This is a genomic window from Gammaproteobacteria bacterium, from assembly GCA_016712635.1.
GTDB lineage: Bacteria > Pseudomonadota > Gammaproteobacteria > SZUA-140 > SZUA-140 > JADJWH01.
In genome coordinates this window covers 286,302-343,972 of sequence record JADJQS010000006.1, presented here as the reverse complement: position 1 = coordinate 343,972, position 57,671 = coordinate 286,302, and the positions used below count along the sequence as shown (strand labels likewise).

Below are 57,671 nucleotides of genomic sequence, written 5' to 3'. Positions count from 1 at the left end.
GAGCAGCGTCGCAAATTGACGACAATCTTCATCGGAGACCCAGGGGGAAAATTACTACGATCACACTACGAGTTGACGATCTGCCGCAGTAGAAGTCTCGTTACATGTGCGTCAAATGAATTAATTAACGAGTATGCATTTCGTTAATCTATTCACGTAACTATTTGATTTCATGGCTCCCCGGGGCGGACTCGAACCACCGACCAAGTGATTAACAGTCACCTGCTCTACCGACTGAGCTACCGGGGAATGGTAGGCGATACAGGGCGACAATGGTACTTAATCGCTGCTCTCCGGGTCAATAGAGATTTGCCAAAATCGCGCCGCCCCGGCTAGCATCGGAACGATGCATCTCAATACGAGGGCGAGGCTCGCGGCGGCTGTGACGAATGACCCGGACAAGGAGGACCAAGCGTTGTTCCGCGCCAGCATCAAGGGCGTCAGGCGCCTGCGCCAGCGCAAGCCCCCGCCCCACCGCGCGCGCATCGCGCCGGTGCCGCGCAAACCCCTGGAAGACGAGAACCGCGTACGCGAGGAGCTGCTCATGCACGAACCCGATCCCGCCGTGCTGGAAGTCGGGGACGAGCTGGTCTACGCCCGCCCGGGCCTCCAGCACGGCGTGATGCGCAAACTGCGCCGCGGGCAATTCTTCATCGGCGCGGAGCTCGATATGCACGGGATGACCGTCGCGGTGGCGCGGCGCGAACTGAATGCGTTTCTCGCCCGCTGCATCGCCGCGGAGACGCGCTGCGTGCGCGTCATCCATGGCAAGGGGCTCAGCACACCGGACCGGATGCCGGTGCTGAAATCACGCGTCAACGCCTGGCTCCAGAGCTGCGCCGACGTGCTCGCCTTCTGCTCCGCGCGCCCCAGTGACGGCGGCACCGGGGCGCTGTACATCCTGCTGAGAAAACGGCGCTGAATCCGCAGCGGGCACCCGCGCCCGGCTCCGGGCGTCACGGCGGCGTGAGCGGACGATTTTTGCTAGACTTGCGCACTTGCAAAATCGCCGCCTGACGGCCGTATCCGCCATGACCGACATCGTCCCGCACGCCTCCGACTCCGCCGCCGCGCCGCGCGTCTCTCCGTTCGACCCGCCGCTCCCGCCGCCGGGCGGCGCCGCGCTCGAATGGGGACGGCTGTTCGGCAGCGGGGCGGGACTGGCCATCGCCTCCGCCGCGCGCAAGCACGACGGACCGGTGGTCGTGCTCACTCCCGGCATGCCGGCGACCGAACGGCTGGAACACGAACTGCGCTTCTTTCTTGAACAGTCCGGCCTGCCCGTGCTCATCCTGCCCGACCGCGAAACCCTGCCGTACGACGCGTTCTCGCCGCACCAGGATATCGTCTCGGAGCGGCTCGACGCGCTGCAGCGCCTGCCCGCCCTTGAAAAAGGCGTTCTGATCGCGCCCGTGGCGACGGCCATGGTGCGGCTCGCGCCGCGCACCTACCTCGATGCCTTCAGCCTGCGCCTCGATGCCGGGGAACGCGTCGATACCGAGCGCATGCGCGCGCGCCTCGCCCGCAGCGGCTATCGCCACGTGGCGCAGGTGATGGAACACGGCGAATTCTGCATCCGCGGGAACCTGATCGATCTGTATCCGATGGGCAATCCGCTGCCGTTCCGCATCGAACTGCTCGACGACGAGATCGAGAGCATGCGCACCTTCGATCCGGAAACCCAGCGATCCGTCGAGCGGGTGAACCGCATCCGGCTGTTGCCGGCGGGTGAGTTTCCCCTCCACGAGGAGGCGATCGAACAGTTCCGGCGCGAATTCCGCCGCCGGTTCCCCGGCGACCCGCAACGCAGTCCGATCTATCGCGACGTCAGCCAGGGGCTGGCCCCCGCCGGCATCGAGTACTATCTCCCGCTGTTCTTCGACCACACCGAGACCCTGTTCGACTATCTGCCCGCGAACAGCCTGGTACTGGGCTTCACGGACACCGCGCACGCGATCGATCAGCACTGGGCCGAGATCGGGGAACGCTACGAGCAGCTGCGTCACGACACGGAGCGTCCGCTGGTGGCACCCGGCGATCTGTTCCTGACCGCGGAGGACATCGACACCGCGCTCGCCGGACTCGCGCGCTGCCTGCTGCGGCCGGGCGAGACGGAGGCTGGCCCGGAGAACCGGAACTTCGCGCTGCGCGCGCCGCCCGGCCTGAGCCAGCCCGCACGGGCGCGACACCCGCTCGCGCTGCTCGACGAGTACCTCGGCACCTTTCCCGGCCGCGTGCTGCTGATCGTCGAGACGGCGGGTCGCCGCGAGACCCTGCTCGCCATGCTGCGCGATACGGAACGTTTCCCGCGCGAATACCCGGACTGGAGCGGCTTCCTCGCCGACGACGCCCCGCTCGGCATCGCCGTCGCGGGGCTGGAGCACGGGCTGATCATCGATGAACCCGCCATCGCGGTTGTCACCGAGGCGCAGATCTTCGGCGAATACGTCATGCAGCGCCGCCGCCGCGGCAAGCGCGAACGGGACACCGACGCCGTCATCCGCAACCTGACCGAACTCGCCGTCGGAGCGCCGGTAGTGCACGAGGAACACGGCGTCGGCCGCTACCTCGGCCTGCAGATGCTCACCGCCGGCGGCGTGCAGAACGAATTCCTCAAGCTGGAATACGCCGGCGGCGACAAGCTCTACGTCCCGGTCAGTTCGCTCCAGCTCATCAGCCGCTACACCGGCGCCGCGCCCGAGCAGGCGCCGCTGCACAAGCTCGGCAGCGGTCAGTGGCAACGTGCGCGCCGGCGCGCCGCCGAACGCGCCCACGACGTCGCCGCCGAGCTGCTCGACATCTACGCCCGCCGCGAGGCGCGCCAGGGGCGCGCATTCGCCGTTCACGACGACCAGTACGCGGCCTTCGCCGCCGCCTTCCCCTTCGAGGAGACGCCCGACCAGCAGGACGCCATCAACGACGTGATCGCCGACATGGCCGCCGGCCGCCCGATGGACCGCCTGGTCTGCGGTGACGTCGGCTTCGGCAAGACCGAGGTCGCGATGCGCGCCGCCTTCGTCGCCGTGCAGGGCGGAGCGCAGGTCGCGGTGCTGGTGCCGACCACGCTGCTCGCCCAGCAGCATTACCGCAACTTCAAGGACCGCTTCGCCGACCTGCCCGTGCGGGTGGACGTGCTGTCGCGCTTCCGCTCCGGCAAGGAACAGGACGAACTGCTCGCGGCGCTCGCGGCGGGCAGGATCGACATCATCATCGGCACGCACAAGCTGCTGCAGCCCTCGGTGCACTTCAAGGACCTCGGCCTCGCCATCCTCGACGAGGAACACCGCTTCGGCGTGCGCCAGAAGGAACGCCTGAAGGCGCTGCGCGCGGAGGTGGACGTGCTCACGCTGACCGCCACCCCGATACCGCGCACACTCAACATGGCCCTGTCGAACCTGCGCGACCTCTCGATCATCGCCACCCCGCCGCTGCGCCGCCTGGCGGTCAAGAGCTTCGTGCGCGAATGGAGCCGCCCGCTGCTGCGCGAGGCCTGCCTGCGCGAGATCCACCGCGGCGGCCAGGTCTACTTCCTGCACAACGAGGTGCGCACCATCGACAGGATCGCGCGTGAGATGCAGGACATCGTGCCGGAGGCCAGCCTGCGCGTCGCCCACGGCCAGATGCCGGAGCGGGAACTCGAACAGATCATGCAGGACTTCTACCACCAGCGCTTCAACATCCTGCTGTGCACCACCATCATCGAGAGCGGCATCGACATCCCCAACGCCAACACCATCATCCTGAACCGGGCCGACCACCTCGGGCTGGCGCAGCTCTACCAGTTGCGCGGCCGCGTCGGCCGCTCGCACCACCAGGCCTACGCCTACCTGATCGTGCCGCCGCGCGGCGCGATGACCGCCGATGCCGTGAAACGCCTGGAGGCGATCGAATCCATCGAATCCCTGGGCGCCGGCTTCACCCTCGCCACCCACGACCTCGAAATCCGCGGCGCCGGCGAACTGCTCGGCGAGGAACAGAGCGGCCAGATCCAGGAGGTCGGATTTACCATGTACATGGAACTGCTCGAGCGCGCGGTCGACGACCTCAAGTCCGGCCGCACGCCGCGCCTCGACGCCCCGCTCGCGCTGGACGCCGAGATCGAGCTGGGCGAACCGGCGCTGATCCCGGCGGACTACCTGCCGGATGTGCACGGACGCCTCGTCATGTACAAACGCATCGCCAGCGCGGGCAGCCCGGACGGGCTGCGCGAGCTCCAGGTCGAGATGATCGACCGCTTCGGCCTGCTGCCGGAACCGGTCAAGAACCTGTTCGAAGTCGCCCGACTCAAGCTCACCGCGGTTCCGCTCGGCATCCGCAAGATCGAGCTGGGCCCCGATGGCGGCCGCATCGTGTTCGGCCCGGAGCCGAGGATCGACGGCGCCAGACTGATCGCGCTGATCCAGCGGCAGGCGGATCGCTACCGCCTTCACGGCGCCGACCGGCTGCAGTTCAAGTATCCGCCGAGCGATGTCGCCGGCCGCCTGAAGGTGACCGGCGACCTGCTCGCGCACATCGCCGCGGAGTCACCCGGACCACCGCCCCCCTGAGCCGCCCCCGGCCCCGGAGCGGGACTGCATCCGGCTCCGCGGGCGCCGCCCGCAATTTTCCAAGCAAATCAGCGTTATTCCTATTTTCTCACTATGTCTTTTCAGTAATCCTTAAGGCCTGTATTCGTGATGCCGGTTGCGGATCAATAATAAGATAAGAATCGCGTTTGAAACTGGATGACCGGATGACCGGGAATCGACGCTGCAGGAGAGCAACGTGCTTTTTGGAGAGGATGACCAAGCATTCCGGATCCTGGCGGACAACCTCGACGTGACATTCTGGCTGACCGGCGCGGATGGCAACGAAGTCCTCTACGTCAGCCCCGCGTATCCGCGCATCTGGCGGCAGTCAGGCGCGGATCTGCTCCGGCAGCCCCGTTCGTGGCTCGCCGCCATACACGCCGCTGACAGGCCGGCGATCGAACAGGCCTTCGACGCCTGGCTCTCCTCCCCGCACGAAAAGATGTTCGACCATCAGTTCCGGCTGGCGCGCCCGGATGGCGGTATCTGCTGGGTCCACGCGCGCATCATTGCGGTCGCGCCGGACGCGGCCCCGCGCCACCTGGTCATCGCCCGTGACGTCACCGAACTGCGGCGGGCGCAGGAGACACTGAGCGACTCCAATGAAAAACTGCTCCGGCTGACGCAGTACCAGGAAACGATCAACGAGGCGCAGCGCACGCGCATCGCGCGCGAGATCCATGACGAACTGGGGCAGGCGCTGACCGTGCTGAACCTCGATCTGTACTGGCTCGTCAAGCGCTGCCCGCCGGACGGGCAGATCCAGGCCAAGCTGGGCGAGATGCGCGATCTCGTCGAGCGCACGGCGCGCTCGGTGCAGGACATCACCCTGCGCCTGCGGCCGGCCAACCTCGGCGCCTTCGGGCTGGAAGGCGCGATCAACTGGTATATCAGCCGCTTCCGCCAGCAGAACGAGGAACTAACCTGCCGCCCGAACATCAAACTGGGCGGGATCGAGGTCGACCATGACAGCTCCATCGCGCTCTATCGCATACTGCAGGAGGCGCTCACCAACATATCGCGCCACGCGCGCGCCGGGGCCGTATCGGTCGAGGTATCCCACGATCACGACTCCATCCTGCTGGAGGTGGAGGACGACGGCGTCGGCATCAGCGAGCAGGACATGCTGCGTAACGACGCCTGGGGTCTGATCGGAATGCGCGAACGCGTCGATGCCCTGCGCGGCAGCTTCACGATCACCAGCAGACCCGGAGGCGGCACCCGGCTGGCGGTACGCCTGCCGCTGCCGGGCGCGCCGAAGTCGGGCGGCAACGGATATTTCCGCGATGACTGACGCCTGCGCGCGCAGAACGGATCACGAGCCGGCGCCGGTAACCGGCACGGGACCCGCGGCCGGGACATCCCGGTTTCGGGCGCGTAGAATCCTTCAAAAGGAGAACGACTGACAACCATCGTCCGGAAACCGGACTGAAGCTGCGAGGACCGCCCTTGGCGCCCAGGTCGACAGCGCGATCCCGATAAACAACAACCAAGAAAAAACATCATCAGGGAAGCCATGATAAAAGTACTGATTGCAGACGACCACCCCGTCATACGGCAGGGCTTGCACCAGATATTGAGCGATCATGCGGAGGAATTCATCATCGGAGAGGCGGAAAATTCCCTGGATACCCTGCGCCAAGTGCGCAATGGACACTGGGATGTCGTCGTGCTCGACATCAACATGCCGGGGAAGAGCGGTCTCGACGCGCTGAAGCAGATCAGGAATGAAAAACCCCAGACCCAGGTCCTGGTCTTCACCATGTATCCCGAGGACCACTACGGCCTGCGCGCACTCAAGGCCGGCGCCGCGGGCTACCTGACCAAGGTCTGCGCGCCGGACACCCTAACCTCCGCCATCCTGCGCGTGGCCCGGGGCGGGAGATACATCACCCAGTCACTCGCCGAAAAGCTCGCCAGCGTCCTCGACTCGGACTACGACCGCCCGCCGCACGAGGTGCTGACCGACCGCGAGTTCCAGATCTTCAACCTGCTCGCCGCAGGCAAGACCGTGTCCGAGATCGCCGCCGTGCTGGCCTTGAGCGTAAAGACGATCAGCACGCACCGCACCAAGATCCTCACCAAGATGAACCTGCGCAACAACGCCGAGCTGATGCACTATTTCATGCGCAACGGCCTGGACGGGAGCCCGTCCCCCGGCTCGGGGCCCATGGAGCGGAACTGAGCGCCCTCCCGCGCGCTAATCGCGCGGGTTGTCGCCGCGCGCAGACAATTCGCCCTCGAAACCGAACAGGCGCAGGTCGCGGATGCGGCGCGGATAGAGGATGCCGTCCAGGTGGTCGCACTCGTGCTGCACCACACGGGCGTGGAAGCCGCTGACGTCACGCTCGATGCGAACGCCGCGCGGGTCATAACCGGAATAGCGCACGCGGGCGTGGCGCGGCACGCGTCCGCGCAGGCCCGGGACACTGAGGCAACCCTCCCAGTCCTCCTCCAGGTCGGAACCGACCGGCGTGATCACGGGATTGATCAGCACCGTGGTCGGAACCTCCTCGACGTCGGGATATCTCGGGTTTTTCGCCACGCCGAAGATCACCACGCGCCTGGAGACGCCGATCTGCGGCGCCGCCAGGCCCGCACCGGCCTCGGCCGCCATGGTATCGAACATGTCCCCGATCAGGCGGTCGAGCTCCGCCGTGCCGAACTCCGCCACGGGCTCCGCCACCTGCAACAGCAGGGGATTCCCCATCTTCAATACGCTGCGCACCGCCATCGTCCTTCCCTCACACCTGACCACACATGCCAACCCGGCCCCACCAATCGGGGACAGATTTATTTTCGTGGGAAAGTTTCTCAGATCCATCCCACGAAAATAAATCTGTCCCCCTCATAAATAAATCTGTCCCCGTCCATCCCCCGCAATTCCCATTTGTAGTACCCTAGCCGCGATGAATCCATCGAGACAGGCCCCGACAGTCCCCGCATTCATGATCCGTGCCGCCCTCTTCACCCTCCTGCTGCTGGCTGCCGGCGCCACGGCGGGCGCCGCCGATACCGAGGCTCCGCCCTGGTACGATGTGGAGGTTCTCGTCTTCAAAAACAATACACCACCCGCCCCCGAAGGCGAACGCTGGCCGATCGACCCCGGGGCGCCTGATTTCGGAAGTGCGGTCGAGCTGGTCCCCCTGCCGCAGTCGAACCCGCTGCCCGGACCCGCGCAGCCGTTCCAGCAGCTCGGCGCCGCGAACTTCTCCCTCAAGCCCGCGGCGGCCCGGCTGTCCGCCTCGCGCGACTACCACAAGCTGCTTCATATCGCCTGGCGCCAGCCGGCGAGCGCGCAGGCGGATGCGCCGGCGGTGCGCCTCCACAGCGAAGGAGAGGACACCGGCACGGAAGGGATGGAACCGATGGTCATATCGCAGGCGCGGGAGCTCGACGGGACGGTGCGCATCAGCCGCAACCGTTTCCTGCACATCGACGTGGATATGATTTACCGGGATACGGCGGCGCGCGACGGCGCCGCCCAGTTCCGCCTGCAGCAGAGCCGGCGCGTCAACAGCGGTGAGGTGCACTACTTCGACCACCCCGCCTTCGGCCTGCTGGTCAAGCTCACGCCCTACGATCCGCAGAAACAGAAGGACGCAAGCACCACGCCGCGCTGAGTCGCGCGCGGGCGGGATCAAACCCTTACAACAGCGGGACGAGCTGCGCCAGCATGGCGCGGACCCGCTCCATCCCGGTGGCGAGATTGCGTTCGATCTCCTCCATGGAGATCTCCCCGGCGCCGCCGCGTCCCGCGGCCCAGTTGGCGCTGACGGCGCATACCGCATACTCGAGACCGAGCTCGCGCGCCAGCGCCGCCTCGGGCATTCCGGTCATGCCGACGAGCGTGCAGCCGTCGCGCTCCATGCGGTTGATCTCGGCGGCGGTCTCCAGCCGCGGACCCTGGGTGATGCCGTAGACGCCGTCCTCGCAGGCGTCGATCCCGATCTCGCGGCAGGCGCGGATCATCAGTCCGCGCAGCTCCGCGTTGTAGGGATTGGTGAAGTCGATGTGGGTCACGTGCGCCAGACCCTCCTCGTAGAAGGTGGACGCGCGCGACCAGGTGTAGTCGATGATCTGGTCCGGGATCACCAGCCGGCCGGGCGGCAGGTCGTCGCGTATGCCGCCCACCGCCGCCACCGCCGTCACGCGCCGGACGCCGGTCTGCTTCAGCGCCCAGATGTTCGCGCGGTAGTTGATGCGGTGCGGCGGTATGTTGTGGCCGTAGCCGTGACGGGCGAGGAAGGCCACCTCCTTGCCGTTCAGCACGCCGTGCGTCAGCGGGCCGGAGGGCTCGCCGTAGGGCGTGTGCACCACCTCCTTGCGGATGATCTGCAGGCCCTTCAGCGCGGTCAGGCCGGTGCCGCCGATGATCGCCAGCTCAGGCATGCTCCTCCCTCACGGCATAGATCCCGGGGGCGTTGCGCAGGTATTCCTTGTAGTCCATGCCATAGCCGAACACGTAGCGGTCCTCGACCTCCAGGCCGACGAAATCGGCGCGGTAGGCCGCCTTGCGGTCGTGGCGCTTGTTCACCAGCACGGCGCTGTAGACCCGGCGCGCGCCGGCGGCCTTGCAGGCCGCGACGATCGCCTCCAGGGTGTGTCCCTCGTCATGGATGTCGTCCACCAGCAGCACGATACGATCCGTGAGCGCGTGGCTGGGCTTCACGACCCAGTGCAGATCCTCCCCGCTCGTCTTGCCGCGGTAACGCGTCGCGTGCAGGTAATCGACCTGCAGCGGGAAGGCGAGGCGCGGCAGCAGCATGCCGGCGGTGATGAGCCCGCCCTGCATCACCGTGATGACGAGCGGATTGGCCTCGGCCAGCGCATAGGAGATGTCGAGCGCGAGCCGGTCCAGCGCCGCCTCGACCTCGCTGCGGTCGTACAGGCAGTCGGCGGCGGTATAGACCGCATAGGCTTGCTGGGGCGTGATGGACATCGGAACGTCTGGGGCGGCGGCGCGATTTTTAATGGAATGATTGAGGCGGGATTATAGCCGCTCGCCCGCGGGCGTGCCACCTGCCGGCCCGCCGCTCAGGCATGGCGTTGCAGCAGCTCGAGGAACTGCGCCTCGTCGAGCACCTCGACCCCGAGTTCGCGCGCCTTCACAAGCTTGGACCCGGCGTCCGCGCCGACCACCACGCAGGCGGTCCGGGCGGAGACGCTGCCCGCGACCTTGGCGCCGAGCTGTTGCAGGCGCTCCCTGGCCTCGTCGCGCGTCATCGACTCCAGCGTGCCGGTCAGCACGTAGGTCTGCCCGACCAGCGGCCGCGCCACCGGCGCGTGCGTCGGCGCCGGCCAGTGGACGCCGTTGTCCCGCAGGCGCCTGATCACCTCGAGATTGTGTTCCTCGTGGAAGAAACCGTGGACATGGCCCGCCACGACCGGGCCGACGTCCGGCACCTGCTGCAGGCGTTCCACATCGGCCTCCATCACCGGTTCCAGCGCGCCGAACTCGGCCGCGAGCTGCTGCGCGGTCGCCTCGCCCACCTCCGGGATGCCGAGCGCGTACAGGAAGCGCGCCAGAGTGGTCGACTTGCTCTGTTCGATCGCCGCGTGCAGGTTCGCGGCGGACTTCTCCGCCATCCGGTCCAGCGCGGCGAGCTGTTCCGGTGTCAGCTCGTACAGGTCGGCCGGACTGCCGACCAGGCCGCGCTCCACCAGCTGGTCGACGATCTTCTCGCCCAGCCCGTCGATGTCCATCGCGCGGCGCGCGGAGAAGTGGTGGATCGCCTGCTTGCGCTGGGCCGGGCAGTACAGGCCGCCGCTGCAGCGCGCGACGACCTCGCCCTCGGGACGCACCACCGCCGAGCCGCAGACCGGACAGTGTACCGGCACCGTGAACGGCTCCGGCAGCGGATCGGGCCGGCGTGACTCCACAATCCCCATCACCTGCGGGATCACGTCGCCCGCGCGGCGCACGATCACCGTGTCGCCCACGCGCAGGTCCATGCGCTCGACCATCGCGACGTTGTGCAGCGTCGCATTGGTCACCGTCACCCCGCCGACCCGCACCGGCTCCAGCCGCGCCACCGGCGTCAGCGCGCCGGTGCGGCCGACCTGGAACTCGATCGCCTTCAGCAGCGTGGCCTCCTCCTTGGGCGGGAACTTGCAGGCCACCGCCCAGCGCGGCGCGCGCGCGACGAAGCCGAGCCGTTCCTGGTCCTCCGTGCGGTTGACCTTGAATACCACGCCGTCGATCTCGTAGGGAAGCTGTTCACGCCGCTCCTGCACGCTCCGGTAATATTCCCCGCAACCCTCCGCGCCGCGCACCACCGTCTGTTCCGGGCAGACCGGAAACCCCCAGGATTGCAGCCGCTCCAGGATCTGGTGCTGAAACCCCGGCAGCGTCCCGCCGGCGACCTTGCCCACGCCGTAACAGAAGATCTCGATCCGGCGCGCGGCGGTGATCTTCGGATCGAGCTGGCGCAGGCTGCCGGCGGCGGCGTTGCGCGGGTTGGCGAACAGCTTCTCCCCGCGGCTGATCGCCTCCGCGTTCAGGGCCTCGAAGTTCTCCTTGGGCAGATAGACCTCGCCGCGCACCTCGAGCTCCGCCGGCCAGCCGTCGCCGAACAGGCGCAGCGGGATCGCGCGTATGGTGCGCAGGTTATGGGTAATGTCCTCGCCGGTGGTGCCGTCGCCGCGCGTCGCGCCCTGCGTGAAGAGACCGTCGCGGTACATCAGGCTGACCGCGACGCCGTCCATCTTGGGCTCGGCGTTGTATTCCACGGACTCCGCCTCCAGCCCCTCGCGCACGCGGCGGTCGAAATCGGCCAGCTCGTCCTCGTTGTAGGCGTTGGCGAGCGACAGCATCGGGATCTCGCGCCGCACCTTGCCGAACTCCGCCTGCGGCTCCGCGCCCACGCGCTGCGTCGGCGAGTCCGGCGTCACCAGCTCCGGGTGTTTTTCCTCCAGCCCCTGCAGCTCGCGCAGCAGGCGGTCGTACTCGGCGTCCGGGATCTCCGGGTCGTCGAGCACGTAGTAGCGGTAGTTGTGGTAATTGAGCTGCTCGCGCAGTTGCGCGGCGCGCGCGGCGGGATTGCGTGAGGATGTCATGGAGGATAAGGGTAAAGGGACGCGGCGTGACGGACAAGAGATCAGGGAAGAACCCTGCGCCAGCGCATCTCCTGAAGACCCGGAAGCGTCATCCCCGCGCAGGCGGGGATCCGGTCATTCATCGGAATCAGCGGCCCAGGATGCACGCATGTGCGGGCATGACGATCAGGCGCATGGACGGCGGTCGGGCCTACGCCGTCGCCATCGCCACCGCCTGATCGACGTCGACCGCCACCAGGCGGGAGACGCCCGGCTCGTGCATGGTGACGCCGACGAGCTGGTTGGCCAGTTCCATCGTGATCTTGTTGTGCGTAATGAAGATGAACTGCACGCGGTCGGACATCTCGCGAACCAACTGGCACAGCCGGCCGGCGTTGACGTCGTCGAGCGGCGCGTCCACCTCGTCGAGGATGCAGAACGGGGCCGGATTGAGCTCGAACATCGCGAACACCAGCGCCGCCGCCGTCAGCGCCTTCTCGCCGCCGGAAAGCTGGTGGATGTTGGCGTTGCGCTTGCCGGGCGGGCGCGCCATCACCGCCACACCGGACTCGAGCAGGTCGTCGCTGGTCATCTCGAGCTGCGCCGTGCCGCCGCCGAACAGCTTCGGATACAGGCGGCCGAGCTGTTCGTTGACCTGATCGAAGGTCTCCTTGAAGCGCATGCGCGTCTCGTTGTCGATCTTGCGGATGGCGGTCTCGAGCGTCGTCAGCGCCTCGTTGAGGTCGGCCGACTGCGCGTCGAGGTAGGCCTTGCGCTCGGACTGCTCCTTGAACTCGTCGATCGCGGCGAGGTTGATCGGCCCGATGCGCTCGATCTTCTGCGCGAGGCCGTCGAGGCGTTCATGCCATACGCCCTCGCTTGCCTCCTCCGGCATCTCCGCCAGCAGGGCCGCCAGCTCCTGGCCGGCCTCGGCGAGCTGTTCCAGCAGGGTCTGGTGCCGCACCGTGAGCTCCTGCCGCAGCATGCGCAGCTGTTCGAGCGCGTCGCGCTGGTCGCGTACCTGCTGTTCCGCCGCGTTGCGGGCATTGTCGAGCTCGCGCAGGGCGAAATCGCAGGCCTCGACCGCCTTGCGCGCCCCGGCGAGGCGGGTCTCGACCTCCAGCCGTTGCTCGAGCAGGCGGCCGAGCTCGGTCTTCATCGTCTCGATCGGCTCCGCGCTGGCGGCCAGCGCCGCCTCCAGCTCCCCACGCTGGGCGTCGAACTGCGCGAGCTGACGCTCGACGCGCTCCAGTCCGGCGTTGAGCGTGCTCAGGCGCGAACGCGCCGACTCGATGCGCACGGCGAGTTCGCGCGCCGCCTCGCGGTCGCGCACCGCCTGGGTGCGGCAGTCATCCAGCCGCGCGCGCAGCTCGTCGCGGCGCTGCAGCAACCGGGCATGCTCGTCTTCCTGGCCCTGCGCCTCGGCGACCACGGCCTCGAGCCGCGCGCGCACCCCGGTCAATTCACTGTTGTCGCGCGCCGACTGCGCGCGGCTGTCCTCGATCTCGACGCCGAGGCGTTCGCGCCGGCGCCGGATCTGCTCCAGGCTGGCGTCGCGGCGGCTGATCTGCGCGCGCAGTTCCGCCTGCTGCTGGGTCGCGCCGTCGAGCCGGCGCTGCAGCTCGTCGCGCGCCTGGTCGAAACCGGCGATGCGGGCGTTGCCGTCGTGCAGGCGCTGTTCGAGTTCACCGACGCGCGCCGTCACCGTGGCGAGCGCCGCCGCGATGTCGCGCAGTTCCTGTTCACGCGACAGTACGCCGGTCTTCTCGTCCTGGGCGTTCACCACGCGCAGCCAGTCGTGTCCGATCCATACGCCGTCGCGCGTGATGAGCGACTCGTGCGCCGCCAGCCGCGCGCGCAGCGCCATCGCCTGACCCACCGTATCGACGGCGTAGACGTCGCCGAGGATGGAATCCAGCGGCCACGGCGCGCGCACCTTGCTCGACAGGTTGGGTGCCAGGTCGCCCGTGCGGGCGGTCGATGCGGAAGCGGCGTCGAATACCGTCAGGATGCCCTGCTCCAGGCCGCCGATGCGTTGGGCGATGGCGTCCAGCGAGGGCACGCGCACGGCCTCGAGGTTGAGGCCGAGCACAGTTTCCACCGCGCGCTCCCAGCCCTTGTCGACCTGGATGTCCTCCGCCAGCCGGCGCACGTCGCCCAGGCCCTGCGCCTCCAGCCAGCGCGAGACGCTCGCCTCCTGCTTGCCGAGCGCAACCTTCTGCAGCGCCTCGAGCGAGGCATGCTGCCGCTGCAGTTCCTGCTGGCGCGCGCGTTCCTGGTTGAGTTCGGCGGCGGTGGACGTGTTGGTCTGGCGCTGCTGGCCGAGCTGCGCGCCGAGCGCCTGCAGCTCCGCCCGCATGCCCTCGATCGACGCGCTCACCTCGCCGAGCTGTTCACCCAGCGCGGCGCTCTCTTCTTCCACGGATTCGGTCGCCAGCCCCTGCTCCTCGCCCTGCAGGCGCAGCAGGCGCTCGTGCAGTCCGCGCAGGCGCTCTTCCAGGTTCTGGATGCGCGTGCGCTCGACCTCGGTCTTGCGGCGCTGCTCGGCGACGCGGCTGTTATACGCGTCCCAGCCGCCCTGCCATTCGCTCATCGCCTGCTCGGCGGCGGCCAGCGCGGCGGCGGAAGCCTGCTCGGCCTCCTCCTTCGCGGCGCGTTCCGGCTCGCTCGACGCGAGGGTCTGCTGGAGCCCGGTGATCTGGGCGCCGTCCTGCTCGCGATGGAGCAGCGACTCCGCGCGGGCGCGCTCGACGGCGGCGAGGTCGTCGCGGTTCTGCTGCTGCTTCTCGCGCGCGTGCTGGATCGACTGCTCGAGCCGCGCGATGTCCGAACCCAGGCTGTAGAACTCGCCCTGGATGCGGTTGAATTCCTCGTTCGACTCGACCTGTCCCGCGCGCTGCTTCTCGATCCCGGCCTCGATCGAACGCAGCCCGGCGATCTCCTTCTCCACCGCGTTCTCCTGCCCGGCGATGGCGCGGTCCTTCTCCCCCGTCTCCGTCTCCAGGTTGCGGCACCTCAGCGCCAGCAACTGGCCCTTCACCAGGCGCTCTTCCTGCTTCAGCTCGCGGTAGCGCTCGGCGGTCTTGGCCTGGCGCTGCAGGGTCTGCAGGCGGCGCTCGAGTTCGGCGATGATGTCGCCGATGCGGTTGAGGTTCTCGCGCGTGTCGCGGATGCGGTTCTCGGTCTCGCGGCGGCGCTCCTTGTACTTGGAGATGCCGGCGGCCTCCTCCAGGAAGGTGCGCAGCTCCTCGGGCTTCGCCTCGATCAGGCGCGAGATGGTGCCCTGTTCGATGATCGCGTAACTGCGCGCGCCGAGGCCGGTGCCGAGGAAGACATCGGTGATGTCACGGCGGCGGCAGCGCGTGTTGTTGAGGAAATAGACCGACTGGCCGTCGCGCGACAGTTCGCGCTTGATGGAGATCTCGTTGTAGTTCGCGTACTGGCCGCCAAGGCGCCCGGCGCTGTTGTCGAACACCAGTTCGATGGTCGCCTGCCCGACCGGCTTGCGCGAGGAGGAGCCGTTGAAGATGACGTCCGCCAGCGCGTCGCCGCGCAGGTGCTTGGCTGAACTCTCGCCCATCACCCAGCGCACGGCGTCGATGACGTTGGACTTGCCGCAGCCGTTGGGGCCGACAATTCCGACGAGCTGGCTGGGCAGTGCGAGGGTGGTAGGGTCGACGAAGGATTTGAAACCGGCGAGCTTGATCTTCTTCAGTTGCATGGGTCGCCAAGATACAGGAAAAGCGCCGCCGGAGACAAGATTAAAGTGGGCGGATTTGCTATCCTGCCGACAGCCCGGGGACGGATATCAGCATGACTCCCGGGGACGGACTTCAAGTCCGTCCCCGTAAACTTAGCCGGGGGACAGAATTGAATTCTGTCCCCCTACATTAGGTCCCCGCTCCACACGACGGACATACCCATGCCATCCAAACCGAGCAAGCAACTGGAAACCTTCGAAAACCCGCAGCCGGGGCGCGATTACACCATCCGCATCGAGATGCCGGAGTTCACCTGCCTGTGCCCGAAGACCGGCCAGCCGGATTTCGCCACGCTGAATCTGGAATATGTCCCGGCCGCGCGCTGCGTCGAACTGAAATCGCTGAAGCTCTATATATGGTCCTTCCGCGACAAGGGCGCCTTCCACGAGGCCGTTACCAACGCCATCCTCGACGACCTGGTGCGCGCCTGCGAGCCGCACTACATGCGCCTGACCGCCGAGTTCAACGTGCGCGGCGGGATCTACACCACGGTGGTCGCCGAGCATCGCAGCGACGCCTGGAGCCCGCCGGAGCCGGTGACGCTGCCGTGAGCATCAAGGAAGGCCTGATTAATAATGTCATTCCCGCGCAAGCGGGAATCCAGTCCATGCAGAATCATCGGGGTCCTGGATCCCCGCTTGCGCGGGGATGACGTGTGCAGAGGCTTCTTAAAGTTAAAGGTTAATACTTGGAAGTAATACGCTTATCTTCCATATGTTTCTTTCAACAATTCATGTCCGCCTTTGAATCCTGACCTCTTCCTCGGCATCGACCTCGGCACCGGCGGCTGCCGGGTCGCGGCCATCGACGGCGCGGGCGAACTGCGGGCCGAGGCCGCGGCAGGACTCCCGCCCCCGCAGCGTGGCGAGGGGCGCAGCGAACAGGACCCCGGGCTGTGGTGGGACGCGCTGATCGAGGCCCTGCGCGACATCGCCGGACGGATCGACCCCGCGGCGGTGCGCGCGCTCGCCGTGGACGGCACCTCCGCCACCCTGCTCCTCGCCGACGGCGCGGGACGTCCGCTCGGACCGGCGCTGATGTACGACGATGCCCGCAGCCGGGCGGAGGCCGCGCGCATCGCCGCGACCGCCCCGCCGGACTGCGCCGCGCACGGCCCGACCTCCGCCCTGGCCAAGCTGCTCCACCTGCAGGATCGGGACACGACGCGTTCCGCCCGCCATGCCCTGCACCAGGCCGACTGGATCGCCGGCCGCCTGTGCGGCGCGTACGGCGTGAGCGACGAGAACAATTGCCTCAAGCTCGGCTACGACGCCGGCGCGCGGCGCTGGCCCGACTGGCTCGACCGCCTCGGCGCGCGCCGCGAGCTGCTGCCGCGGGTCGTGGCGCCGGGCGCCGTGGTCGGCACGCTGCGGGACGCCGCGGTCCGCCGCCTGGGCTTTCCGGCGGAAATGCGCATCGTCGCCGGCACCACCGACAGCGTCGCCGCCTTCCTCGCCGCCAGTTCCACCGTAGGCGCGACAGCGACCGGCACGGCGGTCACCTCGCTCGGCTCCACCCTGGTGCTGAAGGTGCTGTGCGACCGTCCGGTGTTCGCGCCGGAGTACGGCGTGTACAGCCACCGCCTCGGCGAGCGCTGGCTCGCGGGCGGCGCGTCCAACAGCGGCGGCAAGGTGCTGCGGCACTTCTTCAGCCAGGCCGGGCTCGACGCCATGACGCCGCGGCTCGCCCCGGCGCGGCCGACCGGCCTCGATTACTACCCGCTGACCGCCCCGGGCGAACGCTTCCCGCACAACGACCCGGCGTATCCGCCGCGCCTGACGCCGCGACCCGCCGATGACGTCGAATACTTCCAGGGCATGCTGGAAGGCATCGCGCGCATCGAGGCGCAGGGTTACCGCCTGCTGGCCGAACTCGGCGCCCCCTATCCGTACTGCGTGATGACGGTCGGCGGCGGCGCGCGCAACGCGGCCTGGACGGAGATCCGGCGCGGACTGCTGGGCGTCCCGCTGCGGCAGGCGCGCAGCGAGCAGGCGTGTTACGGCGCGGCGCTGCTCGCGCGGCGCGGCGCACGAGGGGAATGAAGGCATGCTGGACTTCCTCACCGGCGCCTCCTGTGTCTTCCGCGGCATCCCGCTGCTGCTGCGTCCGGGCGTGCGCCGCTACGTCATCGCGCCGCTGCTGATCAACCTGCTCGCGTTCGTCGCGCTGGTGTGGTTCGGCATCAGCCAGTTCGCCGGGCTGCTCGCCTGGCTCGAGACCGTGCTGCCGGCGTGGCTGTCGTGGCTGGACTGGCTGTTGTGGCCGCTGTTCGTGCTGGTCGCGGTGCTGGCGGGCTTCGTCGTCTGCCTGCTGCTCGCGACGCTGGTCGCGGCGCCGTTCACCGGCCCGCTCGCCGCCGCCGTCGAGACCCGGCTGCGCGGCCGCGCCCCGTCCTCCGAAGGCGGATTCATCATGGAGAGTGCCGCCGCCCTCGCCGGCGAGGCGCGCAAGCTGGGCTATTTCGCGCTGCGCGCGGCGCCGCTCGGCCTGCTGACGCTGGTACCCGGCGTGAACCTGGTCGCCGTGCCGCTGTGGCTGCTGTTCAGCGCCTGGATGCTCGCGCTCGAATACGCCGAGGTGCCGCTCGGCAACCACGGCCTGACCTTCCCCGCCGTGCGCGCGCGCCTGGCGCAACGCCGGATGCTGGCGCTCGGCTTCGGCGCGACTCTGCTGGTGCTGACGCTGATCCCGCTGGTGAACCTGCTGGTGATGCCGATCGCCGTCGCAGGCGCAACGGTGCTGGTGTGTGAGGAAGGTGAGGCGTCAGGCGTGAGGGGTGAGGCGTAAAACACAAGTAAATATAACAGGGGTTTCCCCCTCACACTTTACTCCTCACTCCTCACCCATGTATGTAGCCCGGATAAAGCGAAGCGGCATCCGGGAACGGAACCGGATCGACCTGGTGTGTGAAGAAGGTGAGGCGTCAGGCGTGAGGAGTGAGGCGCCAGGGAAGGTCTGATTAATTCGTCATTCCCGCGCAGGCGGGAATCCAGTGTTTTTGCTTTTCAACTGCTTGAACTGCCGGGTCCCCGCTCGCGTGCCCTTCAGGGTATTCGCGGGAACGACATCTGCTTTTTTTACTCATAACCGATTTTGAGACAGGTTCCATTCAAGGTTTACCTCCTCACGCCTGACACTTCACTCCTAACGCCTCACTCCTCACCCCTCACCCCTCACCGAGATACTCCCCCAGCCGCTCCACCCCCAGGCCGAGCTGATCGAGCGCGGTCGTGTAGGCAAACCGCACGTGCCGCTCCGGCCGGTGATGGCCGAAGTCGCGGCCCGGCGTGATGGCGACGCCGGCGCGCTCCAGCAGGTCGAGGCAGAAGGCGTAGCTGTCCGCGGCGTGGCGGGAACAGTCGGCGTAGAGATAGAACGCGCCCTGCGGCGTGACCGGGATATCGAAGCCGAGCCCGCGCAGCGCGGGCAGCAGGAAGTCGCGCCGCGTGCGGAACTCCTCCCGGCGCTGCTCCAGCAGCGCGAGGGTCGCGGGTTCGAAACAGGCCAGCGCCGCGTGCTGCGCCGGGGTGGAAGTGGCGAGGAAGATGTTCTGCGCGAGGCGGTCGATGGCCGGGATGAACCGCTCCGGCGCGACCAGCCAGCCGATGCGCCAGCCGGTCATGCAGAAATACTTGGAGAAGCTGTTGAGCACGAACACCGTGCCGCGCTGATGCAGCGCGGTCTCCGCGCGCCCCTCGTACACCAGGCCCTGGTAGATCTCGTCGACGATCAGCGCCGCACCGCGCGCCTCGGCCAGCGCGGCGATGCGCGCAAGCTCGTCGGGCGCGATCAGGGTGCCGGTCGGATTCGACGGCGAGGCGAGCAGCACCGCCCGCGTGTCCGGCGTCCAGTGCGCCTCGAGCAGCGCGGCGGTGAGCTGGTAGCCGGTCGCGGCATCCACCGGCACGCCCGCCGCCTCGCCCTCGAACATGCGCACGAAGTGGCGGTTGCAGGGATACCCCGGATCGGCCATCAGCACGCGGTCGCCCGGATTCAGCAGCACGCCGAGGATCAGTTGCAGCGCGCCGGAGGCGCCCGGCGTGACGACGATGCGACCGGGATCGACCTCGATACCTTCGCGCGAACGGTAGAAACCCGCGATCGCCGCGCGCAGCCCGGGCAGGCCGGTGGCGGGCGTGTAATGGGTCAGACCCGCGCGCAGCGCCCGCATCCCCGCCTCGATCACCGGCGCGGGCGTGGCGAAATCCGGCTCGCCGATCTCCATGTGCACGATGGTGCGCCCGGCGCGCTCGAGGGCGCGGGCGCGCGCCAGCACGTCCATCACGTGAAACGGCGCGATTTCGTCCATGCGCCGCGCGACCGCCGGGACCGGCGCGTCGTCAGTCATCGGCGGGCAGCCACTCCAGGAAGGCCGTGTCCACGCAGCGCAGGGAGCGCGGGCCACGTTCATTGATCAGGCGGGCGGCGGCGCGGCCGCCCAGCACGGTGAAGGGAAGATCGGGCTCGCCGAGGTGATCGATCACCAGCGTGGCGTCGTCGAACTCGCCGTCGCGCGTATAGTCGTTGACCGTCACCACCGTGCGCAGCCCGGCGCGGCGCGCGGCGACCAGGCCGTTCTCGGAATCCTCGAAGGCGATGCAGTCGGCGGGGTCGAGGTCGAGCATTTCCATGGCATAGAGATACACCGCCGGCGAGGGCTTCTTGTCCGGCACCTCGTCCGCGCTCGCCAGCACCTCGAACCACTTCATGGACTCCGGACCCAGCGTGCTGATCAGCAGCGCCGCGATGTTCTCGCCGGTGGTGGTGGTCGCGATCGCGAGGCGGATGCCGGCGGCGCGCGCCGCGCGCAACAGGCGCTCCACGCCCGGACGCAGCGCGATGCCGCCCTCGGCGAGCAGCTCGGCGTAATAGCGGTTCTTCGCCGCGTGCAGCAGCGGGATCCCCGCGGCGACGTCGGCCGGGACCGCGCCGCCGTGGTAGACGTAGGAACCCAGGTAGTGCTGCATCCGCTCCTTGCCGCCGGTCACCGCGAGCAGGCGCCCGTACAGCTCCTCGTCCCAGTCCCAGTCATGCCCCGCGGCCGCGAAGGCGCGGTTGAACGCAATCCGGTGCCCGTCGCGTTCGGTGTCCGCGAGGGTTCCATCGACATCGAAAATGAGCGCCTTCGGTATTGTCATAAAAAATTAATCAATAACAATTGGTTAGAATGATAGTGTCGTATCATACACCAACCCCACCCCGCCCTGGCAAGGGTCCCGCGCAACCGGCCCATGACTGCGTACGTCCACATTACCGCGGCCGGAGATTTTATTGAGCTCACGGGGCGATTCTGGTATAAATACGCGTTTCTTTTTTCTCTAGTCAGGAGAACTCTTGATGGCGGTCGCAAAGAGCAAGGCAGCAGCAGGCAAGGCGAAACCCAAGGCCAAGGCCAAGAAGGCGGTCCCCGCGGCCGCGCCGGCCAAGAAAAAGGCTGCCGCGAAAGCCCCGCTGAAGACCGTCGCCAAGGCCCCGGCGAAAAAGCCCGCGGCGGCGGCCCCTGCCCCGGCCCCGGCCCCGGCGAAGAAGAAACCGGCCGTGGCGCGCGGCGCCACGCACGCGGCGAGCCAGTTGTTCTATCTCGGACTCGAGCCCTACCAGGAAAAGAAGGGCGAGCAGTACATGGGCCCGAAGCAGGTCGCGCACTTCCGCGTCATCCTGAACACCTGGAAGAACAAGCTGATCGATGAGATGGAGCGCACCGTCGTCCATATGCGCGACGAGGCGGCCAACTTCCCCGACCCGAACGACCGCGCCAGCCAGGAATCGGACTTCGCCCTCGAGCTGCGCACGCGCGACCGCGAGCGCAAGCTGATCAAGAAGATCGACGAGTCGCTGCGCTCGCTCGAGAACAACGAGTACGGCTTCTGCGAGGTCTGCGGCGTCGAGATCGGCATCCGCCGCCTCGAGGCGCGCCCCACCGCCAACCTCTGCATCGACTGCAAAACCCTCGACGAAATCCGCGAGCGTCAGGTCAAGGGATAACCCATAAACGCTGATCGGGGACGGACTTAAGTCCGTCCCCTTACGCAGCTTGTAGAAGGGGACAGACTTAAGTCTGTCCCCTTTTTGTTTTTAAAGTCCGCCCCCTGCTCGCTATCCAGGGAAAGTCTGTCCCCTTACGCACTGTTTACAGACTGAGGGGACGGATTTCTCAATCCGTCCCCGTGTTCCGTGCTGATCGGGGACGGACTTAAGTCCGTCCCCGGCTCGCTACCTAGGCAGGGGACAGACTTAAGTCTGTCCCCTTTCAGTTTTTAGTCCGTCCCCACCCTGATCTCCACAGGCTTGTCTGCCCCGCCCCCGGTCGCTATCCTGTCCCCATGACTGTACGGGACGCACCGTTCCGATGCAGCGCCCCGTCCTTTACCATTACAAAAAGGCAGCCCATGTCCAGCTCCGATATCGATTCCATCCTGATCGAAAACCGCTCGTTCGAACCGCCGGCCGCCTTCGCCGCCGGCGCGCGCATCGATGCGAAGGCGCTCGCCGCAATGCACCGCGCGGCGGAGAAGGACCACGCCGGCTTCTGGGCCGCGCTGGCGCAGACCGAGCTGGACTGGCACACGCCCTTCACCCAGGCACTGGATGTCAGCCGCGCGCCGCACTTCCGCTGGTTCCACGACGGCACGCTCAACGTCTCGTACAACTGCCTCGACCGCCACCTGGCGATGGACGGCAGCAAGACCGCGATCGTGTTCGAGGGCGAGAAAGGCGATACGCGCACGCTCACCTACACCGAGCTGCACCGCGAGACGTGCAGGCTCGCCAACGCGCTGAAGCAGCGCGGCGTGACGAAAGGCGACCGCGTCATCATCTACATGCCGATGGTGCCCGAGGCGGTGATCGCGATGCAGGCCTGCGCGCGCATCGGCGCGATCCACTCGGTGGTGTTCGGCGGCTTCTCCGCCAACGCGCTGAAGGACCGCATCGAGGACGCCGGCGCCAAGGTCGTCATCACCGCCGACGGCGGCCACCGCGGCGGCAAGGTCATCGCGCTGAAGGCTGCCGCCGACCAGGCCATCGAGCACTCGGCAGTGAAGCCGGAATGCGTCATCGTGCTCAAGCGCAGCGGCGAAAATATCCCCATGCAAGCCGGGCGCGACGTCTGGTGGCACGACGCCGTCGCCAAGGTCGATGACAAGTGCGATCCGGTGTGGGTCGAGGCCGAGCACCCGCTGTTCATCCTCTACACGTCGGGATCGACAGGAAAGCCCAAGGGCATCCAGCACTCCAGCGCCGGCTACCTGCTCGGCGCGGTCACCACCATGAAGTGGGTGTTCGACCACCGCGCCGACGACATCTACTGGTGCACCGCCGACGTCGGCTGGGTCACCGGCCACACCTACGTCGCCTACGGCCCGCTCGCCGTCGGCGGCACCGTGATGATGTACGAAGGCGCGCCCACCGTGCCCGATCCCGGCCGCTTCTGGGCCATCTGCCAGCGCCACGGCGTCACCGTGTTCTACACCGCGCCGACCGCGATCCGCGCGCTGATGAAATTCGGCGAGGAGATTCCCGCGCGCTACGACCTGTCGCGCATCCGCCTGCTCGGCACCGTCGGCGAGCCGATCAACCCCGAAGCGTGGATGTGGTACCACAAGGTCATCGGACACGAGCGCTGCCCGATCGTCGATACCTGGTGGCAGACCGAGACCGGCGCCAACATGATCGCGCCGATCCCCGGCGCGGTCGCCACCAAGCCCGGCTCCTGCACCATCCCGCTGCCCGGCATCGACGCCGCCATCGTCGACGACAAGGGCAATCCCGTCACGCAGCCGGACAAGGGCGGCTACCTGGTGATCAGGAAGCCGTGGCCGTCGATGCTGCGCACCATCTGGGGCGACGATGCGCGCTACGTCGACACCTACTGGTCCAAGTTCAACAACCGCTATTACCTCGCCGGCGACAGCGCGCGGCGCGACAAGGACGGCTGCTTCTGGATCATGGGCCGCATCGACGACGTGCTCAACGTCTCCGGCCACCGGCTCGGCACCATGGAGGTCGAGTCCGCGCTGGTCGCGCACCCGAAGGTCGCGGAGGCCGCCGTCGTCGGCCACCCCGACCCGATCAAGGGCGAAGGCATCTTCGCCTACGTGGTGCTGAAGGGTGAACGCCCCGCACCCGGCACCGACAAGGCCTTGAAGGAGGAACTGCGCGCCTGGGTCGCCGAACAGATCGGCCCGATCGCCAAACCGGACGACATCCGCTTCTCTGACAACCTGCCGAAGACGCGGTCAGGAAAGATCATGCGACGGCTGCTGCGCACGATCGCGCGCGGGGAAGAGATCACGCAGGATACGTCGACGCTGGAGAATGAGGGGATATTGCAGCAGTTGAGGGGGAAGGAATAATAAACACTGACGTAAAATAAATCAAAACGTAGTATATAGAACCCAAATGTACCTTGTCTGTGCATGCAGAAAACAAGGATTTTGCTGCCGCTTAGAAAATGAATTTATTCATTATCAAACATACTATTTATAATTTTCCTATAATTTCTTTGTTGCTCGCAATATAACTTCATTGTTATATGTCACGCAGAACATATCACTATCTGAGGTCCCTGCTCTAAACCATCTTTTAGAAATTGAAATACTTGATTAGATGATATCCGATTATCTTTGGCCGTAAATTCAGCTAAACGTTTGAATAGTTTTCTATCAATGTTTTCATCCATCATTTCTCCATAGATAAATTGAACTGTACTTTTATAATTTGACCAAAGTCTGTGTGATACCTTGCGCTTACTTGATTGTGGTATGTTTTGATTTGATAAATTCAAAGCAATTGCCAAACATGAGCGAGCGAGATAATCAAGTTTGTCTTCTTCACCATCTTTTTTGAACTGGACCTTTCTATACCACCAATACCATAGTGCAGCAATTATCGAATCATCTACATGGATTCCATCAGCCTCAAGAAACACGATGCTTAAGAATTGTGCGAATTCTCTAACAATTATTGTGTAGTCTTTTCTGAGGTCCCAGATAGCATCAATGAAATAACTAAAGTTTAAATTATGCTCAAGTCTTTCAACTGCCATGCTTATGCTTAAACCACTTTCCATATATGGCTCAAGAACACGCAACACATCTACAAACCTTACTGGCACTCCGATTACATTCCAACGGCATAACTCTGAATATTTAATCGAGGCATCAAATCTTGTAATTCTCCCTAACTGAACAAGAAGCTCGATTATATCTATTGTAGTAATACATCTACTCTCATCTTCTGTATCACATACATATAGGCGAGCGATAGCGTCGTCAGAGTAAAATATATTGTCGGATGTTCGCATTATGTTTTTCTGATCATCTAAGGTATCAAGTTGCCCCTGATTCTCTTCAATTTGTATTGCCGATGGTTGCTCGATTTTTCTCGTGAAGCGAGCAAGCAAGGCTACTATTTTCTTTGCCTTATCGCAAAGTGGAGAGACAAATAAATTGTGACTCCACTTTTGGTACTGTATTAAGGTTGATTTTGCTATGGCGATTCTTGGTATAGTTTCCAAGAAATATTCGAGGATTCCGAGATCGTATAACACTAAGATTGAAATATTGTCGATAATAATACGGCTGTCGAGATAATTGGTATTTTCCTTTGGTATATAAGTTTTTGTGCTCATCATTAGATGATATTGGCGGTCATCTTTGCCGACATTCTTGGCAAGCTCCCACAAATATAAAAGGTCTGTGACATTTAATATTACTTTTGGCCTCAGACAGAATGGTATAGGAAGTAGTCCAGCTCTTAATAAATTTTCATGACGGAGATACCACCTACGCTTTTCTTCGGTCATGCCAGATATTTCTTTGAGCAGCTCTAAGAATTCTTCAGGTGAATCATTATTAAAAGAAACTGCTCTCATAAACCCAGATTTTGGAAATTTTCTTTGAAATTCTGCCAAACGACTATGGAAGTTACTAAGTTGTTCACTGCTTGGAGTAACTTTATCGCTAATAGTTGCGGCAAAAAACATTTGGAGAAATCCACCTTCTTCAATTTCATCATCCTTGTTATTTACTTCGCCGTAACGTGAACATATATCCAATAAACGATTACTTTCTGTATCAAGGCTAGTTTCTAGCAAAAACATAATCCGCAAGATGTTTGCTTTCTTAATTTTCTCGTCGGAATGTTCAAGTAGTCTTTCAAACAGATTCAAAGATTTATTTGTTAATCCACATCGCGATGCTATTTGTGCATATAATTCGAAAGCATACGGATCAAACTTATTGGTATGTATAACTTGTTCAAGTATTTCTAAAGCTTCGGGAGTATGACCGAGCTCATCTAATGCAAGCGCCTTAATTGCTTTTAGTCGTATTGACTCATCAAATCGTAGAAGTGCTTCTGTGGTTATTGATACGATTTCAGTCCACCCTGAGACGGTTGACCACGCTTGACATAGTCGAGTTGCTTCCCGCTCAGTAAATTGACGCTGTTCTGAGATGTTCTTTGCAACTCGAATTGCTTTGCTCGCTTGTACGCTATCTGTGATATCTAAATGATCAAATAATTGTGCTAGTACTTGTTTATCTATTTCCCCCTCTTCATATACTTTCCATAGCTCATCTATTGCTTCTGGTACGCTTAGTATATTATTTTTGATTGTCGACATAAGGCGATGAATAGCCAGCATCGCCCTACCATTTGGTAGAAGTTCAAGCGTATATAATAATTCGTCCCTCTCTTTAGAAAGAATCAAATCATCTGCACACTCCGCAGCAATTGCCAGTGCGATGTCGAGGTTATTCGGCATCGCACTTAACAGTTCGGTTTTGTGCTCTAACGCGGTACTAACAACAAGTCTTTTGTTCGATTGTTGGTATAGTATTAATATCTTGTGCACTATAACTGACGGATTAAGAGGTAACTTTAATAGTTGTTCATAAGCTATGTCATAATCATTATTATTGGCAGCGTATTTTAAAAGTGTTTCTTGTATGTATGTTGAGTTTTGGCGGACTTTTGAAAAGTGCATCAAATGCCTATAGAAATCCTCTTTATCATCGAAAAACAAACTGAGTATGCATGAAGCATCAAGTAATAAATATTCAGTTTCCTGCGGGTAACCTAGTTGTTGAGCAACATCCTATGCTAACTTAAAACCACTCCATGCTTTACGCATAATTTCAACAATCATGCCTGGCACGCCAGAAAATGGGTAGATTTCATCGGTGTTATCATCGATAGACCGACCCATGCCAATAATGAAATAGGATCGTGATTTAAATTCTAGAAGGGTTAATTGTTGACGCTTTGTAATTCCTGCCCGTAATAACTCATTCTCACAATATCGGGCGCAACTTTCGTAGTCTTTCTTTAAGAAGGAGACGAGTGCTCGAGAAACAAATACCTCATTATCATCTTCACTCCCTAAGACTTCTAATGCTTTTTCATATGAACCTAGGAGAGCATATAATTTAGCCTTTAATCGCGCGTACTCTGGCCCTGTCTTTTCTAGAATCTGATTTAATAAAATCTGCTCTTCTTGTTTATTACCATATTGTGAAAGCAATCTAGACTCAAGCAAGCCAAGATGATACTTCCTTATTGAAGGGTACTTACTATGTGCGATCTCATATTTTGGTAATGCTTCGGAATATTTTCCCATCAAATCTAGCAATCGAGCCATTTGAAAGTAATATTCTGCAAGTTCGTGATCGCTAGCCTCACTAATTCTTTGACTAATTCTATCTAGCTCATCAGATGAAAGATCTAAATTATTTGAAGATAGTAAATTAGATATGACATGAAGTTGTTTTGCGATACTACCATGTGGAGCATCTATCCACGGGCTATCCACTTCGGCTGTGATAGATGCTAGTGCGATCGGCGTAGAAGAAAATTTGTTACCTAGCTGACCTATGGCAGTTGTTGGATCTTCTACGTGTGAGCTTATAACGGTATATAACGAATTGAGTCTGAGGCGCTTATCTTGCTCATGCATCAAGTAATCCACCACATTAGTGGTATCATCTAAAGAGTTAGTAACGGGCATTCGAAAGATGTGATTAGCTTTATGTAGATGATCTAGAGAATGGTGGTCGCCTCGAAGTTCATCGAGTTCCTCATTCAGCCAAAGATAATATGCTTTACACTTTCGTGGATTTGGGTCGACGGTTAGATCGACAAAAACTAACATCACAGGATTACCTACACGAAGATAATAATTCAGCGTTGATAAGCTAACGTTTACAGAAATGAAGGTTCCATCTGCATTAAGTTTTTTATTTTTCCCATCTTCCCTTTGTTGTCTTGAACCTTTTATTTGTGCATTGAATATTCCCTTATATCTTCTCTGATTTACTAACTGTATCTGCATGTCAAGGCCTGCATCAGTATCGCCATCGGTTTGGGTTACTCTCCAATCAACTGGGTGTAAACCACGGAATGCGATAACTGCATGTTGGCCTATTTCTTGGCTTTCGCTTTCTTCTGGAAGATCTGGTTGCATCGTGGATTTAACGGAATATAAAGGTCTATATTAGTTAACAATATATCTTAATATACAAAGAACATAGAGTTATCTGGCATTTTACTTAATAACCTATATCTCTAATGACTGTGAGGGACAAATATGCAATCCAGGCAATCAACCTAAGGACAATTGGTTAGCCGCCGCATGAAAAGAAGAGTGCCTTCCTCTAGTCCAGTGTCCGCTTATAAAACCTCAATCCCAGCCCCAGCACCGCTGCCATGAAGGCGAGTATCGGCCACAGCTGCGGCCACAGTTCGTGCAGCGTATCGCCCTTGAGCAGGATGCCGCGCACGAGCTGCAGGAAGTGCGTCAGCGGCAGCACGTTGCCAATGGCTTGCGCCCATTCGGGCATGCCACGGAAGGGAAACATGAAACCGGACAGCAGGATCGACGGCAGGAAGAAGAAGAACGTCATCTGCATCGCCTGCAACTGGTTGCGGGCGATGGAGCTGAAGGTGATGCCCAGCGTCAGGTTGGCGGCGATGAACACCAGCACCACGCAGTAGAGCAGCAGCAGGCTGCCCACCATCGGGACGAAGAAGATGAAGCGCGCGGCGAGCAGGATCAGCGTCACCTGGATCAGGCCAATCAGGATGTAGGGCACGATCTTGCCGGTCATCACCTCGATGGGCAGCGCCGGCGTCGCGAGCAGGTTCTCGAAGGTGCCGCGCTCGCGCTCGCGCGTCATCGCGAGCCCGGTCATCAGGATCATGGTCATGGTGAGGATCACGCCGAGCAGGCCGGGCACGATGTTGTAGGCGGTGATGCCCTCCGGGTTGTAGCGGCGCTGCACGCGCAGGTCCACCGGCAGCTCTTCCGGCGCCCGGTCGGCGAGCACGCCTTTGAGGTCGTGCGCCAGCGCGCTCCTGGCGATGCCGTTCAGCGCGCCGAGCGCGTTGGCGGTCGCGGTGGGATCGGTCGCGTCCGCCTCCAGCAGCAGCGCCGGGCGCTCGCCGCGCATCAGGCCGCGCTCGAAACCGGGCGGGATGGTCAGCGCGAACTGCGCCTCGCCGTGTGCGAACAGGGTGTCCAGCTCCTCTTCGCTCTCGGCGTGCCGCACCACCCTGAAGTACTGGCTCGCCTGCAGCGCGCTGACCAGCGTGCGCGCGACCTGGCTGTTGTCCTGCGACAGCACCGCCGTCGGCAAGGATTTCGGGTCGGCGTTGATGGCGAAGCCGAACAGCAGCAGCTGCATGACCGGGATGCCGATGATCATGCCGAAGGTCAGGCGGTCGCGGCGGAGCTGGGTGAACTCCTTCACCATGATGCCGACCCAGCGGCGCAGGGAAAAGCCGTCGAGCCTCATCGGGAACCGCCCGCGCCGTCCATCAGGTGGATGAAGACGTCCTCCAGCGTCGCCGCGCTGCGCTCCCAGCGGTATTTCGCGTCGGCGCGGAACGGCGCGATGGCGATCTGGAGCGCGGCGGCGTCGACGCCCGCCACGTGCAGCGTGTTGCCGAAGGGCGTCACCTGGGCGATGCCGGGCAGGCCGCGCAATTGCCGCTCGAGCTGCGCCAGGTCCGGCCCGTGCACCACCCAGCTCTCCAGCGGCGACTGCGCGATCACCTCGTCCACGGTGCCGCTGGACAGCAGCGAGCCGTAGGAGATGTAGGCAAGGCGATGGCAGCGCTCGGCCTCGTCCATGTAGTGGGTGGAGACCAGCACCGAAATGCCGCGGGCAGCGAGCGCGTGGATCTCCTGCCAGAAGTCGCGCCGCGCCTTGGGATCGACGCCGGCGGTCGGCTCGTCGAGCAGCAGCAGCCTGGGCTCGTGCATCATGCAGGCGGCGAGCGCGAGACGCTGTTTCCAGCCGCCGGACAGCGTCCCGGAAAGCTGGTTCTGCCGCGAGGTGAGGCCGAGCTCGTCGAGCGCGCGCGTCACCGCCGCGCGGCGGTCGGACATACCGTACATGCGCGCGATGAAATCGAGGTTCTCGCGGATGGTGAGGTCTTCCCACAGCGAGAAGCGCTGCGTCATGTAGCCGACCTCGCGCTTGATCGCGCGCGTCTGGCGCACGACGTCGTAGCCGAGGCAGGTGCCGCTGCCGCTGTCGGGGGTGAGCAGGCCGCACAGCATGCGGATCGAGGTGGTCTTGCCGCTGCCGTTGGGGCCGAGAAAGCCGAAGATCTCGCCGGGCTTCACCTGCAGCGAGAAGTCCTTCACCACGTGCTTGTCGCCGAAGTGCTTGTTGAGCCCGCGCACGTCGATGGCGAGCGCGTCGTTCACAGGCTGACATCCACCGGCTGGCCGGGCTTCAGGCGCGCGGCATCGGCCGGACTCGGCCGCGCCTCGATCATGAACACCAGCTTCTCGCGCGCCTCTCGACTGTAGATCACCGGCGGTGTGAACTCGGCGGCGGGCGAGACATAGCTGATTGCGGCCTCGAGCGCGGCGCCGCAGCCGTCGCACGTCGCCTTGATTTTCTGCCCCACGCGCAGGCCGCCGACCACCGGCTCGGGCACGAAGAATCGCAGCTTGACGTTGCCGGGCGGCAGCAGGCTGACCACCGGCTTGCCCGCCGGCACCCACTCCCCTTCCACGAAGAAGGTGTCGTGGATCAGCCCGGCCTGCGGCGCGCGGCGCGACTTCTGTTCGAGCCGCCAGTCGGCCTGCGCGAGCGCGGCCTTCGCGGACTCCACCTCCGCGCGCGCCGCCTCGAGTTCGCCGGAACGGCCCAGGCTCTCCTTCGCCAGCGCCAACCGTGCCTGCGCCTCCTGTACCTGCGCCACGGCACTCGCAAGCGCGGTCTCATCCTCGTCGATGCGGTCGGGCGCGACGAAATTCTTCGCCAGCAGCTCGCGGTCGCGTTTCAATTGAATCTCGGCCAGCTTGCGCGCGGCCTCGGCCTGGTCCGCCGCGGCGCGTAGCGCGTCGATCTCGGGCGAGCGCAGGCCCTTGCCCAGGTTGTCCAACCGCGCCTGCGCGAGACGGAGCTGTGCCGCCGCCTGCTGCCGACCCGCCGCCTCGTTGCGCTGCTCGAGCGTGAACAGCTGGCCCTCCGCCTCGACCTGTTCGCCGCGCTGCACCGCGAGTTCCTCCAGTATGCCGGCCTCGGGCGAGGCGACCAGAATGTATTCCCCTTCCGCGTAGCCCTGATACTGCCGCGGCGGTTCGCTGTCGCACGCGGACAGAAGCCAGGGCATTCCGAGAATGAGCAGGATCCGTTTCATTTGCATCTTGGATATTACGGGATGGATCTGTGTTCCGCCGACGTCGGGCTTGTTTTTATTCAACCCGACCTGCGAGCTGGAACTGGAGGGGATACCGAACTCAAGGCCGGGAAGCCTTGAAAATACTATATATACCCGAACTGATCCATCCAATACTTCATCCTGGGGATAAACGGCTTGAGGTGCGCCTCATACCGCTTCCACAGGTGGGTGGAGTCCTTGTATACGTCTTCCACGACCTGGCTGTAGCTGGGGGTGTCGATCATCCGCCGTTGCCGGGCGGTTTGCTTGTGATCCAGCACGCCGCTGTCCCATTCCATGCCCAGGAACGAGACGAGGGACCGGATGACGCCCTCGGCGTCATGCGTCAGGTCTTCGTAGCGCACATTGTGCACGCGCAGGTCGTAGCGCTCCTGGCAGAGGCGGAAGATGGACATCGCGTTGTCGTACAGCGCCGACGCCCGCATGAGGTCCGACATCAGGTACATCGGCGCGTTCAGGCGGAAGTTCTGCTTGTAGTTGCTCAGCATGCAGTCGAGCGGGTGCCGCAGCGCCAGGATGTAGCGGGCATTCGGAAACAGGGCGTGCATCTCCGGCGCATAGACGAGGTTCAGCGGGAATTTATCGATGATGATATTCCTGCCTTCCGACCGGACGTGTTTCTTCAGCTCGCCGAAATAGAGCCTGCGCATCAGGCTCAATTCCTCATCACCCAGCGCCTCGATCTGCGCCAGCGGCCTGAATTCTCCAATATGAGAGGCCGACAGCGCCATCATCGGTTTTTCCTCGATGACCTCGACCTCCGGGTGGCCGCGGAGGAACGTGTCGAGCAAGGTGGTGCCGGATCTCGGAAAGCCGACCAGGAAGACGGGCTCGTCCTGATTGTCATGCGCCCTTACGGCCGGCCGTTCCCGGCTGGCGGACTGCAGGTCGAGCCTCCTTGCCTCGATATGCTCCAGATACCTCGATGCCGGTTCGTCCAGCTCCCGGTACGTGGACACGATCAGCGCGTTCATCCTGTGCATGTACAGGAAGGCATCGTTGAAGTGATTGGCCTTCTCGAGCGCCTTGGAAAGCAGTTCGAGCCGGCGGATTTCCTGGTTCCCCCTGAGGATGCCATCGCCTATCCCGCGGATCTCCGCGATCACCGCGTCGTATTCCTTCATCCTGAAGTGATAGATCGCCTTCCGCAGCTTCAATTCCGCCGGCAGCAGCGGGAACGCCCGCTGCATCGCCTCTATCGCGTCGCGTGCCGCATCCAGTTGATTGGATTTTTCATGGAGCTCGAACAGATTGCAGTGCGCATCGACGAAGTACGGCTTCAGCGCGAGCGCACGGGAGAAACTGGCGACCGCCTCGTCGAGCCTGCCCTGGCCCCTGAGCACATTGCCGAGGTTGTTGTGGGCGGCGGCGAAGTCGGGGTTCAGTTCGAGCGCGCGGACATAGCAGGCGGCGGCCTCGTCGAGCCTGCCCTGCTCCTTCAGGATATTGCCGAGATTGCTGTGCGCGTCGGGGAACGCCGGGTTGAGTTCGGAGGCGCGGCGAAACGCCTTCTCGGCGATGTCTCTCCTCCCGACTTGTGCGCCGGAGGCCCCCAGCAGGTTCCACAGCACGAACGAATCGGGGAATGCCGGCGTCAGCCCGAGCGCCTGTTCGGCTACGGCGGCGTGCTGGCCCTGGTCATAGAGGCCCATGAGGTGATCGAGCGTTTCCTGCGGCGGGTTCCGGCCGGTATCTGCCGACTGGCCGGCCACGCCCAGTTGGACGAGCGCCTGCCTGGCGCGCGTGTTGCCCGGAAAGTCCTGGAGCACACCCTTATATAAAGCGCGCGCCTCCTCGAACTCGCCTTTACGCTCATGCGACTTCGCTCGATGAAGCATTTGATCAACGGACAGCTTCGCCATGAATTCCCGCCGGGGCACATATCACAGCAAAGTTATCGGATGATCCCTGAGATGCTTAACCTCCCGGAGAGGAGCGTTCATCGCTCACAGCGACGCCGTCTGGCCTTCGTTGGCCGATGCCGGCAGCCCCGCTGCAGTCAACCTGCTGGATTCGATGTTGATGAAATATTGCCGGTTTTGTCACCCGATCAGGCCCCTTCGAAGGCCCGTGTCGCTGTTCCAGGCTGCAGGGCCATGCGGCCCTGGTTCCGATTCAGCCTAGTCTGCAGGACAACTGGGGAGGGATTATGAAACCCGTCCCTGATAAACCACCTGGGGACAGATTTTTTTAAATCTGTCCCCCCCCCCGCGGGGGGGCGGGGGGGGGCCCCCCCCCCCCCCCGCGCCCGGGGCCGGGGGCCCCCTTGTTAAATCTGTCCCCTTTCAGTTCGGGCATGGGGACAGATTTTAAAATCTGTCCCCGTTCACATTGCTCAGCAGCAGCGCCGGGTACCGCTCCACTTCTCTTCCTGCCAGCGGCGGAAGAATTCGGCGCGGGTGAGCGTCGGCTGGTCGGCGTGATGCATGGAATGATGCTCGAGGTAGCGTTCGTAGGCGTCGTCGCCCGAGAGCTGGCGCACCGCGCGCCAGAATGCCTTCAGAGAGGACCGAATTCCGTCATTCCCGCGGAAGCGGGAATCCAGCAATCCGCTGAACTTCCACAGCCTGGATCCCCGCTTTCGCGGGGATGACAGGCCTGGAATCTCCTTGAATTTCTCTCCTGACATGCTCAATCCCTCACGTAATCCTCGGCCAGGCGGCTCGGGATGTGCGGCGACTCGCTGAGCGGCGGGCACGGCTTGCCGGCGAGGTGGCGGTAGCACACCTTCAGCATGTCGAGCACGATCACCCACAGCAGGACGGCGAAGAAGATCGCGATCCAGCCGTCGAGGCGGAGGTTGAAGATCAGTTGCGGCGCGACCGCCGCCCGCTCCGGCGGGAGCATGCCGGCGGCCACCTTGTCGGCGAGGTCGCTGGCGGCGGCGAAGAAGCCGATGCGCACGTCCGGGCTCGTGATCTTGTCCCACACCGCCGCGGTGGTGATGGTGACCAGCCAGGTGAGCGGCAGCGCGGTGATCCAGGCATACCGGACCCGGCCCGACTTGACCAGGATGCCGGTCGCCACGCACAGCGCGATCGCCGCCAGGATCTGGTTCGAGATGCCGAACAGCGGCCACAGGATGTTGACCCCGCCGTTGGGATCGATCACGCCGATGTAGAGGAAATAGCCCCAGGCGCCGACGATCGCCCCGCTCGCCAGGATCACCGAGGGATACCACGAGGTCTGCCCCAGGCGCGGCGACAGGTTGCCGAGCAGGTCCTGCAGCATGAAGCGGCCGACGCGCGTGCCGGCGTCGAGCGTGGTGAGGATGAACACCGCCTCGAACATGATGGCGAAGTGGTACCACATGGCGAGCATGCCCTGGCCGAAGGCGCTGGCGAAGATGCTCGCCATGCCGACCGCCAGCGAGGGCGCGCCGCCGGTGCGCGCGAACAGCGTCGCCTCGCCCATATCGCGCGCCAGCATCTCCATCTGCTCCACCGTCACCGGGAAGCCCCATGAGGAGATCTTCGCCACCGCGTCCGCCGCCGTGGCGCCGACCACGCCGGCCGGGCTGTTGATGGCGAAGTACACGCCCGGATCGAGCACGGTCGCGGCGATCAGCGCCATGATCGCCACGAAGGATTCCAGCACCATGCCGCCGTAGCCGATCATGCGGATGTCGCGCTCGTTGGCGAGCAGCTTGGGCGTGGTGCCGGAGGCGATCAGCGAATGGAAGCCCGAGATCGCGCCGCAGGCGATGGTGATGAACACGAACGGGAACAGCGCGCCGCCGAAGATCGGCCCGGTGCCGTCGATGAACGGGGTCAGCGCCGGCATCTTGATCACCGGATTCAGCAGCACGATGGCGAGGGCGAGCAGCAGCACCGTGCCGAGCTTCATGAAGGTGGACAGGTAGTCGCGCGGCGTGAGCAGCATCCACACCGGCAGCACCGCGGCAGCGAAGCCGTACAGGATTACCGCCCAGGCGAGCGGCAGGCCGGCGTGGTCGAACAGGCCGCGCAGCGCGGGGCTGTGGTCGATCCAGCCGCCGCCGGCGACCGCGAGCAGGAGCAGCAGCACGCCGATGACGGAACCCTCGAGCACGCGGCCCGGCCGGATGCTGCGCATGTAGAAGCCCACGAACAGCGCGATCGGTATCGTCGCGGCGACGGTCGAGGTCGCCCACGGGCTGTGCTTCATCGCGTTCACCACCACCAGGCCGAGCACCGCGATCAGGATGATCATGATCATCAGCGTCGCGACCAGCGCCGCCGCCCCGCCGATCGCGCCCAGTTCGTCGCGCGCCATCTGGCCGAGGCTGCGTCCGTTGCGCCGCATCGAGAAGAACAGGATCATCATGTCCTGCACGCAGCCGCCCAGCACGGCGCCGACCAGGATCCACAGCGTGCCGGGCAGATAGCCGAACTGCGCCGCGAGTGTCGGCCCGACCAGCGGGCCGGGGCCGGCGATGGCGGCGAAGTGGTGGCCGAAGACGATCCAGCGCTGGGTGGGCACGAAATCGCGCCCGTTGTTGAAGCGCTCCGCCGGCGTGGCGCGCGTCTCGTCGAAGACGAGCACCTTCGCGGCGATCCAGGCCGCGTAGAAGCGGTACGCGATCGCGTAGACGCACACCGCGGCGACGATCAGCCACAGCGCATTGACCGGCTCGCCGCGGTTGATGGCGATGCCGCCGACCGCCGCCGCGCCGGTCACGGCGACCAGCAGCCAGAGGAGATATTTCAGCAATGGATTCATGGAGATCGACAGGACCGTTTTTTTGGGCTCAAGTATACCCCATGCCGCCGCACAATGAATCCGCCCGGCGGATCGGGACGCGGGGCAACGCTCAGTGTGCGAACGCCGGGCTGTAGATCCAGGCCGTCTGAAAACCGAAGTCGGGGCTGTTGTTGAAATAGACGAGGTTTTCCGTCACCCCGACGGTGATCAGCGACGACCCGATTCGGTGGCGCAGCCCGAACGACATCTGGTACTTGTTGTCGCGCAGTTCGTCCAGCCCGGTGTCCGCGCTGGTGAACACGCTCGGGCTCATGTAAAGCTGGGCGTTCAGGTTCGTGTGCCCGTTCAGCGCGTATTCGTAGCCGAGGATCACGGTGGGGATGAACTCCTCGGTGGCCGGGGCGACCGAGTTTGACCGGGAGTGGACCGCCGCCAGGCTCGCATAGGCGGCATGGCGATGCATGAAGCGCTGCGCGGTGGCCTGCACCCCGAAATCGAAATGGCCCGTCGAGAAGAACTCCCGCTCGCCGTCGAAGGGAACCTTGACCGCCCACTCGATCACGTAGTTCCACGGCGCGCGGCCCGGGGCCGCCGTGTAACGGGCGCCGAAAATCGGATCGAGCAGGCCGCCGTCCGGCAGGGACGTCAGCGTGGTCTGGGAACCCTTCAGGTCGAAGATGACATGGACGTCGTTGCGTCCCGCCCGGGGCCGGGCGGCGTCGGGGAAATCCAGGCTGCGGTGAAACCACTCGATGCCGCCGTCGAGGAATCCGCCGGTGTACATCACGCCGCTCACCGTGGCGAACACTCCCCAGTTTTCGGTGAACTTGCGATGGAAGGTGATATCGAGCAGGCCGAGTTCGAGATCGACCAGGAAGGCCTCGCCGGGAAGGTCGCGGATGGCCTGCACCTCGTCCGGCCCGAGTCCCCGCCGCCCCGGCAGCGTGTTCAGGTAGGTCTTCACGTTCCGGCTCAGCACCCAGGTGTTCTGGTAGCCGAAATCGGCCTCCACCGCCCAATTGCCCGGCGGGCTCACCACGGCGTGGGCGGGCCGCATGTCGAGCCTCAGGAACCCGAACGGCGACAGGTCGCGCGTGCGCAGCAGGCCGTAATGCGCGACCGGTTCCGCGCCCTCCCCGGCGGGCGCGGCGGCCTGCGCCCAGGCAGGCTGCGCCAGCAGGGCGGCGGGCAGCGCGCACCGGATGAGATGCCGCACGACCCGCGAACGACGGGGTCTTATCGATTCTCCACGGATGTTGCGCATGGCCGATGCGACTCCGTCAGCAGATACCGTCCGGGCAAGGGTCAGGTCCCCGGCCGCCTGCGATGGCGCAGGTATTCGAACACGCCGGGCAGGACGGACACGATGATGATGCCGAATATGATGAGGGTCAGGTTCTGCCTGACCACCGGCAGGTCGCCGAACCAGTAACCGGCGCCGACGAAAAGCGTGACCCAGGCCACGGCGCCCGTCACGTTGTAGGCGAGGAAGCGCGCGTAGGCCATGCGTCCGATGCCCGCCACGAAGGGGGCGAAGGTGCGGACGATGGGGACGAAGCGGGCGATGATGATGGTCTTGCCGCCGTGGCGTTCGTAGAATTGGTGGGTGCGCTCCAGGTGGCGGCGCTTGAACAGCAGCGAGTCGTCCCGCCTGAACACCGCGGGTCCCGCGAGCCCGCCGATCCAGTAGTTCACGCTGTCGCCGAGGATGGCGGCGATGATCAGGCTCGGGATGATCCAGCCGACGTCGAGCAGACCCGCGCCCGCGAGCGTGCCGACCACGAACAGCAGCGAATCGCCGGGCAGGAACGGCGTCACCACCAGTCCGGTTTCACAGAAGATGATCAGGAAGAGGATGACGTAGACCCACATGCCATAGGCGGCGATCAGGGCCTCGAGGTGGCGGTCCAGGTGGAGCAGAACGTCCACGGCGGCGGTGATCAGTTCCATGACGACAGCGGGATCCTCTCTGCGTAATCACATGCTATTTCGCGCAATATCGGGGACGGATTTGCGCGATAACGGGGACGGATTTCAAATCCGTCCCCTTGACCTCTCTTACCGCCACCTTGCCGGGGACAGATTTTAAATCTGTCCCCAGGACAACCTGACAACCGGGCAACCCCGCAACGGCCGGACAATAAGCCATGGATCATAGCCGAGTTAGCGGGTAAAATCCCCGTCTTTATCGCGGCCCCCGCGCGGACGAACTCCGGATGCCGGCCTCAAACAAAAAACCATACATGCACCCGGGAAACCCGCTCCATGATCGTTGATACCCTGCTGCTGCTCAAGGCGATCCTGCTCGGCATTCTCGAGGGCATGACCGAGTTCCTGCCCGTTTCCTCCACGGGCCACCTCATCATCGCGGGGGACCTGCTCGGCTTCACCGGCGACAGCGCCAAGACCTTCGAGATCTTCATCCAGCTCGGGTCGATCCTCGGCGTGGTGTGGCTGTACCGGCACAAGGTGACCGGCATCGCCCGCACGCTCGACCAGCCCGCCTCGCAGCGCTTCGTGCTCAACCTGTTCATCGCCTTCCTGCCCGCCGCGGTCGTCGGCCTGCTGTTCCACGGCGCGATCAAGCACTATCTGTTCAACCCGGTGAGCGTCGCCGGCGCGCTGATCGTCGGCGGCATACTGATCCTGCTGATCGAGCGCCGCGCGCGGTCGCCGCGCATCCACAGCGTGGACGACATCCGTCCGCTCGACGCGCTGAAGGTCGGGCTCGCCCAGTGCTGCGCGCTCTACCCCGGCGTGTCGCGCTCCGGCGCCACCATCATGGGCGGTTTGATCAGCGGCCTGTCGCGCACGGCGGCGACCGAGTTCTCGTTCTTCCTCGCCATCCCGACCATGTTCGCCGCGACGCTGTACGACCTCTACAAGAGCCGCGACCTACTGGTGGCGGACGACATCCCGATCTTCGCCGCCGGCTTCATCGCCGCCTTCCTGACCGCGCTGGTGGTGGTCAGGCTCTTCCTCGCCTACGTCGCTAGGCACGACTTCTCCGCCTTCGCGTATTACCGCATCGGCTTCGGCCTCGTGGTGCTGGCGTATTTCTGGTAAGCAGGACTTCGGGGACAGATTTATACGGGATATCGGGGACAGATTTCAAATCTGTCCCCATTCCACCCACCAGATTAATAAATCTGTCCCCGCTCCAGCAGTCCCCATTTCACCAGTTCACCCGGGCGGTGAACTGAAACGCCGCCGCATCATGCGGAACAGCCGCCACGCGGCGAACAGGCGGCCGCTCCAGCTCAGGATCCGTTTGCGCGGCGTGCGCCGCAGCAGCAGGGCAGCGCCCACGCCCAGCACCGGCAATATCAGCGGCGAGCGCGCCGCGGCCAGCGCGACGTCCGCCACACGCAGACGCCGCTGCAGATTCCCGGCGAGCCAGGCGACCTCGCTGCGCTGGGCCGCGGCCTGCGACACCAGGTATTCGCGCCGCAGGCGCAGGTATTCCCTGCGCCCGCTCATGCCCGGGGATCCAGGCGTTCGCGATCCTTGCCGAGCTCACCCAGCGTGGCGGCGAACAGGCGCGGGCGCGTCCTCAGGGTATGGCGCACCCGCAGGGCGGCGCCGATACCGACGGCGAGATACAGGGCGGTGACTCCGGCGAGAACCGGCAGGCGGTAGGTGTCCCAGAAGATCACGACGACCAGCAGGGTCAGCAGCAGCATGCCGAAGCCGAGGAAGAACAGCGCAATGAGGGCGTAGGTCAGCAGATCACGCAGCAGGTGCCCGCTCTCCTCCAGTTCGACGGAGAGCAGTTCGAGGCGGGTCTGCAGGATCTCGGCGGCCGTCGCCAGCAGACGCCGCAGCGAGGCCAGCACGCCGGTCGCGCGGCCGGACTCCGCCTCGGCGGCCGAACCGTCCTCCATCGGGCTAGCGCCTTCCGGCGAGCAGTCCGAGCAGGAAGGCCACGCCCGCCGCGACCGCGATGGACTGCCAGGGCTTTTCGTGCACCAGTTCGTCGGTCGCCTTGGCTGCCGTGCGTGCGCGCTCCATCACGTCGTGCTCCAGCTCGCCCAGCCTGTCGCGCGCCGCGCGCAGGCTCGCTTCGGCGCGGATGCGCACCGCGCTGATCTTCTCGCCGGTCTGGCCGGCGGTGGCCTTGAGCAGCTCTTCCGCGTCCTGTACGACGGCCCTCAGATCCTCGACCAGCCTGTCCCTCGCACCCTTGGTATCGCTTGTCATAACGACCTCCTGTTCAGAAAAATCCTTTGGTTGAAAAATTGTAAGGCCTTTCACCATGCCGACGCCACCCTGATGCCTGCTTCGCAGCGTCGTAATGAGAGTCTGACACAGGAATAAAATATAAGTAATGACAATACGTAATTTAATATTCCCGAACAGCAATCTGAATTCTCACGGCGCGGGCGCGGCGCGGGCAGAATGATCCATCATGCACGGCGTCCAAACAGCGAAGATGCCGCAGATGATGCAGAGCCTGTATCATGCTAGGCTCGTATATCTGGCCATTCCATAGACACACAACACAGGAGGTCATCCATGTCCCTGCATATAGGCGATACGGCACCCGATTTCAGCGCGGAAACCACCGAAGGGACGATTCACTTCCATCAATGGATCGGCGACGGCTGGGCCATCCTGTTCTCGCATCCCAAGGACTTCACGCCGGTGTGCACCACCGAGCTCGGCTACATGGCCGGACTCAAGAAGGAATTCGACAAACGCAACTGCAAGGTCATGGGGCTCAGCATCGACCCGGTGAGCGACCACTCCGCGTGGGCGAAGGACATCGAGGAGACCCAGGGCCACCGGGTCAACTACCCGATGATCGGCGACACCGACCTGAAGGTCGCGAAGCTCTACGACATGATCCACCCGAACGCGAGCGGCACGGCGAAGGACCGCAAGGCGATCGACAACGCCACCGTGCGGACCGTGTTCCTGATTGGCCCCGACAAGCTGGTCAAGGCGATGTTCACCTACCCGATGAGCACCGGCCGCAACTTCGACGAGGTGCTGCGCGTGCTCGACTCGATCCAGCTCACGGCGAAGCACAAGGTCGCGACGCCTGCGAACTGGAAGCCCGGCAACGACGTCATCATCGTCCCCTCCGTCTCGGACGAGGACGCGAAGAAGAAATTCCCCGGCGGATGGAAGGCGCCGAAACCCTACCTGCGCATTGTGCCGCAGCCGAAATAATCCGGGATGGGGACAGATTTGAAATCTGTCCCCTCTCTATGCCGAATGCCGGATCTGTCCCCGCTCGCGGATTGATACATGCAAACTGAAGACACCGGCACGGACCCGGCGCAGCCCGCGCTGAAGCGCAGCATCAACCTGCCCCTCCTCACCCTGTACGGGCTCGGCACCATCATCGGCGCCGGAATCTATGTGCTGGTGGGCAAGGTCGCGCTGCACGCCGGCATGTACGTGCCGATGGCCTTCCTGATCTCGGCCGTCGTCGCGACCTTCACCGCCTTCACCTTCGCGGAACTGTCCTCGCGCTACCCGCGCAGCGCGGGCGAGGCCTATTACGCCGAGGTCGCCTTCGGCCGCCGCTGGTTCTCCGGCCTGCTCGGCTGGTCCGTGGTGGCGGTCGGCTCTGTCTCCGCCGCGACCATCTCCAACGGCTTCGTCGGCTACTTCCACGTCTTCGTGGAGGCGCCGCCGTGGCTCATCATCCTGGTGCTGGTGATGGCGTTAACGGCCGTCGCGGCCTGGGGCATCACCGAATCGGTGGCCGTGGCGGCCGTTGTCACCGTGATCGAGGTCGGCGGCCTGCTGCTGGTGCTCTACAGCGCCGGCGATGCGACGATCGCCGGCCTGCGTTCGTTCACCGGCCTCATGCCGCCGCTCGACGCGCAGGTCTGGAGCGGCATCCTGCTGGGATCGTTCCTCGCCTTCTACGCCTTCATCGGCTTCGAGGACATGGTGAATCTCGCGGAGGAGGTAAAGAAACCGCGCATCACGCTGCCGCTCGGCATCCTGGCCGCGCTCGGACTCAGCACCGTGCTGTACATGCTGGTGTCCATCACCGCGGTCGCCGCGCTGCCGCTCGCCGAACTCGGCGCGAGCAAGGCCCCGCTGGTGGATATCGTGCGGCGCCACAGCCAGTCCGCCGAGGACGCCATCAGCATCATCGGGCTGATCGCGGTGGTCAACGGCGCGCTGATCCAGATCATCATGGCCTCGCGCGTGATCTACGGCATGGCCGCGCAGCGGCTCGCGCCGCGCGGCCTCGGCGCCGTCCACCCCCGCACGCGCACCCCGCTGCGGGCGACACTCATCGTCGGCGCCATCGTGCTGACGCTGGCGCTGGGATTTTCGCTGGTCGGCCTGGCCAAGGCGACGAGTTTCATCACCCTGTGCATCTTCGCCTGCATGCAGGTCACGCTGCTGGTCATCAAGCGGCGCGGGGCCGCGGTCGCGGGTGCCGTATCCTATCCGGCATGGATCCCCGCGCTCGGACTGGTCTTCACCCTGCTCCTGCTCGGCTTCCAGGTCTGGTCGATGATTGGCGCCTGAGGCGGCGCCACGATAATCAATGTCCGCTTGAATAATCACCGCCATTGCGATGTTTTTTCTCTATAAATATGGCGACAGATACGCGGGGCGTCACTCCCTGTAACGCGAGCCAGGGGACAGACTTGAAGTCTGTCCCCATCGCATAACACAGCAACGCATCGCGCGATACACTTCCACCTCGCACTGTTTCCCTTCCGCATGCCGGGAGTATACTGCCGCTATAACAAACAAAACTCGACGAGGTGCCAGCACAGGAGTACACGACATGTCCATCGCCCACACCCTCCAGGACTTCATGGTCCGGCAGGGTATTCACTACGACGTCGTCCTGCATCCGCAGACGCGATCAAGCATGGAGACCGCGGAAGCGGCCCATATCCCCGGCGACGCGCTCGCCAAGGCAGTCATCCTGGAAGACGAAGACGGTTTCGTGATGGCGGTGGTCCCCGCGACCCACTATGTCCAGCTCGGCCTGCTGCGCAAACAGTTGCGGCGCTCGCTGCGTCTCGCGACCGAACGCGACCTTGCGCGGATCTTCCGTGACTGCGCCACCGGCGCGATCCCTCCCCTCGGCATGATCTACGGCCTGCCGACCGTGGTGGACGACGCCCTTGCGGAACACGCCGACCTCTATTTCGAGGCGGGAGACCACGAAGAACTGATCCACATGGACGGCAGTGAGTTCGACGTACTGTTCGCGTACGCGCAGCACGGAAGTTTCAGCCGTCACGCCTGACGCCCCACCCGTCGGACCGGCACAAACGCGCGGCCGCTCCGGAACCACCGACCCGCAATGCGCGCAGCCTAAAGGAGAACCGGCATGAGAAAGGACACCATGGATTCAGCGATCGACCCCGAAAGATACGACGCCGCCAGGACCCCTCTCCAGAACGCCTTCGAGCACATGCTCGCGGCGGGACACAGCGTGCGCGATTTCAGCGAGTTCGCGCTGGAGAAGTTTGGCGATTCATTCCTGCCCTATCTGCGCCGCTTCCTCGCCGACGTGGAACAGGGGCGCATCAGGATCGAGGGCATCGGCAGGACGGCGAAGACGGTGCTGCTCGGGGTGTGGGTGACTCCGGAGGAGCGCATCGAGATGATCCGGCTCGCCGCCTTCGTGCGCGCCGAGCAGCGCGGCTTCCGCGACGGCTCCCCCGAGGACGACTGGCTGGCCGCCGAACGCGAGGTCGATGCGCGCCTGGCGCAGGAGGCCGGACTGGCGACCAGGGGTCACAAGGCGTTCGCCACCGCGACCGCCGCGCTGGAACAGGAATTCGGCAACCTGAAGACCACGATCGCGGACTGGCTCGAGAAGGCCGCCGCGCCGATGGACAAGCCGCGGAAACAGCCGGCCAGGAAGAAGTCGGAGGCCACTGTTTCCTGAACCCGCGCGACGGGGATGCCTGCCTTTTGTCGCCCGACCGCGTGGTGGAAGGTCACCGGCGCGTGAGCGGGCTTGCGCCAGAATACCTGACTGTTTTGCTATGTTATTCCGTTTGTGGCGGTACGGGGCCTGTACGAGACATCCCGCGGTATATCTGCTATACATTGAGCGCGATGATCGCCGCTGATGGCCCGCCCTGGGCCGGGGGAAAACACAGCACGGCGGCGAAGTCAGCGCATCTCTCCATGCTGTACAGCACCTCAGTTGCAACAGTTGCACCGAGATCAGTTCGACATCAGCGAGGCGGTGCATCGCCTCATGTTCGATTGAAATGATAGGAGGGAAACGTCATGCATCCTGCATTTTTCATGGTACTCGGCACCGGCGGCGTATTGATCCTCGCCTTTATCGTGACCGGATTTTCCACGGCCTGAACTGGAACGTCGCGTTCACATAACACACTATCTACATACTTGACGGATCCATCGCTGCCCCGCCGCAAGGCGGGTTTTTTTTGACACCGTAAAGGACGGGGCCGCGTCCATGCGGCCCACATCGCCCCCTCCAAAAACCTTCCCCTGCGCCGGCATGGCGCCGGGACTCATCAGAAGCTGCGGCCCGCGCCGAGCATGAACACCCAGGGATTGATGTCGACATCGATCTCGCCGATGCCGCCGCCCAGCTCCGCCGTGGTCGCAATGTCGATGTACCAGAACTGCGCGCTCAGGAACCAGTCCTGGTTGATGTCGACGTCCACCCCGGCCTCCACGGCCAGCCCGAAGGATGCATCCAGGCTGATGTCGGTACCGTCCAGCGCGCCCTTGGTTTCCTCGCTGAAGAACGTGGTGTAGTTGAGCCCCGCGCCCACGTAGGGACGCACACCGGCTTCCGGCGAGAAGTGGTACTGCAGCGTCACGGTCGGCGGCAGGTGTTCCACGTCCGCGATGGCGTTCAGGCCGGCGATCGACCCCTCGCCGCTGATCTCGTGCTTGAACGGCAGCGCGCCGAGCACGCCGATGCCGAGCTTGTCGCTCAGCATGTAGCCGAGCGTGATGCCCAGGCTGGTATCGCCCGCCACGGAGACCTCGCCGCCGGCGATACCGGACAACTCGCCGCTCTCGTCATTGGGGCTGACGCTCACCGGGCCGACGCGCACCAGCCAGTCTCCGGGCGCGGCCGTTGCGGCGACGCTCGCCGCAGCCATGAACACGCCCAGTCCGGTACTCATCATATACCTGCTCTTACGCTTCCACATGGTTGTTCTCCTGCTTCTTGTTATCGGTATTCGCGCCCTGCGGACCCTGCCGCATGTCGCCTTGCCTGGTTGGCAACATCCCCTCCACCGGCAGACAAGACTATGCGCGAGCGGCGTCCCGCCAACATTGACGCAGATCAATAAAAATGCGGATTGGGAGTGGAATTCAGGGATTCAGCGGCGGTGCGCGGCGCCGTCGCCGAAGGCGCCGGCCATGCGCTGCAGGCGGTCCATGTCGTGGATCATCACCTGCCTGTGCTGCACGCTGAGCAGGCCTTCGGCCTGCAGGCGGGTGAACAGGCGGCTGACGGTCTCCACCGCCAGCCCAAGATAACTGCCGATCTCGTTGCGGGACATGCTGAGGCGGAAGGTACGGGATGAGAATCCGCGTTCACTGAAGCGGGCGGCGATGTTGGACAGCAGCGCGGCGAGGCGGCCCTCCGCCGCCATGCCGCCCAGCAGCACCATCATCTTCTCGTCATGATGGATCTCGCGGCTCATCAGGCGCAGAAGCTGGCGCTGCAGACCGCGGATCTTCATGGACAGGTCTTCGAGTCCTTCGTAGGCGACCTCGCACACGCTGCTGGTCTCCAGCGCGCGCGCCGAGCAGGGATACACGCCGGATCCGATCGCATCCAGCCCGATCAGCTCGCCCGGCAGGTGGAAGCCGGTCACGCGCTCGTCGTCGTCGCCGGAACTGGTGAAGGTCTTCACCGATCCGGAACGGACGGCGAACACCGCGCGCAGCGGATCGCCGGCGCGGAACAGGTATTCACCGCGGCGCAGCGGCAGAGCGTGCCGGCGCGGGGATGCGCGGTCTATGGGCATCAGCGCGCCATGCCCGCCGGCGGTTTGGCACCAGAGGCCACGCGCCCTGTGCGGGCCCAGCGCCTCGTCATTGCGCCGTCATGGAACCGCCCCGCGACCGCCAGCCGCGTGAACCACCAGCCCGCGCCGCGTAGCGACGACGCCCGCAGGCACGAATAGATAAGCGCCTCCAGCGTCCGAAACCGCCGTGTAACCCCCTCCCGCGCTCGCCACCACGATCCAGCCGGTGACGGGCACAGGATCCCAGCCAGCTCTGGCGACGACGATGCCGATGGCCGCGATGCGCGACGACCCGCCCCCCGGCCCACCGGCGCTTACCACGTCGCAACACGAGCACGACGAAGGCGACCGGGTGCAGCACCAGCACGGCGTCGGCAAGCAGTCGATAGGGCATGGCGTCATCCACCCCGGGGGCATAACGTAACAGGGGACGGACTTAAGTCCGTCACCGACCAGGCATGTGGCAATACGGGGACAGATTTACAAATCTGTCCCCTCCTGTGAAGAACACATCAGCCCCCGGCTATCTCCCGCGGGTTCCGCACTCTCCCGCGCCAGCATCGCGCGCTTGCGTTCCGCACCCCAGCGGTAGCCGCCGGCTGCGCCCGTCTCGCGGATCACGCGGTGGCACGGTATGAGATACGCGAGGGGATTTCGCCCCACCGCCGTCCCCACGGCGCGCGCGGCCCCTGGCATGCCCAGCGCCGCCGCCAGACGTCCGTAAGTGATCAGCGCACCCGATGGAATCCGCAGCAGTGCGCGCCACACCCGCAACTGGAACGCCGTACCGCGCACCAGCGCGCGCAGGGCCGGGCGCGCGGCGGAAACGCCTGCGGGCGCTGCGAAGATGCGTGCGGCGAGCCGCGCCGCGGCATCGTCATCGCGTCGCAGGTGCGCATTTGGCCAGTCCGCATGCAGCCCGTCCAGCGCCGCTTCCCCGGTACCGGACTCGATGAAGGAAAGATGGCAGACGCCGCGCGGGCTCTCGCCGGCCAGGTATCGCCCGAAGGGGCTGTCGGCGAATCCGGCAGTGATCGTCCACCCCGCGCCGCCGGATTTGATCTCGCCCGGCGAGGCTGCCTCGAGGTTGACGCAGAGATCGTGCAGGCGGCCGGGACCGGACAGTCCCGCGTCGATGGCGGCCTCCAGAACGCCCTCGCCTTCGCGCAATACGGCCCGGGCGTGCGCCAGTGTGAGCTGCTGCAGGAAATCCTTCGGCGTGATCGCCGCCCAGGCGGTGAACAGGCGATGAAAATGAAACGGGCTCAGTCCGGCATGGTCGGCCAGCCGCGCGAGATCGGGCTGTTCGGCCTGATGTGCGTCGAGGTAGCGGATGACCCGGGCGATGCGGTCGTAATCGTTCATGGACGCATTCTGCCACGGCGGCGCGGCCGCCCCCACCCGATTCTTGCGGCGGACGGCCGGGCTGGAGCCGCCTTCAAGGCCCGATCGTTATCCGAGCGGGATGCGGTCCTTGTTCCGCGCCAGCCATTGCGCGAAGGTCTGCAGGGCGGGGTTGAGCGCGCGCGAGACCGCGAGGCTGCGCGCGCCGCAGAAGTCCGCCTCGAAGTCGCGCTTGAACTGGAACATGTTGCCGAGATCCTCCGCCCCCGGAAAGCCGAAGGCGCGGTACTGCTCCGGCGTGACGGCGTTGTAGTTCACCACCCGGCCCAGCGCCTTGCCCAGCGCAGCCGACATCTGCGCGCCGGTCAGGTGTTCGCCGGCGATGCCGACGGTCCCGCCGATCTGTTCGCGGCCCCGTTTGAAGATGCCATAGGCGCACTTGCCGATGTCCTCCGCCGCGATCCCCGGCAGTTTCTTGTCCGCCATCGGCAGCGTGAAGGCGAGTTCACCGTCCGGTCCGGGCTTCGGCCCCATGCCGAAGTGGATCAGGTTGTCCCAGTAGAACGAGGTGAGCAGGTATGTCGTCGGCACGCCCGCGGCGGCGAAGAAATGGTTCGCCTCGCCCTTGGCGTCGAAGTGCGGCACATTGTACTTGCCCATCAGGGTCGGCATGCGCTCGTCGCCGATCGGGATCCACTCGCGCGTGTCCTCCAGCGTGGACCAGATGGCGTGATCAACGCCGGCGCGCCGCGCCGCATTCGCCAGGGCCTTCGCCTCGGCCAGCTCCTTCTCCGGCGAGAAATGCGCCCAGAAGAAGGTGACGCAGTAGGCGCCGTGCGCGCCGCGGAACGCGCGCTCCAGGCTGGCCGCGTCATCCACGTCCGCCGCCACGACCTCGGCGCCCAGTTGCTTCAGTTCCTTCGCCTTGTCCGAATCGACGTCGCGCGTCAGCGCGCGCACCGCGAAGCCTCCCCCCGGATCGGACAGTATCGCGCGCGCCAGCCCGCCGCCCTGCGCGCCGGTCGCGCCCACTATCGCGATGATCTTTTTCTCAGCCATGGCGATTCTCCCCTCGTGTTGAAAGGCCAGTATACTCAATCCACCGCGCGCGACGTTAACATCGCCGGGAAGAATTAATTTCCCCGACAAATTATCGTCATAACGCCGCGCACGAAGAATGACCCGCGAGGGCCATGCACACGCCGGCGCCTGATTTTATTTATACGCGCATTGTTTCATGCTAGCTTCAGCAGGTCGCCAACACAGCCCCGAGACCCCTCATGTCCAGAATGAATGACGCCCTGAGCGATCATCGCATCGACTACTATGCCGGCATCGCGCTCCTCGTCGCGCTGGTGGTGGGATGTTACTTCGTGCTGCGGCCGTTCCTGTCGGCGGTGCTCCTCGCCGCGATCCTGTCCTCCTCCACCTGGCCGCTGTACCGGCGCATCGAGCAGGCACTGGGGGGACGCGCGGGACTGGCCAGCGGGCTGATGGTCATGATCGTGACCGGCGTCCTGATCGTCCCGCTCGTCGTGGTCGGCGCCAGCCTGACGGACGACATCCGGACGCTGATCGAGATGGCACGGCACCTGCTGACCGAGGGCCCGCCCAGCGCGCCCGACTGGGTGCTCAATATCCCCCTGGTGGGCGCGACGCTCCATGAGCGCTGGCAGGAGATGGCCGGCAGCGGAACGCGCCTCACCGAGGCATTGACCCACTACCTCGTTCCACTGCGGGAGACTGCGCTGCGCGGAGCCGCCGCGCTCGGCGAGGGCATCCTGTACCTCACGCTCAGCGTGTTCATCTCCTTCTTCATCTACCGCGACAGCAGGACACTGCCGGTGCGGCTGCAGGGTCTGCTGTCGCGCGTCGGCGGCAAGCGCGGGGCCGGCATGCTGCGCATCGCCGACATCACCATCAAGAGCGTGATCTACGGCATCATCGGCACCGCGCTCGCGCAGGGTTTCCTCGCCGGCGTCGGCATGTTCATCGCGGGGGTGCCCGGCGCACTGCTGCTCGGAGCCCTGACCTGTGTACTGGCGCTGATCCCCTTCGGCTCCTCCATCGCCTGGGCGGTGGCCTCCGTCTGGCTGTTCCAGCAGGGCGAGACCGGCTCGGCGATCTTCCTCGTGGTGTGGGGAGTGCTCGTGGTCAGCACCATCGACAACTTCCTGAAGCCCTACTTCATCAGCAAGGGCAGCAAGCTGCCCTTCATCCTGGTGTTCCTCGGCGGTATCGGCGGCGTGCTCGCGTTCGGCTTCCTCGGCATCTTCATCGGCCCGACCCTGCTTGCCATCGCCTACACGATTTTCAAGGATCTGGAACGCGCGCAGGGCGAAACGGCCGACACGCCCGCTCCCTGACTTACGGTAATTCCGGCACGGCCGGGGACCCGAACGGGACAGACCCTACGGGCTATTACGACTCCACGAGGGCCGCGAGCTTCTCAAGCGAATGGCGCCAGCCGGCCTCATTGTCGGAGTCGGGCAGGCCGCACGGGACTCCGTCATGCACGACGAGGATGTCGGTGCCGCCGTCCGCGTCGGCGAGGGTGATCGTGATGGTCATTTCACCGCGGAGGTCGGGGTCCATGGTCTCGAACTCGACCACTTCGAAGACCTGTTCGTTATGGACGAGCCGCACGAAGTGGCCGTTGTAGGTATCGGTGCGCGCAGTCGTCTTGCCGATGCCCGTCGGCTCGATGTAGGTGAGCGACACCCGGAACCTGCCGCCTTCGCGGGCGTCGAACTCGTGAATCTGGCCGGTCATGCCGTCCGGCACCATCCAGACCGCGATCGCGCGCACGTCGAGCAGCGCGTGGTATACGCTCGCGCGGGGCGCCTTCACGCGGCGGCTGACTCGGGTCACATTCACGCGCGCAACTTAGCATGCGCGATGTGTGATAGGCAATACGCTGAATGGGTAGTCGGAGCAACACCGTTACTGTCATCCGTTTGTCACGCGGAACAGGATCACGGCCAGCACACATCTCGAGCCGAAAGAAGATCAATCTGCATCGGGAAAAATAAATCTGTCCCCGTTCGATGCGGCAAGGTCTCGGGACGCTAGCGGTTCAGACCGCTCCCGAACTGCATCTCCAGGCGCAGCACGAGCTGCAGGTCGGGGTGGTAGCCGGTCTCCTCCGGGTAGTGGACCTGCGGACTGATCTCGCCGTACAGCCAGTGGTGGTGCAGGCGGTGGCGGTAGCGCAGCAGTACGACGTACTCCTCCATCCGCTTCTCCGGCTGGGCGGTGCCCACGCCGCTGATCTGGTAGACCAGCGCGCGGCGGTCGTCCACCGGTTGATAGAGCGACAGGTCCTGGCGCACGCTGAAGCTTGAGTCGTCATGCAGCCAGGTGCCGCTGCTCGCCGAGCGGAACAGCAGCGTGGCGGCGAGCGGGCGTTCGATGTCCAGCCGCGTGGTCTCGCCGGCGCCTATGGTGCGGAACCAGAACAGCGTCTCGGTCAGCTTGAAACGCCAGGCCCCGAGCATCAGCGCGCCGCTGCCGCGCACACGGGTATAGGGATCCAGCCCCGAGTTCAGGCGGACGCCGAGGTCGGTGCTGAAATGCCAGATGTCTTCCTTGTCCTTCTGGTAGCGCAGCGCCGCCGCGTAGCTGTCCGCGGACTTGATGTCGCCGGTCGTCACCGGCCCCTCTTCCGAGATCTCGTTGCTTGCCACCTCCTCGGGATCGGTCTCCACCAGCAGGTGCAGGCGCTTCTCGGTCTGCGGCAGGACCAGCTTGGCACGGCCCGAGAAGGTCGTCCGATGGTCGCCGCCCTCGTCCACCAGCTGGATGAGGTCGAACTGGACGATGCTCTCGTTAGACTCCTGGAAATCGCGTTCGTCGCCGAAGAAGCGATCCAGCCGCCCCGCGTAATCCGATACCTTTCCAGACCAGAATTCGTGGGCCGGATTCAGGAAGTCGAAGATGCTCTCCTCGCCGGAGAGCTCGATCGGCGCCTCCTCGGCGCCGGCGGTGGACAGCGACAGGCAGAGCATGCCGGCCAGCATGACTCCGCTGCTCCGGTGCCGGATCGTCCTTGGGACTGGGAAAAAGATCAATGAGCGTGACAGACGGGCGGGTCAGATTCGGGATCAGATGACAGAATCATGACAGGTCGCAGTCACTGTTAGCAAGCCGGCGCCCTTTGGATATTTGGGGTCAGAGTAAAAACATGAGGCAGGCCAGTTACTATTTCTAGAAACTGACAAATGTTTTTACTCTGACCCCAAATATCTTCTGACCCCGGTTATCTCGAATCTCAGGTGGGCTTGCCTGTGCGGCTGGCGTTACGGATGTGGTCCAGGCTCCATTCACCGCCGCCGGCGAAGGCCAGATACAGGAACAGAAACGACCACATCGCGGCCAGCTCGCCGCCATTCAGGAGGGGCCAGAAGTCCCTCGGCGCATGGGCGATGAAATAGGCGAACGCCATCTGGCCGGAAAGCAGGAACGCGACCGGACGGGTAAACAGGCCGAACAGGATCAGCAGGCCGCCGAACACCTCCAGCGTGCCGGCAACGCCCGACAGCGAGAAGAGATCGAACTCCTGGCGCTGAGACCCCGGAAATCCGAACACCTTCTGGGTGCCGTGCGCCATGAACAAAAACGCCGTCACGATGCGCAGGATACTCAGTACTCGGGAACTCCAGGCACTCAGGAAATCATCCATATCGACACTCCATTTCACGGTCAGCGGATCACTATACCTGCCTGATACTCCGATATTTGGGGTCAGAGTAAAAACACTTGAGTGATTGACGTATCGTCACTGTCCACTGCATGTTTTTACTCTGACCCCAAATATCTAAATATTTCAAGCAAGCTATTCCGGGATCTCGGCCTCGACGAGCTTTCCGAGCAGGATGAGCGACTCCTGCCAGCCCAGGTAGCAGGCCTCGGGCGGGATGACGCCGGGCACGCCTTCCTGCACGATGTTCACCTCGGTGCCGACGGAGACCGGCTTCAGTGTTACCGTCGTTCGCATCTCGCCGGGCAGGTTCGGGTCGTCGAACACGTCGGTGTAGCGGATGCGCTCGTGCGGGACGAGCTCGAGGTAGGCCCCGCCGAAGGCATGGCTCCTGCCGGTGGTGAAGTTCGTGAACGACATCCTGAACGTGCCGCCGACCTTCGCGTTCATCTCGTGGACCTTGCCGGTGAAACCGTTCGGCGGCAGCCATTTGGCCATGGCGTCCGCGTCGATGAACGCCCGGTAGATGCGCTCCGGCGTCGAACGGAGCACGCGGTGAAGGCGGATGGTGTTGGTGTTTGCCGGCATGATCGTGGTCCTCTCAGCTTGGATGTGATGGCTGCCGCGCCGGACGATCCGCGCGCGGCACGTCGTAGCGGAGCTCGGCGAATCCGGGCCCGATCGCGCGCGCGGACGTCAGTGACAGCGGCGGGAAGGCGATGCGGCGCGGGAGCAGCGGCCGGCCGGCGCCGAGGGTGACCGATCCCACCTGTACGATGATCTCGTCGAGCAGGCCCGCGTCATGGAACTGGCCGATCAGCTCGCCGCCGCCGACGATCCAGATGTTGCGCCCGCCCGCCGCCGCGCGCATCTGCTCATGGACCGGCCGCACATCGCCCCGCGCGAAGTGCAGATTCGCACCGGCCACGCCCGGCAGGGACCGGTTTGAGAATATCCAGACAGGCTGGTCGTAGGGCCACGTAGCCCCCGATCCGGAGTCCGGCCTGATGACATTCCGGAGCATCCACTCGTAGGTGGACGAACCCATCGCGAGCGCGCCGACGTCCTTGATGAACTCCGGGTAGCTGGTCTCGTTGACGTCGCCGAGCTGGAAGAGCCACTCCAGCGAGTGGTCCTCCGTCGCGATGAAACCGTCGAGGCTGCAGGCCGTGTAGTATTGCGTCTTCATGTGCGGCGAATCCACGGAACAAAGCGGTGGCGCCCATGACTATACCACCAGTCCGGTCCTGAAAAAGTCGGTGTGTCGCTGATGGCGGGAGTTGCTGACCGGGATTCCCGGGGTGGTGGAATATCCGGACATTTCACCGATAACCGTACAGGGACTGCGCGACAGATGACAGAGATTTTCCCCTGATTATCTAAGGTAAATCGATCGAACCGCACTACCCCGCCTGAAGGCACCGCCTCATATCCGCGCAGGCGGTCTCGATCAGCCGCGTCAGCGCCGCGGCATCGACGTCGCCCCCGGGCCGGAGTTTCACATGACGCATGTACCTGCCGTCGCCTTCCAGCAGGCCCGCGGGATCAGCAATCCCGGCGCCGCGAAAGAACCCGACATTGACGTGCGCCCTGAAGGCATTCACGTAGGCGAATGCCGCATCGCCCACACACGCGGTCGGATGACCGTCGTGCAGCAGCTCGCGGACATCGTCCCCGCAGCCGCGCATGACCTCGAACCAGTGCCGGGCGATCGCGCCCAGTTCACCCGCATGCCCGTGCATCCAGGCCTCGATGGCCGGATCCCGCCTGACCGAAGCGGGGAACCGCATGAGTTTGCTCATGTCGACTCCATCCCGGTGCCGCGCCGGAGAGATGCTACACCTTCAATGCGCCGCGGAAACCCCGCGCGGCATAGTACGACTGGGCACCGTTGTGATACACGAAAACGGTGTCATAGCGGCGATCACAGAACAGGGCCCCGCCGAGCCTCCTGATGCCAGCAGGCGTCAGTACCCAACTCGACGTTTTAGTATCGAAGCACCCCAATTCCTGCAATCCCCGATACTGTTCTTCCGTCAGGAGTTCGATGCCCATGGCCGCTGCCATGTCCGTCGCACAATTCTCCGGCCTGTGTTCCTTCCTCGACTCCAGCCCCTCGCGGTCATAGCAGACACTCCTGCGCCCTGCCGGGCTCTCGGCGGAACAGTCACAGAAAATGAATTCCCCGGTCTTGCTGTCATGGCCGACGACATCCGGCTCTCCCCCGGTTTTCTCCATCTCATCGAGCGAGCGCAGTTTCCCGGGGAAGGACTCCAGCCTCGCCTGTACACCGGACCAGCCAATGCCTGCATGGCGGCCCATGTTCGCCTCGAAACGGGCCTTCAATTTTCCGATCAGTTCTTTACGCTGCCGCACGTTCATATCTGCTGATCCAACCCCTCGCCCTGCTCCCTCGTGAAATGTGATTCCGGCCTGTTATTGTTTTATGGAAAGCGCCTCGGCAACCTTCTGCCGGATGCGCTTCGACGGTTCGGCACGCATGACCTCCCTGAGCACCGGCTCATTCGCTGGGAATCTCGCCAGGTTGTCGCCCAGCAGGAGCGCAATGTTGTAGCGTGTGCTTTCGTCGACCTCCGTGCGCACCGCCTGCCTGAACATCGCCATCGCGGACTCGGTGGGTTCCGTCCACGTTTGCAGCGACTCGGCGATCGCGCCGCGCACATAGACATTGTCCTCCGCGCGGAAGCGGGAGACCAGCCGGTCGGCGACCGGGTCGGCGCCCAGGGAACCCAGCGACAGCGCTGCCGCACGGCGTACCGACGGCTCGGAATCATTGAGCAATCCGGCGACATCGCCTGCCAGTGTCGGGTCCTGCGTGTTGCCGAGGGCGATGATGTAGTCGCTGCGGGTTGCCGCATCACCGGAACCCAGCGCATTTCCGAGCAGGTCCGAACGCAGCGTGGCGTAGCCGGGATCATCGGCCTTGTGCAGCGTGCTGCCGATACTGCCCAGTGCGAACGCGGCCGAGCTCGCCATCCGCTGGCGTTCACCGCCCGCATAGTTCTGCGTCGCGTCCCACAGCGCCGTGATTCCCTCCGCGGTAGGCTGCCTGACCCCGCCCAGCGCGACGATGGCGCGCATGCCGTCCTTGAGCGACCAGCTGCTGTCACTGATCACCCCGACCAGCGCCGCCTGCGCGCTATCGGTACCGGCCAACTCCAGCGCCAGGTAAAGGTCGGCGCGGGTCCGGTCGCTGAGCTCCTGCGTCTTCAAAATGTCCAGAATGATCGCGGGCAGGGAGGCATCCACGCGCAACAGGTCACGCAGGCGATGGATCTGCGCCAGCCGCCCCTGCGCGGCGGCATCCAGCACCGGGATGGTCGCCTGAATCTCCCTGCGCGCCTCTTCCGCCGTCATTGCCGGCACGATGTCCCTCATCATGGCGCTGCCATCGACAGCGGCAGCGGCCTCGAAGTTCCACAACTTTGCCGCAAGTGTCGCTCGCGCACCCTCGTTCAGCTTCAGTGTTGCGTGATTGCTGACCTTAATCGCCGGCCCGCCCTGGCCTGCGGAACTCATGTTCTCCGCCACGTCCATCGCCGCGATCCAGTCCCGGCCCGGCTCGATGCTGAATGTCTCCGTGGAACCGGCCTCCGACCAGCCGATCATGCCGGCTGCCGTGGCGGTGAACCGGCGCTTGGTCTTCTCGAAGGCGTTCGGGCCGCTGCGCCGGTAGGCGGCCTCGTACGTCCCCGAGGCATTGTTCTCCTGCGTCACCCAGGTATCGCCGCGGTCGAGGCTGACCTGGAAGGTGCGCACCAGGCCCTCGAGGATGCGGCGGTTCTGCTGATTGACTTCGGCGGGAAACTCGAAGGCCTGCGGCATGCCGTTGGCGGCGAAGCGCACCCTGAACGGCACGCCGAGCGCGCGATTGGTTTCGGCGTCCATCGTACCGCTGATCTTCAGCTCGGCCGATGACAGCCGCATGCCGACCAGGGCGTGGCCGGCATCAGCCTCCAGGGTCAGGGTATCGAGCAGGCCGCGCAGATTCACCTGTATGGACGAGGCGCCGTTCGTCGCGGCCTGCATCTGCATGGTGGACTCGGACAACACCCGGTACTGCTGGGATACGCCTGGGCGCCATTGCATTGATGGGACCGCCAGGCCATCCGGCGCGGCGGCCTGCGGCGGTACCGAAGGATTTCTATCCGGGGAACCCGGGATCCATACCGCAAGCAGTATGCCCGCGCCCAGTACCAGCGCCAGCGCAGCCGGCAGTATCCAGCGCCGTTTCATTCACATCAAGGCACGAAGTACGCCGGCGACTGGCCGCTCACGATGACCACGTCGAGCTGGGCGAACGGGTCTTCGAACAGGACGTCCTCGCGGCGGAACAAGGCCGGCGTGCTGTAGATGTTCTTGGTCGCCTTGATCGTGACCAGCTTCAGGCATGGCACCTTGACGAACCCCCATTTGCAGGTCCTGATCGCCGGCACGGAGTATTTGGCGAACAGGTTGATCTTGCCCTGCGGACCGGTGAAGATATTGCTCAGCTTCTGCAGCTGGGTGATCATGAATTCGACATCGCCGCTGGTGAAGCCGTCATCGATGACCTCGATCTCGGTACCGATGAAATACACGAGCCTTTCATCGAGCAGCACCAGCACACCTTCAACGCCCACCGCGAACACCACGGTTCCGACACCGGCGAACATGGCCGCCTCGAGGTTGGCGAACGGGCCGATGGAGCTGCCCAGCGACACCACGGCGTTGCCGCCGCCGAAAACCGGCGCGTCATCGTCGGCATAGCCGACGGTAAGCTCCAGCCCGATACTGCCGCCGACGGAGGCGCCGGCGATCATCGGGACCGGACCGACGAAGAACTGCTGTTCCTTCTCGATCTCCTTCGAATACGAGATCAGGCTGCCGGATATGGAGGCCGTGATCGGCGGTATCGCTTCGATCACCTGGTTCAGGAAGCGTATTTCATAGGAGAATCCCGATTGGTCCGACGACGGCTTGTTCAGGTAATCGGGAACCAGTTGCGCGCGCGCCGTTACACGATAGAAGTCGAAATCCTGGCCGAGCAGAGTAACGGGAATACCGGCGGTGATGGTCTCGATATACCCCCGGTTATCCGCCGTGGCGCCGGCGCCGAAATCGAGATTGAAGGCGAAATGCGGGTTGTTGTTCTTCGTGGCGAAACCGTCACCCGAGGTCAGCGGCTCGGAAGGCGTATCGTGGAGGGGCACGTAGCTGCCGGTGTTATACAAGGGGGTGCCGGGCGGCAGGGGCGGCAGAAATATTTCCAGAGACGGACAGGCCTCGTTATCCGACGCGTCACTGTCGGTGACCGACAGATCCGCTGGACGGATCCTGACGCACACCGCGAAATCCAGCGCGGCCAGGCTGGTGCTTTCATCGCCCCGCACACCGCTGAAGGGCAGACCGGATAGGAAGCTTCTCAGCTGGTCGATCGCGGCCGCGGTGAGATCCGGCGGCGGTATGGTCGGCGGCGTCGCGGTATTCGTACAGGTGCCGGTACACGGTATCGGCGGATAACGCAGCGCCTGCTCGAGTTCGAAGCCCAGCTTGCCGGGGAAATAGAAATCCATGTGCTCGGAGTTCCGCTCGATGTCATCCAGCTCGGCCTCCTCACCGATTATCTCCGCCAGTTGCGGCGTGAACGTGCCCAGCGGCAGCCACTCGACCGCGCCCTGCACGCTGGTATCGGGATCAATGCCGTAGGCGTTCATGTAGCGCTGCTCGTCGGAGTTCCACAGGTACAGCGGCACGTCGAGCGTCGTGTTGTTATCGGTACGCGTGATGCGCAGGCTGGCAAAGCCCTCGATGTCGACTGTCTCGCCGACCTCCAGCCCGTCGGAGCCCACCGTGATGGTGCCGCCGGCATCGGCGTTGTGCACGTTTCCGGGGGAGCCATCCACCT

General features: G+C 64.0%; 48 protein-coding genes and 1 tRNA gene (1 of these 49 only partly in view). 16 read left to right on the top strand and 33 right to left on the bottom strand.

The window, feature by feature from the left end; all coding sequences use genetic code 11:
- Positions 1-173 precede the first annotated feature (173 nt).
- Positions 174-249: transfer RNA gene (locus IPK65_08490), tRNA-Asn, on the bottom strand.
- Between the two features lie 97 nt (positions 250-346).
- Here IPK65_08490 and IPK65_08485 point away from each other — a divergent pair.
- The 4 genes from IPK65_08485 (at position 347) to IPK65_08470 (ending at position 6,753) form a co-directional block, all read left to right on the top strand.
- Complete coding sequence (locus IPK65_08485; protein MBK8163173.1) at positions 347-922, top strand: Smr/MutS family protein; 576 nt, start codon at positions 347-349, stop codon at positions 920-922.
- Between the two features lie 109 nt (positions 923-1,031).
- A complete protein-coding gene (mfd, locus tag IPK65_08480; GenBank protein ID MBK8163172.1) occupies positions 1,032-4,547 on the top strand; it encodes a transcription-repair coupling factor in 3,516 nt (1,171 codons plus the stop codon).
- A 217-nt stretch (positions 4,548-4,764) separates the two neighbouring features.
- A complete protein-coding gene (locus IPK65_08475; protein ID MBK8163171.1) occupies positions 4,765-5,862 on the top strand; it encodes a PAS domain-containing protein in 1,098 nt (365 codons plus the stop codon).
- Positions 5,863-6,084: 222 nt separating this feature from the next.
- Positions 6,085-6,753, top strand: coding sequence for a response regulator transcription factor (locus IPK65_08470; GenBank protein ID MBK8163170.1), 669 nt, complete (start codon positions 6,085-6,087; stop codon positions 6,751-6,753).
- A 15-nt stretch (positions 6,754-6,768) separates the two neighbouring features.
- Here the strand turns inward: IPK65_08470 and IPK65_08465 are convergent, their stop codons facing one another.
- Positions 6,769-7,302, bottom strand: coding sequence for a peptide deformylase (locus tag IPK65_08465; GenBank protein MBK8163169.1), 534 nt, complete (start codon positions 7,300-7,302; stop codon positions 6,769-6,771).
- 214 nt (positions 7,303-7,516) lie between these two features.
- On the opposite strand from IPK65_08465, the gene IPK65_08460 reads away from it, so the two are divergent.
- Complete coding sequence (locus IPK65_08460) at positions 7,517-8,191, top strand: peptidoglycan binding protein CsiV (protein MBK8163168.1); 675 nt, start codon at positions 7,517-7,519, stop codon at positions 8,189-8,191.
- A gap of 25 nt (positions 8,192-8,216) precedes the next feature.
- Here the strand turns inward: IPK65_08460 and IPK65_08455 are convergent, their stop codons facing one another.
- The 4 genes from IPK65_08455 to smc all read right to left on the bottom strand — a co-directional run bounded on the left by IPK65_08455 (position 8,217) and on the right by smc (position 15,327).
- The gene (locus IPK65_08455) at positions 8,217-8,960 is read right to left on the bottom strand and encodes an S-methyl-5'-thioinosine phosphorylase (GenBank protein ID MBK8163167.1); all 744 of its coding nucleotides are present in this window, start codon (positions 8,958-8,960) and stop codon (positions 8,217-8,219) included.
- A complete protein-coding gene (locus IPK65_08450; protein MBK8163166.1) occupies positions 8,953-9,510 on the bottom strand; it encodes a hypoxanthine-guanine phosphoribosyltransferase in 558 nt (185 codons plus the stop codon). Before IPK65_08450 ends, IPK65_08455 begins: the two co-directional genes overlap by 8 nt.
- A gap of 95 nt (positions 9,511-9,605) precedes the next feature.
- A complete protein-coding gene (gene ligA, locus IPK65_08445; protein MBK8163165.1) occupies positions 9,606-11,627 on the bottom strand; it encodes an NAD-dependent DNA ligase LigA in 2,022 nt (673 codons plus the stop codon).
- Between the two features lie 190 nt (positions 11,628-11,817).
- On the bottom strand, positions 11,818-15,327 hold the full coding sequence (gene smc, locus IPK65_08440; protein ID MBK8163164.1) for a chromosome segregation protein SMC: 3,510 nt from the start codon (positions 15,325-15,327) through the stop codon (positions 11,818-11,820).
- A 201-nt stretch (positions 15,328-15,528) separates the two neighbouring features.
- Between smc and queF the strand changes: the two genes are divergently transcribed.
- The 3 genes from queF (at position 15,529) to cysZ (ending at position 18,154) form a co-directional block, all read left to right on the top strand.
- The gene (gene queF / locus IPK65_08435; GenBank protein MBK8163163.1) at positions 15,529-15,918 is read left to right on the top strand and encodes an NADPH-dependent 7-cyano-7-deazaguanine reductase QueF; all 390 of its coding nucleotides are present in this window, start codon (positions 15,529-15,531) and stop codon (positions 15,916-15,918) included.
- Between the two features lie 192 nt (positions 15,919-16,110).
- Positions 16,111-17,409: an FGGY-family carbohydrate kinase gene (locus IPK65_08430; GenBank protein ID MBK8163162.1), complete on the top strand. Its 1,299-nt coding sequence runs from the start codon at positions 16,111-16,113 to the stop codon at positions 17,407-17,409.
- A gap of 4 nt (positions 17,410-17,413) precedes the next feature.
- On the top strand, positions 17,414-18,154 hold the full coding sequence (gene cysZ, locus IPK65_08425; protein MBK8163161.1) for a sulfate transporter CysZ: 741 nt from the start codon (positions 17,414-17,416) through the stop codon (positions 18,152-18,154).
- Positions 18,155-18,533: 379 nt separating this feature from the next.
- On the opposite strand, the gene IPK65_08420 is transcribed toward cysZ, so the two are convergent.
- Both IPK65_08420 and IPK65_08415 read right to left on the bottom strand, forming a co-directional pair.
- Positions 18,534-19,715 carry a pyridoxal phosphate-dependent aminotransferase gene (locus tag IPK65_08420; protein MBK8163160.1) on the bottom strand — a complete coding sequence of 394 codons (1,182 nt, stop codon included), beginning with the start codon at positions 19,713-19,715 and terminating at the stop codon, positions 18,534-18,536.
- Positions 19,708-20,505 carry an HAD family hydrolase gene (locus IPK65_08415; protein ID MBK8163159.1) on the bottom strand — a complete coding sequence of 266 codons (798 nt, stop codon included), beginning with the start codon at positions 20,503-20,505 and terminating at the stop codon, positions 19,708-19,710. Before IPK65_08415 ends, IPK65_08420 begins: the two co-directional genes overlap by 8 nt.
- Positions 20,506-20,704: 199 nt before the next feature.
- Here IPK65_08415 and dksA point away from each other — a divergent pair, with 199 nt between their 5' ends.
- Both dksA and acs read left to right on the top strand, forming a co-directional pair.
- Entirely contained in the window at positions 20,705-21,352 is a 648-nt protein-coding gene (dksA, locus tag IPK65_08410; protein ID MBK8163158.1) for an RNA polymerase-binding protein DksA, read from the top strand.
- Between the two features lie 404 nt (positions 21,353-21,756).
- Complete coding sequence (gene acs / locus IPK65_08405; protein ID MBK8163157.1) at positions 21,757-23,721, top strand: acetate--CoA ligase; 1,965 nt, start codon at positions 21,757-21,759, stop codon at positions 23,719-23,721.
- Between the two features lie 182 nt (positions 23,722-23,903).
- Here acs and IPK65_08400 read toward each other — a convergent pair whose 3' ends face one another.
- The 9 genes from IPK65_08400 to IPK65_08360 all read right to left on the bottom strand — a co-directional run bounded on the left by IPK65_08400 (position 23,904) and on the right by IPK65_08360 (position 37,702).
- Complete coding sequence (locus IPK65_08400; GenBank protein ID MBK8163156.1) at positions 23,904-26,357, bottom strand: hypothetical protein; 2,454 nt, start codon at positions 26,355-26,357, stop codon at positions 23,904-23,906.
- A gap of 111 nt (positions 26,358-26,468) precedes the next feature.
- Positions 26,469-27,833, bottom strand: coding sequence for a DUF4365 domain-containing protein (locus IPK65_08395; GenBank protein ID MBK8163155.1), 1,365 nt, complete (start codon positions 27,831-27,833; stop codon positions 26,469-26,471).
- Positions 27,834-28,023: 190 nt separating this feature from the next.
- A complete protein-coding gene (locus IPK65_08390) occupies positions 28,024-29,163 on the bottom strand; it encodes an ABC transporter permease (protein MBK8163154.1) in 1,140 nt (379 codons plus the stop codon).
- On the bottom strand, positions 29,160-30,386 hold the full coding sequence (locus IPK65_08385; GenBank protein MBK8163153.1) for an ABC transporter ATP-binding protein: 1,227 nt from the start codon (positions 30,384-30,386) through the stop codon (positions 29,160-29,162). Before IPK65_08385 ends, IPK65_08390 begins: the two co-directional genes overlap by 4 nt.
- 766 nt (positions 30,387-31,152) lie before the next feature.
- Positions 31,153-32,931 carry a sulfotransferase gene (locus tag IPK65_08380; protein ID MBK8163152.1) on the bottom strand — a complete coding sequence of 593 codons (1,779 nt, stop codon included), beginning with the start codon at positions 32,929-32,931 and terminating at the stop codon, positions 31,153-31,155.
- A 473-nt stretch (positions 32,932-33,404) separates the two neighbouring features.
- Complete coding sequence (locus tag IPK65_08375) at positions 33,405-33,584, bottom strand: YbdD/YjiX family protein (protein ID MBK8163151.1); 180 nt, start codon at positions 33,582-33,584, stop codon at positions 33,405-33,407.
- 116 nt (positions 33,585-33,700) lie between these two features.
- Entirely contained in the window at positions 33,701-35,770 is a 2,070-nt protein-coding gene (locus IPK65_08370) for a carbon starvation protein A (GenBank protein MBK8163150.1), read from the bottom strand.
- Positions 35,771-35,861: 91 nt separating this feature from the next.
- On the bottom strand, positions 35,862-36,968 hold the full coding sequence (locus tag IPK65_08365) for a DUF3187 family protein (GenBank protein ID MBK8163149.1): 1,107 nt from the start codon (positions 36,966-36,968) through the stop codon (positions 35,862-35,864).
- Positions 36,969-37,057: 89 nt separating this feature from the next.
- Complete coding sequence (locus IPK65_08360; protein ID MBK8163148.1) at positions 37,058-37,702, bottom strand: DedA family protein; 645 nt, start codon at positions 37,700-37,702, stop codon at positions 37,058-37,060.
- Positions 37,703-38,017: 315 nt separating this feature from the next.
- Here IPK65_08360 and IPK65_08355 point away from each other — a divergent pair, with 315 nt between their 5' ends.
- Positions 38,018-38,818, top strand: a complete 801-nt coding sequence (locus IPK65_08355) for an undecaprenyl-diphosphate phosphatase (GenBank protein ID MBK8163147.1) — start codon at positions 38,018-38,020, stop codon at positions 38,816-38,818.
- Positions 38,819-38,935: 117 nt separating this feature from the next.
- On the opposite strand, the gene IPK65_08350 is transcribed toward IPK65_08355, so the two are convergent.
- Genes IPK65_08350 through IPK65_08340 form a run of 3 tightly spaced genes read right to left on the bottom strand, consistent with a single transcriptional unit; the run spans position 38,936 to position 39,952 of the window.
- Positions 38,936-39,232 (bottom strand): hypothetical protein, encoded by a 297-nt coding sequence (locus IPK65_08350; GenBank protein ID MBK8163146.1) that lies wholly within the window; start codon positions 39,230-39,232, stop codon positions 38,936-38,938.
- A complete protein-coding gene (locus IPK65_08345) occupies positions 39,229-39,636 on the bottom strand; it encodes a phage holin family protein (GenBank protein ID MBK8163145.1) in 408 nt (135 codons plus the stop codon). The genes IPK65_08350 and IPK65_08345 overlap by 4 nt, the downstream gene beginning before the upstream one ends.
- 4 nt (positions 39,637-39,640) lie before the next feature.
- The gene (locus IPK65_08340; protein MBK8163144.1) at positions 39,641-39,952 is read right to left on the bottom strand and encodes a DUF883 family protein; all 312 of its coding nucleotides are present in this window, start codon (positions 39,950-39,952) and stop codon (positions 39,641-39,643) included.
- 315 nt (positions 39,953-40,267) lie between these two features.
- Here IPK65_08340 and IPK65_08335 point away from each other — a divergent pair, with 315 nt between their 5' ends.
- The 4 genes from IPK65_08335 (at position 40,268) to IPK65_08320 (ending at position 43,637) form a co-directional block, all read left to right on the top strand.
- The gene (locus IPK65_08335) at positions 40,268-40,927 is read left to right on the top strand and encodes a peroxiredoxin (GenBank protein MBK8163143.1); all 660 of its coding nucleotides are present in this window, start codon (positions 40,268-40,270) and stop codon (positions 40,925-40,927) included.
- Between the two features lie 78 nt (positions 40,928-41,005).
- Positions 41,006-42,253: an amino acid permease gene (locus tag IPK65_08330; protein MBK8163142.1), complete on the top strand. Its 1,248-nt coding sequence runs from the start codon at positions 41,006-41,008 to the stop codon at positions 42,251-42,253.
- Between the two features lie 265 nt (positions 42,254-42,518).
- Positions 42,519-42,989 (top strand): YbaK/EbsC family protein, encoded by a 471-nt coding sequence (locus IPK65_08325; protein ID MBK8163141.1) that lies wholly within the window; start codon positions 42,519-42,521, stop codon positions 42,987-42,989.
- 84 nt (positions 42,990-43,073) lie between these two features.
- The gene (locus tag IPK65_08320) at positions 43,074-43,637 is read left to right on the top strand and encodes a DUF2934 domain-containing protein (protein MBK8163140.1); all 564 of its coding nucleotides are present in this window, start codon (positions 43,074-43,076) and stop codon (positions 43,635-43,637) included.
- Positions 43,638-44,241: 604 nt separating this feature from the next.
- Here the strand turns inward: IPK65_08320 and IPK65_08315 are convergent.
- The 4 genes from IPK65_08315 to IPK65_08300 all read right to left on the bottom strand — a co-directional run bounded on the left by IPK65_08315 (position 44,242) and on the right by IPK65_08300 (position 48,123).
- Positions 44,242-44,868: an outer membrane beta-barrel protein gene (locus tag IPK65_08315; GenBank protein MBK8163139.1), complete on the bottom strand. Its 627-nt coding sequence runs from the start codon at positions 44,866-44,868 to the stop codon at positions 44,242-44,244.
- Between the two features lie 198 nt (positions 44,869-45,066).
- On the bottom strand, positions 45,067-45,720 hold the full coding sequence (gene fnr, locus IPK65_08310; protein MBK8163138.1) for a fumarate/nitrate reduction transcriptional regulator Fnr: 654 nt from the start codon (positions 45,718-45,720) through the stop codon (positions 45,067-45,069).
- A 480-nt stretch (positions 45,721-46,200) separates the two neighbouring features.
- Positions 46,201-47,085, bottom strand: a complete 885-nt coding sequence (locus IPK65_08305; protein ID MBK8163137.1) for a methylated-DNA--[protein]-cysteine S-methyltransferase — start codon at positions 47,083-47,085, stop codon at positions 46,201-46,203.
- A gap of 87 nt (positions 47,086-47,172) precedes the next feature.
- Positions 47,173-48,123 carry an NmrA/HSCARG family protein gene (locus IPK65_08300; GenBank protein ID MBK8163136.1) on the bottom strand — a complete coding sequence of 317 codons (951 nt, stop codon included), beginning with the start codon at positions 48,121-48,123 and terminating at the stop codon, positions 47,173-47,175.
- A gap of 221 nt (positions 48,124-48,344) precedes the next feature.
- Here IPK65_08300 and IPK65_08295 point away from each other — a divergent pair, with 221 nt between their 5' ends.
- On the top strand, positions 48,345-49,430 hold the full coding sequence (locus IPK65_08295; protein MBK8163135.1) for an AI-2E family transporter: 1,086 nt from the start codon (positions 48,345-48,347) through the stop codon (positions 49,428-49,430).
- 55 nt (positions 49,431-49,485) lie between these two features.
- On the opposite strand, the gene IPK65_08290 is transcribed toward IPK65_08295, so the two are convergent.
- From IPK65_08290 to IPK65_08250, 9 genes are all read right to left on the bottom strand, one after another.
- Complete coding sequence (locus tag IPK65_08290; protein ID MBK8163134.1) at positions 49,486-49,941, bottom strand: SRPBCC family protein; 456 nt, start codon at positions 49,939-49,941, stop codon at positions 49,486-49,488.
- Positions 49,942-50,132: 191 nt separating this feature from the next.
- Positions 50,133-51,083 (bottom strand): hypothetical protein, encoded by a 951-nt coding sequence (locus tag IPK65_08285; protein ID MBK8163133.1) that lies wholly within the window; start codon positions 51,081-51,083, stop codon positions 50,133-50,135.
- A gap of 251 nt (positions 51,084-51,334) precedes the next feature.
- Entirely contained in the window at positions 51,335-51,745 is a 411-nt protein-coding gene (locus tag IPK65_08280) for a DoxX family protein (GenBank protein MBK8163132.1), read from the bottom strand.
- A gap of 153 nt (positions 51,746-51,898) precedes the next feature.
- Entirely contained in the window at positions 51,899-52,351 is a 453-nt protein-coding gene (locus tag IPK65_08275; protein MBK8163131.1) for an SRPBCC family protein, read from the bottom strand.
- Between the two features lie 13 nt (positions 52,352-52,364).
- Positions 52,365-52,952: a dihydrofolate reductase family protein gene (locus IPK65_08270; protein MBK8163130.1), complete on the bottom strand. Its 588-nt coding sequence runs from the start codon at positions 52,950-52,952 to the stop codon at positions 52,365-52,367.
- 214 nt (positions 52,953-53,166) lie between these two features.
- Positions 53,167-53,565: a DUF1801 domain-containing protein gene (locus IPK65_08265; GenBank protein MBK8163129.1), complete on the bottom strand. Its 399-nt coding sequence runs from the start codon at positions 53,563-53,565 to the stop codon at positions 53,167-53,169.
- 34 nt (positions 53,566-53,599) lie between these two features.
- The gene (locus tag IPK65_08260) at positions 53,600-54,145 is read right to left on the bottom strand and encodes a DUF4256 domain-containing protein (GenBank protein ID MBK8163128.1); all 546 of its coding nucleotides are present in this window, start codon (positions 54,143-54,145) and stop codon (positions 53,600-53,602) included.
- A 54-nt stretch (positions 54,146-54,199) separates the two neighbouring features.
- Positions 54,200-56,020 carry a HEAT repeat domain-containing protein gene (locus IPK65_08255; GenBank protein ID MBK8163127.1) on the bottom strand — a complete coding sequence of 607 codons (1,821 nt, stop codon included), beginning with the start codon at positions 56,018-56,020 and terminating at the stop codon, positions 54,200-54,202.
- A gap of 5 nt (positions 56,021-56,025) precedes the next feature.
- Positions 56,026-57,671: the 3' portion of a hypothetical protein gene (locus IPK65_08250; GenBank protein MBK8163126.1), read on the bottom strand. It continues 526 nt past the right edge of the window; only the last 1,646 of its 2,172 coding nucleotides appear in the window; the start codon falls outside the window, past its right edge; the stop codon is at positions 56,026-56,028.

Excerpts from the sequence above, each read along its gene's own strand:
- IPK65_08415 (MBK8163159.1), bottom strand. The coding sequence starts at position 20,505 with ATGACAATACCGAAGGCGCTCATTTTCGATGTCGATGGAACCCTCGCG.
- IPK65_08280 (MBK8163132.1), bottom strand. The coding sequence starts at position 51,745 with ATGGATGATTTCCTGAGTGCCTGGAGTTCCCGAGTACTGAGTATCCTG.
- mfd (MBK8163172.1), top strand. The coding sequence starts at position 1,032 with ATGACCGACATCGTCCCGCACGCCTCCGACTCCGCCGCCGCGCCGCGC.
- IPK65_08455 (MBK8163167.1), bottom strand. The coding sequence starts at position 8,960 with ATGCCTGAGCTGGCGATCATCGGCGGCACCGGCCTGACCGCGCTGAAG.
- IPK65_08270 (MBK8163130.1), bottom strand. The coding sequence starts at position 52,952 with ATGAAGACGCAATACTACACGGCCTGCAGCCTCGACGGTTTCATCGCG.
- IPK65_08325 (MBK8163141.1), top strand. The coding sequence starts at position 42,519 with ATGTCCATCGCCCACACCCTCCAGGACTTCATGGTCCGGCAGGGTATT.
- IPK65_08265 (MBK8163129.1), bottom strand. The coding sequence starts at position 53,565 with ATGAGCAAACTCATGCGGTTCCCCGCTTCGGTCAGGCGGGATCCGGCC.
- smc (MBK8163164.1), bottom strand. The coding sequence starts at position 15,327 with ATGCAACTGAAGAAGATCAAGCTCGCCGGTTTCAAATCCTTCGTCGAC.
- IPK65_08330 (MBK8163142.1), top strand. The coding sequence starts at position 41,006 with ATGCAAACTGAAGACACCGGCACGGACCCGGCGCAGCCCGCGCTGAAG.
- dksA (MBK8163158.1), top strand. The coding sequence starts at position 20,705 with ATGGCGGTCGCAAAGAGCAAGGCAGCAGCAGGCAAGGCGAAACCCAAG.
- IPK65_08300 (MBK8163136.1), bottom strand. The coding sequence starts at position 48,123 with ATGGCTGAGAAAAAGATCATCGCGATAGTGGGCGCGACCGGCGCGCAG.
- IPK65_08485 (MBK8163173.1), top strand. The coding sequence starts at position 347 with ATGCATCTCAATACGAGGGCGAGGCTCGCGGCGGCTGTGACGAATGAC.
- ligA (MBK8163165.1), bottom strand. The coding sequence starts at position 11,627 with ATGACATCCTCACGCAATCCCGCCGCGCGCGCCGCGCAACTGCGCGAG.
- cysZ (MBK8163161.1), top strand. The coding sequence starts at position 17,414 with ATGCTGGACTTCCTCACCGGCGCCTCCTGTGTCTTCCGCGGCATCCCG.
- IPK65_08460 (MBK8163168.1), top strand. The coding sequence starts at position 7,517 with ATGATCCGTGCCGCCCTCTTCACCCTCCTGCTGCTGGCTGCCGGCGCC.
- IPK65_08260 (MBK8163128.1), bottom strand. The coding sequence starts at position 54,145 with ATGAACGTGCGGCAGCGTAAAGAACTGATCGGAAAATTGAAGGCCCGT.
- IPK65_08465 (MBK8163169.1), bottom strand. The coding sequence starts at position 7,302 with ATGGCGGTGCGCAGCGTATTGAAGATGGGGAATCCCCTGCTGTTGCAG.
- IPK65_08395 (MBK8163155.1), bottom strand. The coding sequence starts at position 27,833 with ATGCAACCAGATCTTCCAGAAGAAAGCGAAAGCCAAGAAATAGGCCAA.
- IPK65_08275 (MBK8163131.1), bottom strand. The coding sequence starts at position 52,351 with ATGCCGGCAAACACCAACACCATCCGCCTTCACCGCGTGCTCCGTTCG.
- IPK65_08335 (MBK8163143.1), top strand. The coding sequence starts at position 40,268 with ATGTCCCTGCATATAGGCGATACGGCACCCGATTTCAGCGCGGAAACC.
- IPK65_08285 (MBK8163133.1), bottom strand. The coding sequence starts at position 51,083 with ATGCTGGCCGGCATGCTCTGCCTGTCGCTGTCCACCGCCGGCGCCGAG.
- IPK65_08355 (MBK8163147.1), top strand. The coding sequence starts at position 38,018 with ATGATCGTTGATACCCTGCTGCTGCTCAAGGCGATCCTGCTCGGCATT.
- IPK65_08305 (MBK8163137.1), bottom strand. The coding sequence starts at position 47,085 with ATGAACGATTACGACCGCATCGCCCGGGTCATCCGCTACCTCGACGCA.
- IPK65_08295 (MBK8163135.1), top strand. The coding sequence starts at position 48,345 with ATGTCCAGAATGAATGACGCCCTGAGCGATCATCGCATCGACTACTAT.
- IPK65_08345 (MBK8163145.1), bottom strand. The coding sequence starts at position 39,636 with ATGGAGGACGGTTCGGCCGCCGAGGCGGAGTCCGGCCGCGCGACCGGC.
- IPK65_08380 (MBK8163152.1), bottom strand. The coding sequence starts at position 32,931 with ATGGCGAAGCTGTCCGTTGATCAAATGCTTCATCGAGCGAAGTCGCAT.
- IPK65_08360 (MBK8163148.1), bottom strand. The coding sequence starts at position 37,702 with ATGGAACTGATCACCGCCGCCGTGGACGTTCTGCTCCACCTGGACCGC.
- IPK65_08255 (MBK8163127.1), bottom strand. The coding sequence starts at position 56,020 with ATGAAACGGCGCTGGATACTGCCGGCTGCGCTGGCGCTGGTACTGGGC.
- IPK65_08315 (MBK8163139.1), bottom strand. The coding sequence starts at position 44,868 with ATGATGAGTACCGGACTGGGCGTGTTCATGGCTGCGGCGAGCGTCGCC.
- IPK65_08450 (MBK8163166.1), bottom strand. The coding sequence starts at position 9,510 with ATGTCCATCACGCCCCAGCAAGCCTATGCGGTCTATACCGCCGCCGAC.
- IPK65_08390 (MBK8163154.1), bottom strand. The coding sequence starts at position 29,163 with ATGAGGCTCGACGGCTTTTCCCTGCGCCGCTGGGTCGGCATCATGGTG.
- acs (MBK8163157.1), top strand. The coding sequence starts at position 21,757 with ATGTCCAGCTCCGATATCGATTCCATCCTGATCGAAAACCGCTCGTTC.
- queF (MBK8163163.1), top strand. The coding sequence starts at position 15,529 with ATGCCATCCAAACCGAGCAAGCAACTGGAAACCTTCGAAAACCCGCAG.
- fnr (MBK8163138.1), bottom strand. The coding sequence starts at position 45,720 with ATGCCCATAGACCGCGCATCCCCGCGCCGGCACGCTCTGCCGCTGCGC.
- IPK65_08350 (MBK8163146.1), bottom strand. The coding sequence starts at position 39,232 with ATGAGCGGGCGCAGGGAATACCTGCGCCTGCGGCGCGAATACCTGGTG.
- IPK65_08400 (MBK8163156.1), bottom strand. The coding sequence starts at position 26,357 with ATGCACTTTTCAAAAGTCCGCCAAAACTCAACATACATACAAGAAACA.
- IPK65_08370 (MBK8163150.1), bottom strand. The coding sequence starts at position 35,770 with ATGAATCCATTGCTGAAATATCTCCTCTGGCTGCTGGTCGCCGTGACC.
- IPK65_08340 (MBK8163144.1), bottom strand. The coding sequence starts at position 39,952 with ATGACAAGCGATACCAAGGGTGCGAGGGACAGGCTGGTCGAGGATCTG.
- IPK65_08420 (MBK8163160.1), bottom strand. The coding sequence starts at position 19,715 with ATGACTGACGACGCGCCGGTCCCGGCGGTCGCGCGGCGCATGGACGAA.
- IPK65_08470 (MBK8163170.1), top strand. The coding sequence starts at position 6,085 with ATGATAAAAGTACTGATTGCAGACGACCACCCCGTCATACGGCAGGGC.
- IPK65_08320 (MBK8163140.1), top strand. The coding sequence starts at position 43,074 with ATGAGAAAGGACACCATGGATTCAGCGATCGACCCCGAAAGATACGAC.